Raw genomic sequence first — 57671 nt, 5'->3', positions numbered from 1 at the left:
CACCCACACCTACCGGGGCGACCGCCGCCCCGACTGGCTGCGCCGGCGCGCCATCCCCTTCGTCGCCTTCGGCCGCCCCTGGTCGACACGGCCCGCCGGGGACTGGGCGGACGTCGACGGCGCCCACGGCACCTCGGCCGCCGTCGACCACCTCGTCGCGCTCGGCCACCGCAGGATCGCCTTCCTCGGCTGGCCCCGGGGATCCGGCGTGGGCGACGACCGGGCCGGGGGCTGGCGCGCGGCGATGCGCCGCCACGGACTCTCCGTGCGCGGCCTGCGGGCGTACGCGGTGAACGACGTCGACGCCGCGCGGGACGCCGTGGCCCCGCTCCTCGCCGGAGGTACGACCGCGGTGGTCGCGGTCAGCGACACCCTCGCCCTCGGCTGCTACCGCGCACTGCTGGACAGCGGCCGTACACCGGGACGTGACGTCGCCGTCGTCGGCTTCGACGACTCCTCCGCCGCCGCGCTGCTCACCCCCGGCCTGAGCAGCGTGCGCCAGCCGCTGTCCGAGGTCGGCCGGGCGTGCACCCGGCTGCTGCTCGCCCGCATCAAGGATCCGCAGGGCACGCCGGAGCAGGTGCTGCTCCCGCCCGAACTGGTCGTACGGGAAAGCTCCGCGTACGGACCCGGGAGCACGGACACGTAGCGGCGGGGGGCGCATCTCCTCGGCCGGGGAGACGCGCCCCCGTATCGGCGTCCGCGGCCGTATCAGCGTCTGTGGCCGCCCGCCGCCGCGCCGCGCCGCCCTCCCCCGCCGGTGTCCCCGGCCCGGGTCTCGCCGTTCGGCCACAGCCTCGGCCGGCGCCGCGCCGCCAGATCCTCGACCCACCCGATGGCCAGGATCATCAGCCCGATCATCGGCCACACCATCACCAGCGGCAGGACGTTGTACGACGCGTTCAGCTCCGACGAGAAGGCGTCGATCCCCGGGATGTTCCAGAGCTGGTCGATGAGCGGGTACGACATCATGATCAGCAGGTTGTGCCAGAGATAGATCGTCACCGCGCGGTTGTTGGCCAGGGTGATCGTCGAGTCGAACTGCTTCAGCTTCCCGGGCAGTTCCCGCCAGGACGGCGAGTACTGGAGCAGGATCACCACGAACCCCAGCGACCAGGTCGCCTGCGCCAGCGGGATCTCGTCCAGGTTCCAGCCCTCGTCCGTGAGATGGCCCGAGGCCCACCACAGACCGAACGCCATCGTCAGGGCGGCCACCGAGACCGTCAGATAGCGCGGGACCTTCTGGAACATGCCGTCGTTGTGCGCGAAGCCGAGCACCCAGCAGGCCCCGTACACCGCGAAGTCCGTGAGGGCCTCCCCGAACTCCCCGGGGATCTCGACCAGTCCCGTACCGATGACCGCCGTCAGCACGACGGGGAAGACCAGCGTCGCCCACGGTGCCCGGCGGAACGCCCGTACCAGCAGCGGCGAGAGAAGGACGAACCACAGGTAGGCGCGGATGTACCAGAGGGGGCCCGCCGCGTCGTCGGCCCACGTCGTGTCCAGCAGACCGCTGCCGTCACCGCTCTCGAACGGGTACGGCGGGGCGCCGATCGGCAGGAAGTAGTTGAGCAGCTTGACGATGCCCCACACTCCCTCCTCCTTCATCGGCTGCCAGCCCATCAGGAACATCACCGGCACGATGACCAGGGCCAGCGCCCACATCGGCGGCAGCAGCCTGCGCAGCCGGCCCCGCAGGACGCTCCACGGGGGCCGCTTCTCCAGGGATCTGGCCATGAGCGAGCCGGCCAGCGCGAACATCACGCCCATGGAGGGGAAGAGGATCGTCAGCCACGCCCAGCCGAAGATGTGGAAGACCACGACACGGACCAGCGCGATCGCCCGCAGCAGGTCCAGATAGCGGTCCCGGCCCGAGGGACGTACGGGCTCGGGCTGCCCGGCGGCCTTCCCGGCGGGCCCGTCCGGCCGCACGGCCGGTCCGGGGGACCACCCGGCGGGTCCGGCCGGCTGTCCGGCGCGGCCGGCCGCCCCGTCCGGTCTCGTGGCGTCCATGGAGTGGCGGCTCATCCGACCGGCCTCCGGTCCGCGCCCTGCCCGGCGCCCTGCTCGGTTCCGTGCGGCGCGCCCCTTCCGCGCTGGCTCGGGATCGAGCCCGGTGCCTCCACCGCGCCCGTGCGGCGCAGCTTCTGCCAGCGCAGCCGGCCGCCGGTGAGGGCGGTGATCCAGGACTGGAGGAGCACGACGTACATGAGTTGCCGGTAGAGGATCTGCTGGAGGGGCAGCGAGATGAGATGGGTCATGCGCTCCCCGTCGAGCCGGAAGGCGTACGCGGCACACACCGCCTGGACGAGCAGGACGCCCAGCCACGCGCCGATCGTCTTCTGCGTGGGGCCGAAGACCAGGCCGTACACGAGGAAGACGTCGATCAGCGGGGCCAGCAGCGGCGCCAGCACCATGAAGAGGGAGACCAGCGGCAGGCCGACGCGGCCGAACCGGCCGGAGGGCCCGCGTTCGACGACGGCGCGGCGGTGCTTCCAGATCGCCTGCATCGTGCCGTAGCTCCAGCGGTAGCGCTGGGACCAGAGCTGCTGCACGGACTCCGGGGCCTCGGTCCAGGCGCGGGCGCGCTCGGCGTAGACGACGCGCCAGCCGTCCCGGTGCATGGCCATGGTGATGTCGGTGTCCTCGGCGAGGGTGTCCTCGCTCATGCCGCCGACGCGTTCCAGCGCCTGGCGGCGGAAGGCGCCGATCGCGCCGGGGATGGTGGGCATGCAGCCCAGGACGTCGTACATCCGGCGGTCGAGGTTGAAGCCCATCACGTACTCGATGTGCTGCCACGCCCCGATGAGCGTGTCCCGGTTGCCGACCTTGGCGTTGCCCGCGACCGCGCCGACGCGCGGGTCGCCGAAGGGCTGCACCAGCTCCCCCACGGTGGAGGGTTCGAAGACGGTGTCGCCGTCCATCATCACGACGATGTCGTGACTGGCGTGCGCGATGCCGTTGTTGAGGGCGGCCGGTTTGCCGCCGTTCTGCTGGCGTACGACATGGACGTTGGGGAGCCAGAGCGCCTCGACGATGTCGGCGGTCCCGTCGGTCGAGCCGTCGTCGACGACGATGACCTCGATCGGATGGTCGCTGGCCATCAGTGAGTTCACCGTATTGGCTATGCACTCGCGTTCGTTGTACGCGGGGACGAGGACGGTGACCGGTTCGGTGACCTCCGGGCCCCAGCTGAAGTCGCGCCGGCGCACCTTGCGGGAGTGCGCGAAGGAGAGCACCAGCATCAGCCCGAACCGCGAGATGACCAGGACCCCGATCACGGCGAGCCCGGAGACCAGGACGGCGGTGAGGTTGTCGGAGAGGGTGACGGCGGCGACCCACGCCTTGCCCTTCCACAACTCGAAGCCGGTGACCTGGGTGTGGGCGCTGGGCGCGCCGAGCGCCTCGGTGAGGTTGGCGAAGGTGAAGCCGCGCTGCTGCATCTCCGGCAGATAGCGGCCGAGGGCCGCGACGGTCTGGGAGCGGTCGCCGCCGGAGTCGTGCATCAGGACGAGGGCGCCCTTGTCGCCCTTGGGGGTGGCCCTCTTGATGATCTCCTCGACGCCGGGGCGCTTCCAGTCCTCGCTGTCGCGGTCGTTGAGGACGGTGATGTAGCCGCGGCTGCCGATGTACTGGGTGACGGGCCACGACTTGTTGTCCATGGCGTCGGCGAAGGAGGAGTACGGGGGCCGGAAGAGCGAGGACCGGATCCCGGCGGCGCCCGCGAGCGCGAGCTGGTTCTGGGTCAGCTCCCAGTTGATGCGGGATTGGGTCTGGAAGGAGAGGTCGGGGTGGTTGAAGGTGTGCAGGCCGATCTCGTGGCCCTCGTCGACCATGCGCTTGACGAGGTCGGGGTAGCGGGAGGCCATGGTGCCGGTGATGAAGAAGACGCCGTGGGCGTTGTACTTCTTGAGTTCGTCGAGGACCTTGGGGGTCCACTCGGGGTCCGGGCCGTCGTCGAAGGTGAGGACGAGCTGCCGGTCGGGGATGTCGATGGACTTGGCGGCGTCCGTGCCGCGCGCGTCGATGACGGGGCCGCCCTTGAGGATGGACTCGGGGACCTGGTCGGTGGCGTCCGGGGGGCGGACACGGTGGTCGGCGAGGATCTCGCTGTGCACATAGCCGCGGAGCATGAGCATGGCGGCCAGGGCGACGAGGACGAGCGAGGGCAGCAGGTAGCGCATGGGCAGTCTGCGCCGCCGGGCGGGCCGGGGGTTCTTACGGGGCTTGGCTCTGCCGGGCCCGGTGCTGCCGTGGTTGCCGCTACCGCGACCGTTGTTCGGAGCCTGGGCCTTGCGCGGCCGGGCGTTGCGAGGCTGGGCCCGCCTGCCGGAGGACATCATCTACTGCGCGCCTTCCACGGCCCGCGGGCCGCCGTCGTCGCCCGGCGGTGATTCGACGGGAGTGCTGGGATCGGGGGATTGCGAGGTCCCACCGCCGGCCGGGGCCGAGGGGCTCTCACCGCCGGGGCCGGCGGAGCCCGCGCCGGCGGCGGTGCCGGGGTCGGGGTCGGGGTCGACGGGCGGGTCCGGGTCCGGGTCGGGGTCGACGGGGGGGTTGGGGACGACGGGCGCCTTCACGGAACCCGAGACCTCCGGTGCCGGGTCGCCCGAGGTGCCGGTGGTCACCGTCTCCGAGGTGCCGGGGCCGGCGCCGCCCGTGCCGGTCTCGCTGGGCGAGGCGCTGGGATCGCCGCTGGTGGCCGCCTCGGACGGGGAGCCCGAGGGGGCCGGCTGTATCTGGACGGTGTCCGGCTTCTTCTTGTCCGCGAGGCCCGGTATCTGGAGCCAGGGGGCCGAGGAGTCGCCTCCGACGAGCGCGGCGACCACGGTGACGGCATAGCAGGCGCAGGCGATGGCGACGACCCAGCCGGCCCGGCGGAGCTTCTTGCTGCGGCGGCCGCTCTCGTCGACGAAGACGGGGCCCTCGGGCGCTTCGGCCCCGTCGCCACCGTCAACGCCGCCGCCGGCCGCGGCCCCGTCCTCCGGAGCGGGGGCCCTGAAGGCAATCGTGTCCCCGCCGGTGCCGGTACCCGTGCCGGGCCTCGCCTCGGGCCGTGTCCCGGCGGGCAGTTCGGAGAGCTGACGGCCCAGACCGTCCAGCTCCACGGTCACGTCGTTCGGCTCGTACATGTGCCCCGTTCGGGCATCTTCGCGCCATTGGTCCACTGAAGTACGCACATCCCCCACCACAGAACGATTTGGGTGCATACATAGAACTGGCTGATTTTGTCGGCCGGGTCCCCGTCCCGAACCGCGCGCCCCTATCACACCGCACCCGGGCCATGAATGTAGCGCACCGAGAGAGTGTGTGGATCCGGTTCACAAGTTGTGATGCATCAATGCAATGAGAGTGGTAGGAGGAGATTTCGGGGGTCCGGATCGAGCCATCCCTCTTCGGCTCCCAGTTCGGCAGCAGCAGCTCGGAGCGCTTCAACTCCCGGATGACGCAGCCCTTTGCGCCACACCAGCGAGAGCGGCGACAGCGGAACGGGATCGACGAGCGGGCGCAACACTGTGTCCGGCATCACCGGGAAATCTACGACGGCCAGGACCGGGTTGCGATGTTTGGCCATGACTCGGCGGGACTCCTCCGCACCGACGGCCATCGGTGCGGGCGCGGCGACCTCGATGGAGCGGCCCGCGAAGAGCCGCCGCGCCAGCCCGGTCCACTCCACCGTCCCCGGATTGCCGGCCCCCGCGTACACGCTCTGCCCCACGAGCGCGTCGAGCGGCACCTCGGGGAGCCGGGCCAGCGGATGGTCGGCCGGCAGGAGCACGGCCATCGGCTCGTACCGTACGAGCTGGTGGGAGAGCGCGTCGCGCAGGACAGGCGCGAGCCCTCCCGCGTAGCCGAAGGATGCGTCGAGCCGGCCCGCGAGGATCTCGGCCGCCGCCCCGGTGAGACCGCTCTGGAAGCGGGCCATCAGCTCATGGCGCGGGGCGAGTTCACGGGCCCGCGCCAGCACCCGCCCGGAGACCATGCCCTCGGTGTTGAGGTCCACGAGCAGCGGCGGCGCCCCGCCCGCGCAGGCGGCGAGCAGCTCGTCCTGGGCCGCCAGTACCCGCCGGGCGTACGGGAGGAGCCGCTCACCGTCGGGGGTGAGGGTCACCTGGCGGGTGGTGCGCAGGAACAGCTCCACGCCCAACTCCCGCTCCAGCCGCCGCACATCACGGCTGAGGGCCTGCTGGGCGACGTAGAGCCGGGCGGCGGCCCGGGTGAAGTGCAGCTCTTCGGCGGTGGTGGTGAAGGCGCGTAGCAGCCGGGGGTCGATGTCGTGGGGCACACTGCATTCAACCGCCCACCCGCGTCATTGACAACGAGATTGCGTGAATGGCCGCTCATCAGGTGTTGGACCGGGTGCGGCGCGAGCGGCGAAGGTGAGGCCATGCCGCAACCACACTTCTCCCGTACGGGAACGCACACCGACCCCTTTAACGGAACTGACGGAACAGCCCGACCTGACGGCACGACCCGGCGGAACACACCACTGATGGCGACGACCGGCGCCACGCTGGTCCTGGCCGCGCGCGACGAGGCGTACGGGCACAGCCACGGCGGTGCCCGCCGCCCCACCGCACGCCGGAGCGCGTGGCGGCGTGTACGGGAGCGCGTACAGGAGCGGAGGCGGGAGCGCGTACGAGAGCGAGGGCGGCAACGTATGCGGGAGCGCGTGCAGGACTTCACCGCCCCGTACGCGCGCCTGTTCGCGCCGCCGGGCGCCCGCGCGTTCACCGCCGGGAACCTCCTCGCCCGCCTCCCCATGGGGATGTTCAGCGTGGCCGCCGTCATCATGATCGCCGGATCGCGCGGCTCGTACGCCCTGGCCGGCGCCGTCACCGCCACCGGCCTCGCGGCCACCGCGCTGGTGGGGCCATGGACGGCGCGCCTCGTCGACCGGTACGGGCAGGCCCGGGTCGCCGTCCCCGCCACCGCGATCGCCGTACTCGGCTCGCTCGCCCTGCTGCTCTGCGTACGGTACGGAGCCCCCGACTGGACGCTCTTCGCCGCGTACGCCGCGACCGCCACCACCCCCAACACGGGCGGCATGTCCCGGGCGCGCTGGGCCCATCTGCACCGGGGCGACGCCGCCGCCCTGCACACCGCCAACTCGTTCGAACAGGCCGCCGACGAGCTGTGCTTCATGCTGGGGCCGGTGGTGGCCGCCTTCCTGTGCACCGCGCTCTTCCCGGAGGCGGGCACCCTGACCGGCGCGGTCCTGCTGCTGACCGGCATTCTGCTCTTCGCGGCGCAGCGCGCCACGGAGCCGCCCGCCGCCGGCCGGGCCGCGGGTGCGCGGGCCCGGGCCCCGCTGTACTCCCCCGCGCTGGCCGCCCTCCTCGCCGTCTTCCTCGCCACGGGCGCGGTCTTCGGCTCCACGGAGGTCGTCACCCTCGCCTACGCGGACGACCGGGGACACCAGGCGTGGGCCGGTGCCGTACTGGCGCTCCAGGCCGCCGGTTCCTGCGTCGCGGGCCTGCTGCTGGGTTCACTGGGCCCGGCCCGCCACCCGCGCGCCCGGCTGCCGCGCTGTGTGGCCGCGATGGCGGCGCTGCTGATCCTGCCACTGCTCGCGGCGCGCGCGGGATCGCTGCCGCTGCTGGCCGGTGCGCTGCTGCTGGCGGGCGCGGCGACGGCGCCGACGATGGTGACGGGCATGACCCTCGTCCAGCGCCTCACTCCCGGGACGCGGCTGAACGAGGGCATGACCCTCGCGGTGACCGCGCTGCTCGCCGGCATCGCGGCGGGCGCGGCCATGGGCGGCTGGGCGGCGGAACACACCACTCCGGCCCTCGCCTATGTGATCCCGCCCGCCGCGGCGCTGTCGGCACTGCTGATCGCCTGCGCGGGTGCCCGGGGGCCGCGGCGCGAGCGGGTGCGGCGCATACGAAAGCGGCACCCCCGCGTGGGAGGTGCCGCTGACGACAAACATGGGTGGAGATGGTGAGTGGAGATGGCGGGAATCGAACCCGCGTCCAACGGTGCGGAACCAGGGCTTCTCCGAGCGCAGTCCGCTGCGATTTTCTCGGCCCCGGAGATCACACGGACAAGTCTCCGACGGGCTCAGTCACTGTTTGATTTCCTTCTGGGCCCCGTGACCGGGCTCAGAAGTTTAGTCCCCTAGCTGATGCCAGGATCCGGGTCGGGAACAGCCCCGGGCTGACACTCCGCAGAGTCTTCGCTAGCTGCTAATTAGGCAGCGAGGGCGAAGGCGGAGGAATCGCGCTTGGAATTGGCGATTATTGTTTGCGACATATGGTTTACGAGATCATTGCCGCTTCCTCGGCTCGCTTCCCCTGCTTCGACATCCGCTGTCGAAACCGATCATCCCCATGTTTATTTTTCAAACGTGCACCCTCTGTGGGGTGCGTGCTCCATCGTACGTGACCAACGCGCCCGGGGGCCAGTCCATTCCCCCGTCAGGCCCGCCGGTCCCCGGTCAGGCCCGCTGGCGCCGCTTGACCGCCGCGATCGCCCGGTCCGTCTCGCGCCGGTCCTGCTTCTCGCGGAGCGTCTGGCGCTTGTCGTACTCCTTCTTGCCCTTCGCGAGCGCGATCTCGACCTTCGCCCGGCCGTCCTTGAAGTACAGGGCGAGCGGCACGATGGTGTGCCCCGTCTCCTGCGACTTCGACTCCAGCTTGTCGATCTCGGCCCGGTGCATCAGCAGCTTCCGCTTGCGCCGGGCGCTGTGATTGGTCCAGGTCCCCTGCGTGTACTCGGGGACGTGCACGTGGTGCAGCCACGCCTCGTGCCCGTCGATCTGCACGAAGCCGTCCACCAGCGAGGCCCGTCCCTGGCGGAGTGACTTCACCTCGGTACCGGTGAGCACGAGACCGCACTCATAGGTGTCGAGAATGAGGTAGTCGTGCCGCGCCTTCTTGTTCTGCGCAATGATTTTGCGCCCTTTTTCCTTAGCCATGGTCTCCCCATTTTCGCACCCCCGCGCAACTCCTTTACGCGGCGGTCCGGCCCGGGGCGGCGCTGCTGCCAGGCCCGGGGCGGCGCTGCTGTCCGGCCCGGGGCGGCGCTACTCCGTCTCCGTACCGCCGAGGCCGCTCAGCACCGTCCTGGCCCGCTCCTGGGCGCCCGCGCCGACCTGAAGGTCGGGGGTGACGCCGTGGCCGTCCACGCCGTGGCCGGCCGGGGTGCGGTAGTGGCCCACGGTCAGCTCGGCCACCGAGCCGTCGGGGAGCTTGCTGGGCATCTGGACGGAGCCCTTGCCGAAGGTCCGCGAGCCGACCGTGACGGACCTGCCGCGGTCCTTGAGCGCCCCGGTGACCAGCTCCGCCGCGCTCATCGTGCCGCCGTCGACCACCACGACCACGGGCCGCTCCGTGTCGCCGCCGGGGTCCGCGTACAGCGCGCGCTGCTCGCCCCGTATGTCGTACGTGGCGACCAGCCCGCCGTCCAGGAAGGCGGAGGTGGCCCGGACGGCCTCGCTGACCAGCCCGCCCGCGTTGCCCCGGAGGTCGAGCAGGACACCGGCGCCCTTCGGCGCCTCCAGGACCGCTTCCCGTACGCGCTCGCCCGCGCCCTTCGTGAACGCGCCGACCTTGATCCGCAGCGCGCCGCCCTCGATCGTGTCGACCGTGACGGACTCGGTGGTGAGCCGGGCCCGCCGCAGGCTCTCCGTCCAGCGCCGGCCCTCGCGCTCCAGACCGAGCGCCACGGGGGTACCGACGGCGCTCTCCCCGGACGCGTCGGGCCCGCCGGGAGCGCCGGGAGTGTCGGGAGCGTCGTTGGCGGAGTTCTTCGCGTCCGCGGTGTCCTCCGCCGCCGTGGACCGGGTGTCGCCGCGCAGCAGCGCCATGACCTCCGTCACGGGGCGCTTCGCGACACTGCGGCCGTCGACCTCCCGGATGATGTCCCCGGCGCCGATCCCGGCCTGCTGCGCGGGCCCGCCGGGCTGTACGCGGGTGACCTCGACCAGGCCGCCCGCCGTACGTCTCGCCCAGAGCCCCACGCCCGTGTACTCGCCGTCCAGGGCCTGCCGGAACTCCTCGTACTCCCGCTTGTCGTAGACCGCGCCCCAGCGGTCCCCGCTGCGGCTGACGACCTCCTCCGCGGCGTCCGTGGCCGAGGTGCCGTTGGCCATGGCGTCGGCCGCGGCCCGCGCGACCTCGTCCCGGTCGGCCGTCGAGGAGACGGGACGGGCCCGCTCCGCCGGGGCCTCATCGTCCGTGCGCGGCAGTGAGTTCGTCGCCGCGGCCGTGGCGAGCACCGTCGCGAACACCAATGTCAGGGCCGCCCCGCGGCGTAAACCGCGGGGCCTCTCAAACGACTCGGAACCCGACATGGCGTTGAGTCTAGGACAACGCGACCCGACCGGACGGTGCTTGTCGTCAGCGCGCCAGGGGCGCTTGTCACACCCGGAGGTACTTGCGCAGCGCGATGAAAGCGGCCACGGCGGGCATCAGCAGACCGATCGCGATCACCAGCGGAAGCTTGGCGAGCACCGCGTCCCAGCCGATGAAGTTGACCAACTGCATCTTGTCGGCGAGGGCGAGACCGTGGTCGATCAGGAAGTACCGGCCGAGGAGCAGCATCACGCACGCGACCCCACCGCCGATCAGCCCGGCGAACGCGGCCTCCATGATGAACGGCATCTGGATGTAGAAACTGGACGCGCCGACGAGCCGCATGATCCCGGTCTCCCGGCGCCGGCTGAACGCCGATACGCGCACGGTGTTCACGATCAGCATCAACGCGATGACCAGCATCAGCGCCATCACACAGAGTGCGGCGATGTTCATGCCGTTCATCAGGTCGAAGAGGTTCTGCAGGATGTTCCGCTGGTCCTGGACGGACTCCACCCCGTCCCGGCCGGCGAACGCGGTCGCGACCACCTGGTACTTCTCCGGGTCCTTCAGCTTCACCCGGAAGGATTCCGGCATCTGGTCCGGGGTGATGGTCGCGGCGATGGGGGTGTCGCCGTACCGCTCCTTGTAGTGCTTGTACGCCTCGTCCGACGTCTCGTAGTGGACGGTCTCGACGATGCTGTCCATCTTGGCCAGGTCGGCCTTGATCTGGTCCTTCTGCTGACCCGTGGCCGCGCCCTTGGCGCACTTGGGCGCGGTCGCCGCGTCGTTCTTGTTGCAGAGGAAGATGGAGACGTTGACCTTGTCGTACCAGTAGTCCTTCATCACGCTGACCTGCTCGCGCATGAGGAGCGCGCCGCCGAACAGGGCGAGCGAGAGGGCTACGGAGACGATGACCGCGAAGGTCATCGTGAGATTGCGACGGAGACCGACGCCGATCTCCGACAGGACGAACTGGGCGCGCATGGCGTCCTTTCAGCTTTCGTTTCTCAATGCTCGGTGACGCGATGGGGAGCCGGTGGTCAGTGCTGGTATCCGTAGACGCCGCGTGCCTGGTCACGCACGAGACGGCCCTTCTCCAGCTCGATCACGCGCTTGCGCATCTGGTCGACGATGTTCTGGTCGTGGGTCGCCATCACGACGGTCGTACCGGTGCGGTTGATGCGGTCCAGCAGCTTCATGATGCCGACGGAGGTCTGCGGGTCGAGGTTGCCGGTGGGCTCGTCCGCGATCAGCAGCATGGGCCGGTTGACGAAGGCGCGCGCGATCGCCACGCGCTGCTGCTCACCACCGGACAGCTCGCCGGGCATCCGGTCCTCCTTGCCGCCGAGACCGACGAGGTCGAGGACCTGGGGGACGGCCTTGCGGATCTCGCCGCGCGGCTTGCCGATGACCTCCTGCGCGAACGCCACGTTCTGCGCGACGGTCTTGTTCGGCAGCAGCCGGAAGTCCTGGAAGACCGTGCCCAGTTGACGGCGCATCTGGGGCACTTTCCAGTTGGACAGGCGGGCGAGGTCCTTGCCGAGGACATGCACCATGCCGTGGCTGGTGCGCTCCTCGCGCAGGAGCAGTCGGAGGAAGGTCGACTTACCGGAGCCGGACGAGCCGACGAGGAAGACGAACTCGCCCTTCTCGATTTCGAGGGAGACATCGCGGAGGGCGGGGCGGTTCTGCTTCGGGTAGGTCTTGGAGACGTTGTCGAATCGGATCACGGGTGCACCACGGTCGGCCGGGAGTAGGTGAGCGTGACCTTACGCGAACCCGACTGGCGCGCGCAGTCCACGTCCGAAGTCGGCCCGCCCGCGAAGGTGCCCGGCCGGCCGTTCCGGGGCGGGATTGGGGTCGGCTTGGGTGATTTAGCACGGATACGGAGCCACCGCCACCGGGAAGGGTCCGGCCGGAATCCGTCCGGCCGCGCCGAACCGGCCGGAAACTGGCACAGTGGGGGTGGGGAACGGTCGTGTTCCCCCGAGCGTTGGGCGGAGAGACACTTTTTGCGGCTCCGCCGCGCGGTGAGGAGGAATGCGCATGACCTACGACCGATTGGTGTGCGCCAACTGCGCGGGACCGGTCACCGAGGGCAGATGCCGGGTGTGCCGTGCCCACCGGGAGCGCCTGGAGCAGCAGGGCCCCCTGGGAGCGCTGAGCCCTGTGGCGCTGCTGACACTGGTGGTGCTCCTGCTGGCGGCTGTGGCGCTCGTCGCCACGCATCAGCCGGCGTGAGGCATCACCCGGAGTGACATCTCGCACATACGTGCGCATGACGAAGGGCCCGGACGCGGAGAACGCGTCCGGGCCCTTCACTGTGATCAGGCGACGGTACGACCGCCACCGACCAGGCGGGGCAGCATACGGAAGCCGATGCCACCCGCGATCATGGTCGCGGCGCCGATCAGCAGGAACGTGGTCTCGGCGGCGCCGGTCTCCGCCAGCTCCTCCTTGGCCTCACCCTGCTGCACCGGCTTGGAGCCGGCGTTGTCGGTCTCGGTGTTGTCGGTGCACGCGGCGCCGTCGAGGTCGACGGTGCAGGTGCCCGCGCCGTTGTCGCCACCGGTGGTCGAGCCGCCCGCGGTGGAGGAACCGCCGCCGGTGGTCGAGCTGCCCTCGGTGGAGCCGCCGGTCGCGCCGCCGTCGGTCGAACCACCGTCGGTGGTCCCGCCGTCCGTGGTCCCACCATCGGTGGTGCCGCCGTCCGTCGTACCACCGTCGGTCGTGCCGCCGTCCGTGGTGCCGCCGTCCGTGGTCCCACCATCGGTGGTGCCGCCGTCCGTCGTACCACCGTCGGTCGTGCCACCGTCCGTGGTGCCGCCGTCGGTCGTGCCGCCGTCCGTGGTCCCACCATCGGTGGTCCCACCATCGGTGGTCCCGCCGTCGGTCGTGCCACCGTCCGTGGTCCCACCATCGGTGGTGCCGCCGTCCGTCGTACCACCGTCGGTCGTGCCACCGTCCGTGGTCCCACCATCGGTGGTCCCACCATCGGTGGTCCCGCCGTCGGTCGTGCCACCGTCCGTGGTGCCGCCGTCCGTGGTTCCGCCGTCGGAGGTGCCGCCGCTGTCGACGCCGCCCGGGTCGCCGCCGCCGTCCGTCGCACCCTCGGTGCCGTTGCCGTTGCCGTTGCCGATGCCGAGGCCGACGTCGACGACGCCCGTCTCGACGGACACGCCGATACCGGCGGCCTGAGCGGCGCCCGCGATGGTCAGCGAGGCGCCCGCGGCGATAACCGCACCGGCCGCCACGCGCGCCACGCGGATCCGCGTCTTTTTGGTCATCTGCTTGCTACCCCCAGTAGCTGATACGTCAGTGGTGCAGCGTCCGGGGCCGCGGCCGCTGGGGGTCCGTGCTCGCCGCCCCCGGTCTCACGCGCCCCGGATATACGCATGCCAAGCGTCAGAGTTCCCGGTTTTCATATACGCGTCAAGGTCGTTGCGCGTGCGATGACCGATATCGCGGGAGTTGTCCGTCGTGCGGGGATGCAACTGTGACGTAAAAGGGAACTGCCGCCCGGTGGACGGCAGTTCCCTTGTCGACAAAGCGCGAATTTACTTGTCCTGCTGCTTGCGCCAGCGAATTCCCGCCTCCAGGAATCCGTCGATCTCCCCGTCCAGCACTCCCTGCGGATTACCGACCTCGAACTCCGTCCGCAAGTCCTTGACCATCTGGTACGGGTGAAGGACATAGGAACGCATCTGGTTGCCCCAGGAGTTGCCGCCGTCGCCCTTCAGGGCGTCCATCCTGGCCTGCTCCTCCTGCCTGCGGCGCTCCAGCAGCTTCGCCTGGAGGACGTTCATCGCGCTCGCCTTGTTCTGGATCTGCGAGCGCTCGTTCTGGCAGGAGACCACGATGCCGGTCGGGATGTGCGTGATACGGACCGCGGAGTCCGTGGTGTTGACGCCCTGACCACCGGGGCCCGACGCGCGGTACACGTCCACGCGCAGCTCGGCCTCGTCGATCTCGACATGGTCGCTCGACTCCACGACCGGCAGCACCTCGACGCCCGCGAAGGAGGTCTGGCGGCGGCCCTGGTTGTCGAACGGCGAGATACGGACCAGGCGGTGGGTGCCCTGCTCCACGGAGAGCGTCCCGTACGCGTACGGCGTCTTCACGACGAAGGTGGTCGACTTGATGCCGGCCTCCTCCGCGTACGACGTCTCGTAGACCTCGGTGCCGTAGCCGTGCCGCTCCGCCCAGCGCAGATACATCCGCTGCAGCTGCTCGGCGAAGTCGGCGGCGTCCACGCCACCCGCCTCGGCGCGGATGTTGACCAGCGCCTCGCGCTCGTCGTACTCGCCGGACAGGAGCGTACGGACCTCCATCTCGTCCAGCGCCTTGCGCACCGACTCCAGCTCGGCCTCCGCCTCGGCGCGCGCCTCCGCGTCGTCCTCGGACTCGGCCAGCTCGAACATCACTTCCAGGTCGTCGATGCGCCCGCGCAGCGCCTCCGTCTTGCGGACCTCGGCCTGGAGGTGCGACAGCTTGCTGGTGATCTTCTGCGCCGCCTCGGGGTCGTCCCAGAGGGACGGGACCGCGGCCTGCTCCTCGAGCACGGCGATGTCGGCCCTCAGCCTGTCGAGGTCCAGGACGGCCTCGATCGACCCCATGGTCGAGGAGAGGGACTTCAGCTCTTCGGATACATCGACGACTGCCACGGCACCAGCCTAACGCGTATTTTTTCGGGGCTCGGTTCGCCTCCGGGGCGCCGGCTGCGCCCATCAGCGGCCACCCGCCGGGCCCGGGCGCCCCGTGTCCAGGGCTCAGGGCACCGGTGACGTGGTCTGCTTCGAGTCCCGCGGGGTGCTGTCCGTGCCGTCGCCGCCCAGGGTCAGCCAGCCGCCCACGCCCAGCGCCGCGATCAGCAGGACCGCCGCCGCGCCCAGCGCGATCCGGCGCTTACGGACCGCCTCCGCCTTGTGCCGGGCGCTGCCGGGGCGGCGCTGGCCCGGGGAGCGGGGCGCGCGGGCGGTGCCCCGGGCGCCGCCGGCCAGCTCGTCCGGAGCCGGGACGCGCATGCTCGTATGGGTGTCCCGGTTGGAGTCCGGGGCCGCGCCGGGCACCAGCGGGACCGAGCCCCTGCGGCGCGGCTCCTCGGCGGCGGTGCCGGGAGCCGATTCCCAGGAGCGCGACTGCTCCGTGGGCTCCGCGTCCGGCTCGTCCACGTCCAGCGGCGGGATGCCCGCGAGGAGCGGAAGCTGCTCGCGCAGCCGCGCGGCCAGTTCCGAGGCGCGCAGCCGGGACGCCGGGCCCTTCGCCAGGCACTGGACGAGGAGCTGCCACAGCTCCTCCGGGATACCGGGCAGCGGGACGACGGTCTCGGTGACATGGCGGCGCAGTACGGCCCCGGGGTGGCCGCCGCCGAACGGGGTGAACCCGGCGAGCAGCTCGTACAGGACCGTGGCCAGCGCGTAGATGTCGACGGCCGCGCGCGGCGGCAGGCCCTCGACGATCTCGGGCGCCAGATAGTCGGGGGTGCCGATGATCTTGCTGGCCTTGGTGCGCCGGGGGGTGTCGATCAGCTTGGCGACACCGAAGTCGGTGAGCAGCGCGGGGTGCGCGCCGCCCGGACCGAGCGGGCCCTCCATGTCGAGCAGGATGTTCTCCGGCTTGACGTCGCGGTGGACGACCCCGGCCGCGTGCGCGGCGGCGAGCCCGTCCGCGACGTCGGCGACGATCGCGACCGCCGCCTCGGGGGCGAGCCTGCGCTCGCGGTCGAGGCGGGTGCGCAGGTCGGTACCGCGGATCAGATCCATCACGAGCGCGAGGTCGTTGCCGTCCACGACGAGGTCGTGGACGCCGACCACCCGGGGGTGGTCGAGCCCGAGCAGGGCGGTGCGCTCCTGGACGAAGCGTCCGACCAGCTCCTGGTCGGACGCGAGGTCCTCGCGCAGCAGTTTGATGGCGACCGGGCCCTCGGGCCCCTCGCCGAGCCACACCGTGCCGGCGCTGCCCCGCCCCAGGATCTGATGGGCGGTGTACCGGCTGCCGATATTCCGTGCCAAGACTGCTCCCTCAGCGGCTGGCGTTGCCCATCAAAGTACGCGGAAGTCGGGGCGCTCCGTGCCCCGGTCGGCGCCAACTCCCGCCGCCGACAGGGGTAATGGGGCGATCCGAGCGGATATGTCCCCTCGGATCGCCGGTGCCCGTGGCGACTCGTACAGCTACTGGTGGCTAGTTGCCCGAGCTGTCGCCGCCGAACTGGGAGAACCAGTCCGTCACCGCGGAGATCCCGTCGCCGATCGCCTCCCAGTAGCCCTTGCCCTCGTCGATCCAGCCCTGGAGCGGGGTCAGCTCCCAGATGAGCCAGCCCGCGATGACGAGCAGGACGATCGTGAAGAGACAGCCCTTGAGGCAGCCGAGGCCCGGGATGTGCATGGGGTTGGCGCTGCGCTGCCGGGGCGGGCGCGGCTCGCGCGGCTGACGGGGCGCGGGCTGCTGGGGCGGCGGCGCCTGGGGCGGCGCGTACTGCTGTTGCTGCGGGGCGTACCGCTGCTGCTGTTGCTGCGGGGGCGGCGGAGGCGGCGCGTACCGCTGCTGCGGCTGACGCTGCTGGGGCGGCGGAGGCTGCTGCCGGGGGCCCTGCGGCCGCTGCGGGCGGCGGCGCAGCGGGTCCTGGCTGGGGTCGAGGTACTGGACCTGGGTCTGCTCGTTGCGGTCCCGCGCGGCCTGCAGCTGGCCCTGCCAGGGGTGCGGCCCGTCGGGGTCCTGCGGTACGGGCGGCATCATCGCGGTCGGGTCCGCCGCGCCCGGGCCGCGCCCGGCGCCCGGGCCGGTGGAGGGCATGACGCTGGTGGGCGCGGCCGGGTCGTACGAGGCGGCGTTGCTCGGCAGGACCTGCGTCGGCTCGGCGTCGCCGCCCGCCGTGCCGGGTACGGGCGCGGGCGACGGGTCGGGCGCGAGCAGCGCGGCGACCCCCAGCGCGGCGTCGACCTGGGCGGGCGTGGAGTGCACACCGACCCCGGCGGCGACGGTCCGCAGGGCGCGGGCCAGGTTCTCGGCGCTGGGCCGCTGGTCCGGGTCCTTGCGCAGGCAGCGCTCGATGACGGTCCACAGCGGCTCGGGCACGGTGGTGGGGCGGCGGGGCTCCTCGCTGAGGTGGCGGTGGAGCACTTCGAGGGCGGTCGCGCCGGCGAACGGCGGCTGCCCCGTGACCAGCTCGTACAGCAGGATGCCCGCGCCGTAGATGTCCACGGCGGAGGTCTGCGGGCGGCCCTCGGCGGACTCCGGCGCGACATAGGCCGGGGTGCCGACGAACTCGTGGGTGCGGGTCAGCCCCGGCGAGTCCGCGAGGCGCGCGATGCCGAAGTCGGTGAGCATCGGGTGCAGCCGCTCGCCGTCGTTCCGCAGCAGGACGTTGGCGGGCTTGAGGTCCCGGTGGACGACACCGTCCGCGTGGCTGGCGGCGAGGGCGTCCGCGATCTGGGCGGTCAGCAGCGCTGCGGCGACCGGGGTGAACGGGCCGTTCTCGCGCAGATACCGGTGCAGGTCGGGGCCGTCCACCAGGTCCATGACGAGCGCGAGGAGATCGCCCTCGACCACCAGGTCACGGGTGCGGACGATGTTGGGGTGGGTCAGGCGGAGCAGGACGGAGCGCTCGCGCAGGAAGCGCATCACCACGTCCGCGTCGTTCGCCAGCTCCTCCTTGAGGACCTTGATCGCGACGGTCTCGCCGGGCTGGCCGGCGACGGCCGCCTCGGCCCCCGCCGTTTCCCGCTGACTCGCTCGCCAGACGGTGCCCGTGGCGCCGCGTCCGATCGGCTGGTCGAGCAGGTACTTGCTGCCTACGGGCCGCACGTCATGGCTCCCTGCTGATCGTGGTCGTCTCGCTGGTCGTGATCATCATCGCCCGGCGGGCCGGGGCTCCGACCCACTTTAAACCGGCCGGTCGGCTCCCGGGTCAGAACGCCGGTCGGAGGCCTGGTCAGAGGTGGTCGGGGAAGCGGCCGGGGAGGTGGCCGTCGGGCTGGATGCTGCTTCTTGATCGGGTCGGACCGGGTCGGATCGTGTTCGAAAGGAAGACGCACGCATCGTACGGCTGGTTGCCACACCGCGCGGCCGAGGACATCACACCCGGTCCCAACCCGCCGTGAAGAAGCGCCCAAGCAGGCACTTTTACGCCAACAGCCGACTATTCAAGATCACTTGTTGCCGGTACCCGGGCGTGTTGTCAGTGGCAGGTGCGAAGATGCCCTCAAGCACGTGACGTGTGGAGTGGGGGAATCTCGCCGCCCCGTGCCGACCTGTACCGGACGACGCGTCCGTGCGTGGCGTGGGGGGAGTTCACCGTGCTTCCCCCTCTGCCGGGCACCCCGCGCAGAAGGGACCGCTGACGGCGATGCAGATCCGGCTGACCGTCCTCGCGCCGCGTGGCGGCCATGCCGCCGGGCGCTCCTGTGACGTGCTCGTCACCGCCCCGGCGGGCACGGCGCTGGCCGCCGTCGCCGCCGCCCTCGCCACGGCCGTCTCGGGCCCCGACGCGCCCGGCACCGTCGTCCTCTACTCCGGCCGCGAGCGGCTCGACGCGCAGCGCTGCCCTCTGGGCGAGCCGCCGCTGATCGACGGCGCGGTGCTCTCGCTCCAGGTCCCGGGCGAGACGGAGGTCCCGACGGAGGACGCGCCCGCCCAGCTCCATGTCGTCGCGGGCCCGGACGCGGGCGGGGTCCATCTGCTGCACGGCGGACAGATCAGGATCGGCCGCTCCGCCGACGCCGATGTGCCGCTGGACGACCCGGACGTCTCTCGGCTGCACTGCGCGGTGACGGTCGCGGAGGACGGCGGGGTCACGGTCGCGGACCTCCAGTCGACGAACGGGACGACGCTGGAGGGCGTCCGGGTGGGCCCCCGCCCGGTCCGGCTGGCGCCCGGCGCGCTGCTGCGGCTCGGCGAGTCCGCGCTCCGCCTCACGGGCGGGGAGCGCACGGCCGCGCTGGCGACGGCGGCGGACGGCGAGGGCCATCTGCGGATCACCCGCCCGGAGACCCGGCGCGCGGACGGCCCGGACAGCACTGCCGGCACCGGCCGGGATCCGCGCCCCACCGGGGGCCGGGTCGCGGGCTCCGCCCCGGGAGCGCTCCCGGGCGCCGACGGGCCGGGCGCCCCCGACGACCGCGCCACGGCCGGCCGCGGCGGTCCGGGACCGGACACCGCGCCCGGCGGCGGCACCCGCGGCCGCCACGCGGGCGGCGGCTGGGCGCCCGGCTACGACGCGGGGCAGGCGGGCACGTCGACCCGGATCCCCGGCCCGCAGTACGACCGCGGACGGTTCGAGCAGGCCGGGCACGACCGGCGGGACGGGCGCGACGGACACGACGGGCGGTACGACGCGGGGCGGTACGACGGCCACAGCGCCTCCCGCCCCGAGTACGGCGGCTCGCAGTACGGCAATCCGCCCGGCGCCCCGCGCGTGCCCGACCCGCGCAGCGCCGACACGCACTACGGCCGCACCCCGCTGCCCGGGGTGGACTCCGAGGCCCCGGGCGCCACACGGGACAGCGGGCACAGCAGGCCGGCCGCGGGCGACCCGGCCGCCGGTCCCGCGGCGTACGAAGAACCCCGGCCGCACAGCAGGACGCCGGGCTCCCGCCGCCAGGAGACGCCCCCGCGCGGTACCGAACCGCCCGACCTGGCGGCCCGCCGGCGCGGCGGCATAGGCGCCTGGGCGCGGCGGCTCGCGGGCAGCCGCGGCGAGGAGCTGCCGGAGACGGCGCCCGGACCCGCCGGTCCCGCCACCGCCGCCGGACGCGGCCCCTCCCCCGAGACCTGGCCCGATCCGGCCACGGTGCTGCTGACCGCGCTCGGCCCCGGCCCCCGGCTGTGGGAGCGGGGCAGCCGGCACGCCGAGGCGCTCGCCGTCCGGATCGGCACGGCCGACCGCCCGTCCACCGACGGCACCCGGCAGTTGCCGCTCGTGCCGGTGACGGTGGGGCTGCGCGAGGCCGGATCCCTCGGCCTCGCGGGCCCCAGGGAGCGGCTGACGGGGCTGGCCCGCTGGACGGTGGCCCAGCTCGCCGCGCTGCACGCGCCCGCCGATCTGGAGATCGTGCTGATCAGCGCGGACCGGGCGCGGAGCCTGGCGGAGCGCAGGCAGGACTGGAGCTGGCTCGGCTGGCTCCCGCACGTCCGGCCGGTCCACGGCCAGGACTGCCGGCTGCTCCTCGCGTACGACGCGGACCAGGCGACCGCGCGGACGGACGAGCTGACGCGCCGGCTCGACGACGGCCCGCTGGGGCCCGGCTGGGCCTCGGCCGACCCGTGGACGGTCACGGAGGCCGCCGCCCGCCACGACGGCCCGTACACCCTGGTGATCGTGGACGGCGACCCCGGCTCCGCCGCGCTGCGCGAGACGACGGCACGGCTCGCGGGCGGCGGCGCCGCCGCGGGGATCCATCTGCTCTGTCTCGCCGAGACGGAGTCCGCCTCCCCGCTGTCGCCGATCGCCGCGACCTACGAGACGGCGTGCGCCGCCTCGCTGCCCTTCCGCGAGTGCGGGGCCGTCGCCCTCCTGAGCGGCGATGTGGCCACCACGCTGCGGCTGCTGCGTACGGCGGTCGGACAGCCCGCCGGGCACGGCACGCTCGCAGTGGTGGACGCGGTCTCGCCCGCCTGGGCCGAGCGGTTCGGCCGGGCTCTGGCGCCGCTGCGGGCCGCCGGGAGCGGCCGGAACAGACCCGCCGCCGCGCTGCCGCGCTCGGCGAGGCTGCTGGACGAGCTGGGGCTGGCCCGCGCCACCCCGGCCTCGCTGATGGCCCGTTGGGCGTCGGCCGCCGACCGCACCCTGGACTGCACGGCGGTCCTCGGCGCGGGGCCGCGCGGCCCGGTGAGCGTCGATCTGACGGAGGAGGGCCCGCATCTGCTGATCGAGGGCCCGGCGGGCAGCGGCCGTACGGAGCTGCTGCGCTCCATCGCCGCCTCCCTCGCCGCCGGGGCCCGCCCCGACCGGCTGGGGCTGCTGCTGGTCGACGGTGCCGGGGGCGAGCGCGGCGAGGGGCTCTCGGTCTGTACGGAGCTGCCGCATGTGACCGAGCACCTGGTGGCGTCGGACCCGGTCCGGATGCGGCAGTTCGCGCAGGCGCTGGGCGGCGAGCTGAAGCGCCGGGCGGAGCTGCTGGGGCGGCTGGACTTCACGGAGTGGCACAGCGGCGCGCGGGACGGCGTACGGAACCACCGGGACGCGCAGGATCCGCGCTCCCCGCGCGAGCCGCAGGATCCGCGGGACCCGCGGGACCCGCAGCAGGTTCCGGAGCGGCTGATCAGCCAGCGCGGACCGAGCGCGGCCGAACAGCGGGCGGGCGACACTCTGGGCGGCGGCACACTCCGGCTCCGCCACGAACAGACCAGGGAACAGACCAGGGACCAGGGCCGGGAACAGAGCCGGGACCAGGCCAGGGAGCAGACCCGGGAACAGCCCCGGGAACAGCCCCGGAGCCGTCCCCGGACCTCCGCCCGGAGCGCGGAGTCCGCCCCCCTCCCCCGCCTCGTCGTGCTGGTCGACGACTACGAAGCGCTGGTCGCGCCCTCCCTCGGCAGCCCCGGCCGCCCCTCGGCCGGTTCCGTCGTACGGGCCCTGGAGGCCGTCGCGCGGGACGGCGAGCGTCTGGGGGTCCATCTCGTGGCCGCCTCGGCCCGCCCCGAGCGTACGGTCGACACGGAACTGGCCCAGGGCGCGCGGCTGCGCGTCGTGCTCGACGCGCCCCCGGCCGCGCCCGCGCCCGACGACCCCGCGCCCGGCCGGGGCAGGCTCGGCCACCCGGACGGCCGGGTCACCCCGTTCCAGGGCGGCCGGGTCACCGGCCGCATCCCGCGCACCGCCACGCAGCGGCCGACGGTCACGGTGGTGGAGTGGGAGCGGATGGGCGATCCGCCCGCCCGCCGGCCCGTCCGTGAACTGGGCAACGGGCCCACCGACCTGGCACTTCTCGCGAGCGCGCTGGAGCGGGCCGCCCGCTCCGTGGACGCCGTACCGCTGGCCCCACTGACCCCCGCTCACCCCTGAGTCACGGGGACATCCCGAAAGATCATCAGACCGCCCGCTTTGGTCCGCGGGGCCACGTCACGAGCCCATCACGATAGAGACGTTCACCCCCCGTCGGCTATTGCGGCCCCTCCTCACCCGACGTAGGACTGTGCCCACGGGACGAGAGCAGCGCCGCTACGTCATGCCGCGCTGCCCGGGTCCCACGCGCGTAGATCCGTACGCATACGGGAGAGAAACGGGGCAGTGATGCGCACAACTCGCAGAGCATCCAAGGCGCTTGGCAACAGCGATTTCGGTGGCCGCAGCAGCGGCCGGACGGTCCGCGGGACCCGCCGGGCCGCCGTCGCGCTCGCCGCCGTCGGCGCCATGGCCCTCAGCGGCTGCGGCGGCGGTTCCGGAGACGGTGACGACGACGGCAAGGGCTCGGGCGACAGCACGGGCAAGCCGGCCGCGGTGACGGTCGAACTCCCCAAGCTGGACGGCGAGAAGATCCAGGTCGCCGCGGTCTGGACCGGTGCGGAACAGGCCAACTTCACCAAGGTCCTGGCCGAGTTCGAGAAGCGGACCGGGGCGACCGTCACCTTCGTGCCCGCCCAGGACCCGATCGTCAACTTCCTCGGCACGAAGATCGCCGGCGGCAGCCCGCCCGATGTGGCGATGCTCCCGCAGGTCGGCGCCATCCAGCAGGCCGTGGAGAAGAAGTGGGCCAAGCCCGCCGGCCCGGAGGCCAAGGCGCAGCTCGCCAAGAACTACGGCAAGGGCTGGCAGGACCTCGGCGCGGTGGACGGCGAGCAGTACGGCGTGTACTTCAAGGCCGCCAACAAGTCGCTCGTCTGGTACAACAACGCGGCCTTCGAGAACGCGGGCGCCTCGGTCCCGAAGACCTGGAAGGAATTCCTCGCCACGGCCGAGACGATCTCCGCCTCCGGTGTCACCCCCGTCTCGGTGGGCGGCGCGGACGGCTGGACCCTCACCGACTGGTTCGAGAACATCTACCTCTCGCAGGCGGGCCCGGAGAAGTACGACCAGCTCGCCAAGCACGAGATCAAGTGGACCGACCCGTCCGTGAAGGACGCGCTCACCACGCTCGGCGAGCTCTTCGGCAAGCCGAACCTGATAGCGGGCGGCACGGACGGCGCGCTCCAGACGGAGTTCCCGGCGTCCGTCACGCAGACGTTCACCGGCGGTGACCAGCCCAAGGGCGCGATGGTCTTCGAAGGGGACTTCGTCGGCGTCAACATCGGGGAGACGGACGCGAAGATCGGTACGGACGCGAAGGTCTTCCCGTTCCCGGCGGTCGGCGGCGACTCGCCGGTGGTGACGGGCGGCGACGCGGCCGTGGCGCTGAAGGACACCAAGGGCGCGCAGGCGCTGCTGACCTTCCTGGCCTCCACGGACGCCGCGCGGATCTGGGCGGAGTCGGGCGGTTTCATCTCGCCGAACAAGTCGCTCGACGTGGCCTCGTACCCGAACGACGTACAGCGTGACATCGCCAAGGCGCTGATCGCGGCGGGCGACGACTTCCGCTTCGACATGTCGGACCAGATGCCGCAGTCGTTCGGCGGTACGCCCGGCAAGGGCGAGTGGAAGTCCCTCCAGGACTTCCTGAAGAACCCGAAGGACGTGGCCGGGGTCCAGCAGGAGCTGGAAGCCGCCGCGGCCAAGGCGTACAAGAGCTGACGCGGTGACGACGGCGACCACGGGAGGCGCCACACCGCCTCCCGTGTCCACGACAGACCCGGCGGACCCGTCCCGTAAGTCCCGCAAGGGCGGCCCCAGGAGCGTCACCGGCACGCGCAAGCTCGTCGCGGCGGGCTTCCTGCTGCCCGCGCTGGTGCTGCTGGGCACGCTCGTGGTGTATCCGATCTGTTTCTCGGTCTACCGGTCCTTCTTCGACAAGTCCGGCGCGAACTTCGCCGGGCTCGACAACTACGTGGAGCTGTTCACCGACGCCACCATCCTGACCGCCGTCAAGAACAACGCGATCTGGGTGGTGGTCGCCCCGACCGTCGCCACCGCGCTGGGCCTGATCTTCGCCGTACTCACCGAACGGGTGCGCTGGGGAACGGCGTTCAAGCTGATCGTCTTCATGCCGATGGCGATCTCGATGCTCGCGGCGGGCATCATCTTCCGCCTGGTGTACGAGCAGGACCCGGCCCGCGGCGTGGCCAACGCGGTCTGGGTCGGGGTCCACGACACGTTCAGCGAGTCGGCGGGGTATCCCAAGGCGCATCCGCTGCCGGTGCATCCGCTGAAGGCGGGGGGCGGCGGCTCGTTCGTCACCAAGGAACCCGTCTCGGCGGGTACGGAGGTGCTGCTGCCGCTGGTCGGCGTCGCCCCGGCGAAGATGCCCTCGGACGCGCAGCCCGCGAAGGCCGCGAAGACGGAGGACGGCCGGGTCACCGGCACGGCCTGGCTGGACTTCACCCCGGGCGGCGGCGGGAAGCCGAACGTCATCGACCCGAAGGAACTGGGCCTCGGAAGCCTCAAGGTCGAGGCGGTCAAGGACGGCAAGGTCGTGGCCTCCGCGACCGCGGGCGCCGATGGCACGTTCAGCCTGCCGGCCGCGGCCGACGGGGCCCAGCTCCGGCTCCCCGCGGCCAACTTCAAGGAGCCGTACAACGGGGTGGAATGGCTCGGCCCCACCCTGGTCACGCCGGCCATCATCGGCAGCTATCTGTGGATGTGGGCCGGGTTCGCGATGGTGCTGATCGCGGCGGGGCTCGCGAGCGTGCCGCGGGAACTCATGGAAGCGGCCCGGGTGGACGGCGCGACGGAGTGGCAGGTCTTCCGCCGGATCACCGTGCCGCTGCTGGCCCCGGTCCTCGCGGTCGTCATGGTGACCCTGATGATCAATGTGCTGAAGATCTTCGACCTGGTCTTCATCATCCCGCCGGGGTCGTCCCAGGCCGACGCAAACGTGCTGGCCCTCCAGCTCTACCGCTCGTCGTTCGGCACGGACGCGGATCTCGGGGTCGGCAGCGCCATCGCCGTACTGCTGCTCCTGCTGGTGATCCCGGTGATGCTGTTCAACGTACGGCGGATGCGAAGGGAGACGCGACGATGACCACGACGACGGCGTCGGACGCGGCCCCCGGCCCGGGCGGCGGTCCGGCGAAGGCGGAATCGGGCGCGGCGGCGCGGACCGACCTGGCGAAGGAGTCCCTGGGCAGCCGGATAGCGGCACGCGCGGGCGGCGGGGCGGTACGGGTCTTCCTCGTCCTGGTCGGCCTGTTCTGGCTGATGCCGACGATCGGCCTGTTCCTCTCCTCGCTGCGCGACTCGGCGGACATCAACGCGAGCGGCTGGTGGCAGGTCTTCACCGCGCCCGCGCAGCTGACCACGGAGAACTACACGCGGCTCCTCGACAACGACATCATCACCAACTCGCTGCTCTCCACGATCCTGATCACCGTCCCCTCGACGCTCCTGGTCGTGGTGATCGGCTCGCTCGCCGGATACGCCTTCGCCTGGATGGACTTCCCCGGCCGCGACTGGTGGTTCCTGGTGGTCGTGGGGCTGCTGGTGGTCCCGGTACAGGTCGCCCTCGTACCGGTCGCCGAACTGTTCGGCGCCATCGGCATCTTCGAGACGACCTTCGGCGTGATCCTCTTCCATGTCGCCTTCGGTCTGCCCTTCGCGATCTTCCTGCTGCGCAACTTCTTCGCGGAGATCCCGAGGGAGCTGCTGGAGGCGGCGCGGCTCGACGGCGCGGGCGAGATACGGCTGTTCACCCGGGTTGTGATGCCGCTGGGCGGGCCCGCGATCGCCTCGCTCGGCATCTTCCAGTTCCTCTGGGTCTGGAACGACATGCTGGTGGCGCTGATCTTCGCGGACTCGAAGAACCCGCCGATCACGGTCGCGCTCCAGCAGCAGGTACGGCAGTTCGGCAACAACATCGACGTACTGGCGCCCGGCGCGTTCGTCTCGATGGTGATCCCGCTGGCCGTGTTCTTCGCGTTCCAGCGGCAGTTCGTGCAGGGCGTGATGGCGGGAGCCGTCAAGTAGGCAGGACTTTGAAGGCAGGGCCGAGGGGCCGGCCGTCATCCACGGGGATGGCGGCCGGCCCCTCGTCATGACGGGAACCGCCGGGCGCCGGGGCGCGGAGCAGCCGCGGGCGGAACCGCCGAGTACCCGGGCGCGGAGCAGCCGCGGGCGGAACCGCCGGGCGGCCGGGCAGCGGACTCAGCGGCTGAGCGCCGCGACCGCCGAGGCGGCCAGATCGTCCAGATACCCCGGGGGCAGTTCGCCGCGGATGACGACCAGCCGCCAGTAGAGCGGCCCGACGATCAGGTCGAGCGCCCGGTCGGCGTCCGCGCCCCCGGGCAGCTCCCCGCGTTCGACGGCCTCGCGGACGATCACGGCGGCGATGCCCCGCTGGCCGTCCAGCAGGGCCGCCTTGATCGCGTCGGAGATCTCGGGGTGCCGCGCCGCCTCCACCAGAAGATCCGGGATGACCTGCGAGGCGACCGGGTGGCTCAGGGCGTGCGACGCGACTTCGAGCAGGGCGCGCACATCGCCGTGGAGCGAGCCGGTCGAGGGGGCGGGCAGCCCCTGCGCGGCGAAGGCCGAGACCAGGTCGAGGACGAGCTCCAGCTTGGACTTCCAGCGGCGGTAGACGGCGGTCTTGCCGACGCCCGCGCGGCGCGCGATGCCCTCGATGGACATCCGGGCGAAGCCGACCGCGGCCAGTTCCTCGAAGACGGCGGCGCGGATGGCGTCGGTCACGTCCTCGCGGAGTACGGCGGCACCCGCGGGCACACGTCGGGGGGCGCGGGGGCCCGCCGGGGCTCCGGGGCCCGTGGTGGTACGGGGGTCGGTAGTCATCAGCCCCGAGCATAGCCGCGCCCCGGCACCCTGACCACGTGACGACGATACGGTTGCGTTGCGACGCCCCCCGGCCTACCTTTGGCGTTGCGACGATACGGCATCGTTCCGTCGTCGGGGGTGCGAGAACCGCCCCCGCCACCGGCGAAAGCGACACCTGTGAGCCAGCGCCAGACGATCGCAGTGACCGCACCGGACTCATCGGCCTCCCCGCCCCCTCCGGCGGACCCGGCCACTCCGGCCTCCCCGACCACTCCTGCCTCACCGGCGGCCCCGACCACTCCGGCCCCTCCGGCGGCCCCGGCCTCATCGGACTCCCCGGCCGGCCCCGCGCGGGAGACGGAGCTCGGCGCCCTCGCCCGCCGGCACGGGCTGACCGTGAGCGGCGCCCGCCCCACGCTCCCCGCCTACCTGCGGCAGCTCTGGTCACGGCGCCACTTCATCACCGCGTTCGCGACGGCGCGGCTGACCGCCCAGTACAGCCAGGCCAGGCTCGGCCAGATCTGGCAGATCATGACCCCGCTGCTCAACGCGACGGTCTACTACTTCATCTTCGGGGTGCTGCTCGACACCAAGCACGACATCCCGGACTTCATCCCGTTCCTGGTGACGGGCGTCTTCATCTGGACCTTCACCTCGAACTCGATCATGGCCGGCACCCGCGCGATCTCAGGCAACCTCGGTCTCGTACGGGCCCTGCACTTCCCGCGCGCCGCCCTGCCGATCGGACTCGCCCTCCAGCAGCTCCAGCAACTGCTCTTCTCGCTGGGCGCGCTGGCGGTGATCCTGGTCTGCTTCGGCGAGTACCCCGGCATCAGCTGGCTGCTCGCGGTGCCCGCCCTCGCCCTCCAGGCCGTGTTCAACACCGGGATCTCGATGGTGCTGGCCCGGCTGGCGGCCAGGACCCCGGACATCTCCCAGCTCATGCCCTTCCTGCTGCGCACCTGGATGTACGTCTCCGGTGTGATGTGGAGCGTGGACCGGGTGACGAAGGGCGAGAACGTGCCGCACCTCGTCACGGTGGCGCTGCAGTGCAATCCCGCCGCCGTCTACATCGACCTGATGCGCTTCGCGCTCGTCGAGAGCTTCACCTCCGCCCAGCTTCCCCCGCACGTCTGGGCCGTCGCCGCCGGCTGGGCGCTGGTGGCCGGTGTGGGCGGGTTCCTGTTCTTCTGGAAGGCCGAAGAGGAGTACGGACGTGGCTGATACGTACACGGAACGCCCCCCGACGCCGGACGGGGCCCCGGCTCCGGACGCGGTGACCGAGCCGGTTCCCACCGTCGTCGTCGACGGCGTCCACATCACCTACACCGTCCACGGCACCAAGGGCGGCAAGGGCAGCGCCACCTCCGCCCTGAGCCGGATCCTCTCCCGGCGCTCCGCCCCCGGCGCGCGCGAGGTGCACGCGGTCCGGGGCGTCAGCTTCGCCGCGTACAAGGGCGAGGCGATCGGCCTCATCGGCTCCAACGGCTCCGGCAAGTCGACGCTGCTCAAAGCCATCGCGGGCCTGCTGCCGCCCAGCCGGGGCCGGGTCTTCACCCGAGGCCAGCCCTCGCTGCTCGGCGTCAACGCGGCGCTGATGAACGACCTGACCGGCGAACGCAACGTCATCCTCGGCGGGCTGGCCATGGGCATGACGCGCGAGCAGGTCCGGGAGCGTTACGAGGGCATCGTGGAGTTCTCCGGCATCAACGAGAAGGACGACTTCATCTCGCTGCCGATGCGGACGTACTCCTCGGGCATGGGCGCCCGGCTGCGCTTCTCGATCGCCGCCGCCAAGAGCCATGACGTACTCCTGATCGACGAGGCGCTCTCCACCGGCGACGCCCGGTTCCAGCGGCGCAGCCAGGAGCGCATCACCGCGCTGCGCGAGGAGGCCGGCACCGTCTTCCTCGTCAGCCACAGCAACAAGTCCATCCTGGAGACCTGCGACCGGGCGCTGTGGCTGGAGTCGGGCACGCTGCGGATGGACGGCTCGGCACGGGAGGTCGTCGCGGCGTACGAGGAGTTCACGAACGCCGGCGGGAACCGGAAGAAGTAGTCACGGCGCGCGCCGAGGGGCGCCCGGCTCACCACGAGCCGGGCGCCTCTCACGCATCCTGACCGCCCCGCCGTCAGCGGTGCGTGCGCAGCAGGGTCCGCATCGTGCGCATCGCGACCGAGAGGTTCGCCAGGTCGAACGCGTCCGAGCCCTGGATCTCGTCGAGCGTGGCACGGGAGCGACTCAGGATCGCGGCGTTCTTCCGCTCCCATGCCGCGAACCGCTCCTCGGGCGTCGCGCTGCCGTCGCCCACCGTCAGGACGTCCGACGTCAGCCCGGCGTGCGCCGCGTACAGGTCCTCACGGATCGAGGCGCGGGCCATGGACTGCCAGCGGTCGGCCCGCGGCAGCTCCACGATCCGGTCCATGAGCCGGCTGATCCGCAGCCGGTCGCCGAGGTCGTAGTACACCTCGGCGACGGCCAGCGGGTCCTGCTCCGTACGGTCCGCGATGGCGACGATGTCGAGCGCCGGGAAGACGGACGAGAACCCGGCGACCCGCAGGGCCAGCTCCTCGGGGACCCCGGCGTCGGTCAGCTCCGCGACGATGGCCTGGTACCACTCCAGCTCCGGGCCGCGCAGCATCGTCGGGAGCTGGGCCCAGACCCGCTCGACGCCCGCCGCGAAGAACTCGATCGTCCCCGCGATCTCCAGCGGCTGCGGCCGGTTGCCCAGCAGCCAGCGCGTGCCGCGCTCGACGAGCCGGCGCGAGTGGAGCCTGATCCGGGTCTGGACGTCCGCCGGGACCTGGTTGTCCAGCGCCTCGACGGCGTCCCACACCCCGTTCAGCCCGAAGATCTCCCGGGCCGCGGCCTGCGCCCGTACGATCTCCTCGGTCGACGCGCCGGTCTCCTCTCGCAGCCGGTGCAGGAAGGTCGAACCGCCGGTGTTGACGGTGTCGTTGACCAGGACCGTCGTGATGATCTCGCGGCGCAGCGCGTGCGCCTCGATCTGCTCGGCGAACTGCTCGCGGAGCTGCTGCGGGAAGTACGCGTACAGCAGCGCGCGCAGGTGCGGGTCGTCCGGGAGCTCGGTGTGGATCAGCTCCTCCGCCGCCGTGATCTTGGTGTAGGCGAGCAGCACGGCGAGTTCGGGCTGGGAGAGGCCCCTGCCGGAGTTGAGGAGTTCCCGGATCTGGCGGTCGGCGGGGAGGAATTCCAGCGCCCGGTCGAGGTGTCCGTCGCGGACCAGCCGGCGCATGAAGCGCTGGTGGGCGTGGAGGAGGGAGGGCGCCTGCGCCTGGGCGTTGGCGAGTGCGGTGTTCTGCGCGTAGTTGTTGCGCAGGACGAGCGCGCCGACCTCGTCGGTCATCTCGGCGAGGAGCTTGTTGCGCTGCTTGACGGTCATGTCCCCTTCGGTGACGAGACCGTTGAGCAGGATCTTGATGTTCACCTCGTGGTCGGAGGTGTCCACGCCCGCGCTGTTGTCGATGGCGTCGGTATTGACGTCGCCGCCCGCGCCGCCGGCGCCGCGCCGGGCGAACTCGATCCGGCCGAGCTGGGTCAGCCCCAGGTTGCCGCCCTCTCCGACGACCTTGACCCGCAGGTCCTCGCCGTTGACGCGGATCGCGTCGTTGGCCTTGTCGCCGACGTCCGCGTCCGTCTCGGTGGACGCCTTCACGTACGTACCGATCCCGCCGTTCCACAGCAGGTCGACCGGGGCCTGGAGGATCGTCTTCATCAGCTCGGCGGGGGTCAGCTTGGTGATGCCGGGTTCGATGCCGAGGGCCTCGCGGACATGCGCGTTGACGGGGATCGACTTGGCCGTACGGGGGTGGATCCCGCCGCCCGGCGACAGCAGCCCCTTGTCGTAGTCGGCCCAGGAGGAGCGCGGCAGCTCGAAGAGCCGGCGGCGCTCGGCGTACGAGGTGGCCGCGTCGGGGCGCGGGTCGAGGAAGATGTGCCGGTGGTCGAAGGCCGCGACCAGCCGGATGTGCTCGGAGAGCAGCATGCCGTTGCCGAAGACGTCACCGGACATGTCGCCGACGCCGACGACGGTGAAGTCCTCGGTCTGGGTGTCGTGGCCGTGCTCGCGGAAGTGCCGCTTCACGGACTCCCAGGCGCCGCGGGCCGTGATGCCCATGCCCTTGTGGTCGTAACCCGCGCTGCCGCCGGAGGCGAAGGCGTCCCCGAGCCAGAAGTTGTAGGAGACCGCGACCTCGTTGGCGATGTCGGAGAAGCTCGCGGTGCCCTTGTCCGCGGCGACGACGAGATACGTGTCGTCCTCGTCGTGGCGTACGACATCGGCGGGCGGCACGACCTCGCCCGCGACCATGTTGTCCGTGATGTCGAGCAGCGCCGAGATGAAGATCTTGTACGAGGCGATGCCCTCGGCGAGCCAGGCGTCCCGGTCGGCGGCCGGGTCGGGCAGCTGCTTGGCGACGAAGCCGCCCTTGGCGCCGACCGGCACGATCACGGTGTTCTTGACCATCTGCGCCTTGACCAGGCCGAGGATCTCCGTACGGAAGTCCTCCCGCCGGTCCGACCAGCGCAGCCCGCCGCGGGCGACCTTGCCGAAGCGCAGGTGGACCCCCTCGACGCGCGGGGAGTAGACCCAGATCTCGTAGGCGGGGCGGGGCGCGGGGAGGTCGGGGATGGCCTGCGGGTCGAACTTCATCGACACGTAGCGGTGCTGCTCGCCGCTGCTGGTCCGCTGGAAGAAGTTGGTCCGCAGCGTGGCCTTGATGAGGGTGAGGAAGGAGCGCAGGATCCGGTCCTCGTCCAGGCTCGCGACCTGGTCGAGGGCGCCGTCCAGCTCCTCCAGCATGGCCTCGGTCAGCTCCGTGCCGGCGCGCTGGCGGCCGGGCGACATGCGGGCCTCGAAGAGGGAGATCAGCAGCCGGGTGGTGTGCACGTTGGAGCGGAGGGTGTCCTCCATGTACTCCTGGCTGAAGGTCGATCCCGACTGGCGCAGGTACTTGGCGTACGCGCGCAGCACCATCGCCTGGCGCCAGTCCAGACCGGCCCGCAGGACGAGGGAGTTGAAGCCGTCGTTCTCCGCGGCTCCGGTCCACACGGCGGCGAAGGCGTGCTGGAAGCGCTCGCGGTCGTCCTCGGTGAGGTAGTCGCCGCCGCCGGTGCCGCCCTGGGGCAGCCGCAGGCCGAAGTCGTAGATCCAGGCGTGGGTACGGTCCGTGCAGCGCAGCTCGTACGGCCGCTCGTCGACGACCTCGACGCCGAGCCGCTGGAGCACGGGAAGGACGGCCGAGAGGGAGACCTGTTCGCCGGTGCGGTAGATCTTGAAGCGCCGCTCGCCGGGGCCCGCGCCGACCGGCTCGTACAGGGAGAGGGAGAAGTCCTTCTCCTTCTGGTCGAGCGCTTCGAGGTGGACCAGGTCGGCGACCGCGGCCCGCGGGGAGTGGTCGGCCTTGTAGCCCTCGGGGAAGGCGCTGCCGTACTTGCGGAGCAGTTCGGCGGCGCGCTCCTCGCCGCACTCGGCGTTCAGCGCCTCGCCGAACGCGTCGGCCCAGGAGCGGGCCGCGGCCACGAGGCGGGCCTCGATCCGCTCCGTGTCGGCGTCGGTGAGCTTGGCCAGCTCGGTGCCCCGGGGGACCCGGACGACGAAGTGCAGCCGGGAGAGGATCGATTCTGTGTTCCACGCGGTGAAGTCGACGCTGGTGCCGCCCAGCTCCTCCTTGAGGATGTCGACCAGCCGCAGCCGGACCCCGGTGGTGTAGCGGTCGCGGGGCAGGTAGACGAGGGCGGAGTAGTAGCGCCCGTACTCGTCCTGGCGGAGGTAGAGCCGCAGCCTGCGGCGCTCCTGGAGGTAGAGCACGCTGGTGACGATGGAGCGCAGTTCGTCGACGGGCGTCTGGAACAGCTCGTCGCGCGGGTAGGTCTCCAGGATCTGGAGCAGATCGCGGCCGTCATGGCTGTTGGGCGAGAAGCCGGCGCCCTCCAGGACCTCGGCGACCTTGCGCCGGATCACCGGGACCCGGCGTACGGACTCGGTGTACGCGGCCGAGGAGAACAGCCCGAGGAAGCGGCGTTCGCCGACGACGTTGCCCTTGTCGTCGAACTTCTTCACCCCGACGTAGTCGAGATAGCTGGGCCGGTGGACCGTGGCGCGGCTGTTGGCCTTGGTGAGGATCAGCAGCTTGTGCTCGCGGGCCTTGGCCCGGGCGTCGGCGGGCAGCCGGCTGAAGGAGGGACTGACCGGGTGGTCGTCGTCGGCGCCGTGGTGCGGGTCGGAGCGCAGCACGCCGAGTCCGGTCCCGGGGACGGCGGACAGGGCGTCGCTGTCCGTCAGTTGGTACTCGCGGTAGCCGAGGAAGGTGAAGTGGTCGGCGGCGAGCCAGCGCAGCAGCTCGCGGGCCTCCTCGACCTCCTGTTCGCGCAGGTCGTCCGCGGTCGGCTCGCCGGGCAGCTCCTCGGCGATGCGCAGCGCGGCCTCGCGCATCTTCTCCCAGTCCTCGACGGTCTCGCGGACGTCGGACAAAACGCGCAGCAGGTCGGCGGTCATCTGCCGGAGGTCGGCGCGGTCGCTCTCGCGGTCCACCTCGACATGGATCCAGGACTCGGTGAGCGCGTCGTGGGGGCGCTCGGCCGAGGCGTCGATCCCCTCGGGGAGCACCTCGATCAGCTTGCCGGTGACATCACGGCGCACGGTGATCTGCGGGTGGATCACGACGTGGATGCCGCGGCCGTGCCGGGAGAGTTCGTTGGTGACGGAGTCCACGAGGAAGGGCATGTCGTCGGTGACGACCTCCACCACGGAGTGGCTGCACGTCCAGCCGTTCTCCTCGACCGTGGGGGTGTGGACCCGTACGCTCGCCGTCCCCTGCGGGCGGTTCCCGGCGAGCCGGTAGTGCGAGAGCGCGGCACCGAGGACATCGGTGGAGTCGCGGCCCGCGAGGTCCTCCGGGGCCGTGTGCAGGTAGTAGCGCTGGAGGTACGCGAGGACCGCGGCGCGGTCGGCGCCGTCCCCGTCCCCGTCCCCGGGCGGGCCGGCCGCATCCTTCCGGAGGCCGCCCCCCAGCCCCCCGGCACCCCCCACCGGGCTGTTCTCAGCGGCCCGGGCCGCCTGTTCGAGCAGCTCGGCCTTGGCTTCGTCCAGCTTGGTCTGCATGTCCTCTGGCTCCTGTCGCGCGCCGTTGCGTGACGTAGGTGAAGGAAGCGACACAACGCCACGACGCGGGGTTTCCGGTCTGGGTCGACGTTATGCCGCGATGAGAGATGTCCGGGGCCTTATTGACCAATTTTGGCAGTCGTCCCGCGTCCGCTGCCGCGACCGGCGGACGACGCCGACGTGGTCCATGTCCCGGGTGAGCGGCGGTCGCCCGGGCGCGCTGGCGCTCCGGGCGCAGGCCGGGGGCTTCGCTGCCCCCACGGCGTATCGCGCTGATCACGGGCACAAGGCTATCGCCCTCCACCCAGGCTCCGTCATGAGCCGCTTGTGTACAAATGCAAGGCTCCGAATTGGCCACTTCGGACAGGCCCATGGGGTGGCCCGGGGGGACACGGACGGCCCTCTCGTGCGGTCTCACGGACGGGGACGGCACGGGTGGGCAGACTGGTCGACAGGTGGACAGACCGCCCCATCCTTCCCGGGAGCAGCCATGGCAGCCAAGGTCCTGATCGTCACCGGCGACGCCGCCGAGTCCCTCGAAGTCCTCTATCCGTACCAGCGCCTGCGCGAGGAGGGGTACGAGGTCCATATCGCCGCTCCTTCCCGGAAAAAACTCCGGTTCGTGGTCCACGACTTCGAGCCGGGCTTCGACACCTACACCGAGAAGCCCGGTTACACCTTCCCCGCCGACCTGGCGTTCTCCGAGGTCGACCCGACGGAGTACGCGGCCCTGGTCATCCCGGGCGGCCGGGCCCCCGAATACCTGCGCGGCGACGCGGAGCTGCGCAAGATCCTCAAGTCCTTCTTCGACGCGGACAAACCGGTGGCACAGATCTGCCACGGCCCGCTGCTGACGGCGGCGATCGGTGAACTCGCCGGCCGCAGGGTCACGGCCTATCCGGCGCTGGAGATCGACATGCAGTCGGCGGGAGCGACGTTCCAGGACGCGGAGGCGGTGGTGGACGGCACCCTGATCTCCTCCCGCGCCTGGCCCGACCACCCGGCCTGGATGCGCGCGTTCCTCACCGTGCTGCGCGCGAAGGCCCCGGTGACCTAGGACATCTCGTTTGGATCAGACCGGATCGGATCGGACGGGATCGGACCGGATCGGACATGGACAGTCCGTTCCGAAGTCCCGTGTGCGGCCTTGGGAGGGCTATGCCAGATCCCGGGCGAGCGCCACCGCTTCCTCCAGGGTGTCCACGACCGGGACGCCCACCGACTCCAGAGTGGCCCGACTGTTGGAGCCGCCGGTGTAGAGCACGGCGCGTGCCCCCACATGCGCCGCCGCCACCGCGTCGTCGACCGCGTCGCCGATCACCACCGTACGGTCGGCGGATATCCTTCCGGCCCCCACGCCCGCCACGTCCGACTCGGCCAGCGCGGTCAGATGGCGCTCCAGATGCAGGGCCTTGCTGCCACCCGACGGGCCCCTGCGGCCGTCGACCCGCAGGAAGTGGCGCTCGATCCCGAAGCCCCGCACCGTCGGGACGAGGTGTTCGTGCCCGTACATGCTCAGCAGCGACTGGCTGCCGCCCGCGAGCGCCCACCCCGCGAGCAGTTCCTCGACGCCGCGCGTCAGCCCGCACCCGTCGCGCCGCTCCGTGTAGTGGCGGTGGAACGTCTCGTCCATGACGACCCACTCGGCGTCGCTCGGCAGGCGCCCCATGAGCCGCTCGTAGAAGCGCGGGATGGGCACGCAGTACAGCTCCCGGTAGCGGTCGAGCGTGATCGGCGCCAGCCCTATCTCCGCGAAGGCCGCGTTGGTCGCCCCGATGACCGCGCGCATGTCGTCGAGGATCGTGCCGTTCCAGTCCCACACCAGGTGCGTGTTCTGCTTCCCCATGCCCAGAACCGTACCGGGCGGGTCTGACAACACCCCTCGGCGGTCAGGCGGTCAGGCGATGAGATTCGGGATCTCCTGGATCCCGAACCAGAGCAGTTCGTGGTCCTCCGCGCCGTCCACCGTGAACCGCGCGTCGTCGTCCCCGTGGTCCGCGGCGCCCAGCGCCGCCGCCGCTGCCGTCACATCGGCGTCCGCGTCGTCGGAGTCCACGTGCACGGCCGCCGCCTTCGTCAGCGCGATCGCCGCCGCGATCCGCACCTCGCCGAGCGAGGAGGCGTCCAGCCGCAGGTCGGGGTCGGAGACGGCCTCCCGGTCCGGTACGTCCGCCGCGACGACCACCCGGCGGCGGGCCGCGGCCGGGTCCGCGGCGATCAGCCGCAGCGAGGCGGCGGCGGCCCGGTTGAGCGCGGCGTACTCCAGTTCCTCGATGTCGTCCGAGACGTACCACTCCCGCAGCCCCGGGGTGACCGCGTACGCCGCCAGCGGTCCGGGCCCCAGCTCACCCGTCTTGTGCGCCTCTGCGAGACCGGGCAGCGTCAGGGGGACGTAGACACGCATGGCATGGCCGCTTTCGTCGACGGGAGAACACCTAAGGATACGTGGCCCCGTCCCTCTTCGGGGTGACGCTGATGGGGCTCCCAGACGTCCACCGGGAACCGTGCGCGCCCGTGCCACCAGGCCCCGCACCGACCGGCGATCACCCGGATAGGTGATTTCACCACCCCATGTCCCGCCCGCGCCCCCTCCTTGCGGCGTCACCCCAAGGGCCCGTAAAAGGTCCCCCAACAGAAGTTACCGACCGGTATCCGACCGGGCGGGCAGAACGGGGGCGATCTGCGTGAACAGGACCACTTCCTCCACTCCCTCCAGCGCCAGCACCACCGGGTCCAGGCCGCCGGGCCGCCGCGACCCGCGCAGGCCCGGCGCCGTACGCCCGCAGCGGCGCCGGCACGTCCCGCCGCACGAGCTGTTCGCGGAGCGGCTGCTCGCCGTCCTCAGCGGCCACCGGCCCGTGCACTGGATGCTCGGCCAGACCGTCGGCGAGGCGTACGAACAGCTCGTCCGGCTCGCGCCGGGCACCCCGCTCAGGGCCAGGGGCGTCCGCCCGGTGATCCGCACCTGCCGCTACTCCCAGCCGAGGCCCGGCGTGGTCGAGGCGTCCGCCAGTGTCGCCGCGGGCGAGCAGGTCCGCGCCCTGGCCTTCCGGCTGGAGCGGAGCACCGACCTGCGCTGGCGCTGCGCCGCGGTCGAGGTCGGCGGCGAACGTGTCACCACCGACGCGTGAGCACCGGCTCATGACCACCCGCCCCGCGACCGCCCGGACCGCGACCAACCGCCCCGAGACCGCCCGGCGCTCGCGCGACAGCGAAAGGCCGGGGCGCGCACCACGTGTGTGCGCGCCCCGGCCCCTGCGGCGGCCGGCGGTCCGGCCCCTCGCCCTACTTCTTGCGGCGGCGTCCGCCGGGCGCGCTCTTCTGCGCCTTGCGGCGCTCGGCCCGCGTCATCCCGTCCGACGTGGAGCGCGTCGGACCCTCCGCGCTCTGGAAGTCGCCCTCGACGATGCCTCCCTCGCCGTCCACCGTGGGGGCGGAGAAGTGCAGCCGGTCGGGCCGCTGCGGCGCTTCGAGCCCCTTCGCGCGGATCTCCGGGCGCGCGGTGCCCGCGGCCACCGCGTCCTCCTTCTTGTCGAGCGACGTGCGCTCGGCGGAGTCCTGCACCGGGACCTCCTCGACCTGCTGCTCGACCTGGACCTCCAGGTTGAACAGGTAGCCGACGGACTCCTCCTTGATGCCCTCCATCATGGCGTTGAACATGTCGAAGCCCTCACGCTGGTACTCGACCAGCGGGTCCTTCTGCGCCATCGCCCGCAGGCCGATGCCCTCCTGGAGGTAGTCCATCTCGTAGAGGTGCTCACGCCACTTGCGGTCCAGGACGGAGAGCACCACGCGGCGCTCCAGCTCACGCATGATGTCCGAGCCGAGCTGGTTCTCCCGCTCCCCGTACTGGGCGTAGATGTCGTCCTTGATGGACTCCGAGATGAACTCGGCGGTGATCCCGGCACGGTCGCCGGCCGCGTCCTCCAGCTCGTCGACGGTGACCTTCGTCGGGTAGAGCTGCTTGAAAGCGCCCCACAGCCGGTCCAGGTCCCACTCCTCGGCGAAGCCCTCGACGGTCTCCGCCTGGATGTACGCGTCGATCGTGTCGTCCATGAAGTGGCGCACCTGCTCCTGCAGGTCCTCGCCCTCCAGGACGCGCCGGCGCTCGCCGTAGATGACCTCGCGCTGCCGGCTCAGGACCTCGTCGTACTTCAGGACGTTCTTACGGGTCTCGAAGTTCTGCTGCTCGACCTGGGACTGCGCGGAGGCGATGGCGCGCGTCACCATCTTGTTCTCGATGGGGACGTCGTCCGGCACGTTCGCCATGGACATCACACGCTCGACCATCTGCGCCTTGAACAGCCGCATCAGGTCGTCGCCGAGCGACAGGTAGAAGCGGGACTCGCCCGGGTCGCCCTGACGGCCGGAGCGGCCGCGGAGCTGGTTGTCGATACGGCGCGACTCGTGGCGCTCGGTGCCCAGGACGTAGAGCCCGCCCAGCTCCTTGACCTCCTCGAACTCCGCCTTGACGGCCTGCTCGGCCTTCTCCAGCGCGGCGGGCAGCGCCGCCGACCACTCCTCGACGTGCTCGACGGGGTCCAGGCCGCGCTGGCGCAGCTCCGCCTCCGCCAGGTCGTCGGGGTTGCCGCCGAGCTTGATGTCCGTACCACGGCCGGCCATGTTCGTCGCGACGGTGACGGCGCCCTTGCGGCCCGCCTGGGCGACGATCGTCGCCTCGCGGTCGTTCTGCTTGGCGTTCAGCACCTCGTGCTGCACACCGCGCTTGCTGAGCTGCTGCGAGAGGTACTCGGACTTCTCGACGGAGGTCGTGCCGACCAGGATCGGCTGGCCCTTCTCGTGCTTCTCCGCGATGTCGTCCACGACCGCCGCGAACTTGGCGACCTCGGTGCGGTAGATCAGGTCGGACTGGTCCATACGGACCATCGGCCGGTTCGTCGGGATCGGCACGACGCCCAGCTTGTAGATCTGGTGGAACTCGGCGGCCTCGGTCATGGCCGTACCGGTCATGCCGGAGAGCTTGCCGTAGAGACGGAAGAAGTTCTGCAGGGTGATCGTGGCGAGGGTCTGGTTCTCGTCCTTGATGTCCACCCCTTCCTTCGCCTCGATCGCCTGGTGCATGCCCTCGTTGTAGCGGCGGCCGGCGAGGATACGGCCGGTGTGCTCGTCGACGATCATGACTTCGCCGTCGATGACGACATAGTCCTTGTCGTTCTTGAAGAGTTCCTTGGCCTTGATGGCGTTGTTCAGATAACCGACGAGCGGGGTGTTCACCGACTCGTACAGGTTGTCGATGCCGAGCCAGTCCTCGACCTTGGCGACCCCGGGCTCGTGGATCGCGACCGTGCGCTTCTTCTCGTCGACCTCGTAGTCGCCGGTCTCCTCGATGCCCTTGAGCGGGTTGCCCGCCTCGCCCCTGGTGAGGCGCCTGACCAGCTTGGCGAAGTCGCCGTACCACTTCGTGGCCTGGTCGGCGGGGCCGGAGATGATCAGCGGCGTACGGGCCTCGTCGACCAGGATCGAGTCGACCTCGTCGACCACGGCGAAGTTGTGGCCGCGCTGGACCAGCTCGTCCTGGGACCACGCCATGTTGTCGCGCAGGTAGTCGAAGCCGAACTCGTTGTTCGTGCCGTACGTGATGTCGCACGCGTACTGCTCACGGCGCTGCGCGGGCGACATGTTCGCCATGATGCAGCCGACCTTGAGTCCCAGGAAGTTGTGGACGCGGCCCATCAGCTCGGAGTCACGCTCGGCCAGGTAGTCGTTCACCGTGATCAGGTGGACGCCCTTGCCGGACAGCGCGTTCAGATACGCGGGCAGTGTGCCGACGAGGGTCTTGCCCTCACCGGTCTTCATCTCCGCGACATAGCCGAGGTGCAGCGCGGCGCCACCCATGAGCTGTACGTCGTAGTGACGCTGGCCGAGGACGCGCTTGGCCGCCTCACGGACGGTCGCGAACGCTTCGGGAAGCAGGTCGTCCAGGCTCTCGCCATCGGCGTACCGCTCTTTGTACTCGGCGGTGAGCGCCCGCAACTCGGCGTCGGAGAGGTTGACGAAGTCCTCTTCGATAGAGTTGACCTGGTCCGCGATGCGGTGCAGTTTGCGCAGGATCTTGCCTTCGCCTGCACGCATGAGCTTGTTGAAGACGGACACTGAGGCTGGTCTCCTTGCCGGTCGGGCCTGGCACGTGGGTCGGAATCGGACACGGGCGCGGGCACGGCAGGCGGGCCCCACCGCAACGGCCATCGTAAGCGAGGACTCGGCCACGCCGGGAGGCCGCCGCCGCGCGGGTCTGCCGCCGCCCGCATATATGAACGCGCGGGACCCGCGGAAGGTGCCGGTGCCGACCGGAAAAGCATTCGTCCCGGATCGCCCGGCTCAGCAGAATCCGCCCATGGAACCCGTCACGCTCACCACCGAGCGCCTGCTGCTGCGCGCCCTCACCCCCGACGACATCGACGCCGTGCACACGATCTGCCAGGACCCCGGCATACAGCGCTGGATCTCCCTCCCCACCCCGTACGAACGCGAGCACGCCGAACACTTCGTCGAGCGGCTGGCGGCGGACGGCTGGCGCTCCGGGACCATCTGCACCTTCGGCGTCCTGCCCCTCGGCGGCGGCCCCCTCCTCGGCGCCGTCAACACACACTGCCAGACCGGCACCTGGGAGATCGGCTACTGGACGGCGAAGGAGCACCGCGGACGCGGCTACACCACGGAAGCCGTGACGGCCGTGGCCCGCTGGGCCTTCACGGCCCTGGGCGCGCAGCGGCTGGAGTGGCGCGCCGAGGTCGGCAACGCGGGCTCACGGGCCGTCGCCGAGAAGGCCGGTTTCGTGATGGAGGGCGTGCTCCGCGCGGCCCTCCTCCAGCGGGACACCCTGCGGGACGCCTGGGTCGGCTCCCTGCTCCCCTCGGACCTGCGGCTGCCCGGCACCCACCCGTACCTGCCCGCCCGGAGCTGAGCCTCCGGCCTCCCGGGCCCATTGTCAGTGCCGCCGTCTATCGTGCGGACCATGACGACTGTGCCGCCCGCCACCGCCGAGCTGTCCGCCGACGAGGCCCGCCGTATCGCGCTGCGCGCCCAGGGGTTCCTCGGCGCCCCCGACCGGCGCGGCGGCGTCCGGGGGGTGCTGCGCCATCTCGGCGCCGTCCAGCTCGACACGATCTCGGTGCTCGCCCGGTCGCACGAGCTGATTCCGTACGCACGGCTGGGCGGGGTGGGCCGCAGGACGGTCGAGGACGCCTACTGGACGCCGCCCGCGCCCGACGGGGGGTCGCCGGCCGAGCCGCACGCCTTCGAGTACTGGTCCCACGCGGCCTGCGTGCTGCCCATCGAGGAGTGGCCGCACTTCGCCTTCCGCCGCCGCGCCTACCGCGCCCGCCCGCAGTGGTACCACGAGCTGGCGGACGGGGCGTACGACGCGGTGATCAAGCAGTTGCGCACGGAGGGCCCGCTGACCGCCACGGAGCTGGGCGGCGCCAAGAACGGCGGGCCGTGGTGGGACTGGTCCGAGGCGAAGGTCGCCGTGGAGCGCGCGCTGATGTACGGCGAGGTGGTGTGCACCGGCCGGCGGAGCTGGAAGCGGGTGTACGACCTCGCGGAGCGCGCCGTCCCGGCCGCCCTCCTCCATGACGACCTGGACGACACGGAGTGCCTGCGCCGTCTGGTGGCGCTCGCGGGCCGGTCACTGGGAGTGGGGACGCGCGCCGACATCGCGGACTACCACCGCCTCAAGGGCGAGCAGGTCGACGCGGTGATCGCGGATTCGGGGCTGGTGCCGGTGAGCGTCGAGGGCTGGGCGAAGCCCGCCTGGGCGGACCCGGCGGCGCTGGCCACCACCCCACGCGGCCGGCACCGTACGACGCTGCTGTCGCCGTTCGACTCCCTCATCTGGGAGCGGGCCCGCACCGAGCGGATCTTCGGCTTCACCCACCGGCTGGAGGCGTACGTCCCCAAGCCGAAGCGGATATACGGCTACTTCGCGATGCCGCTGCTCTCCGGCGGCCGGCTGCTCGGCCGGGTCGACCCGGCGCGCGAGGGGAAGACTCTGGTGGCCAAGCAGGTCTCCCTGGACACCCCGAAGGGCGTCTCCCCCATGGCGACGGCGCTGCGGGAGGCGGCGGAATGGGTCGGCTGCTCGGATGTACGGGTGGAGCGCGTCGACCCGCCCGAGCTGCGCGGCCCGCTGGCCCGGGCGCTCACCGACGCGGGGTGACGGGGAGCGCGACCGCGGGGTCAGCGGATTTCGAGGATCTTCTCGCGCATCGCGTAGACCACGGCCTCCATCCTGGAGTGGAGCTGAAGCTTCTCCAGGATGTTGCGGACATGGTTCTTCACGGTGTTCTCCGAGATGAACAGCTCCTTGGCGATGTCCCGGTTGTTCATGCCCGTGGCCACCAGCTTCAGGACCTCCAGCTCGCGCTCGGTCAGCCGGGGCGCCGGCACGAGCCTGCGCTCGTCGGTGCGCTGGATCATCGACTTGAACTCGGTGAGCAGCTTGGACGCCATGGACGGGCTGATCTGCGACTGACCGTCGGCCACGGCGCGGATCGCGGTGGCGACCTCGTCGGTGGAGATCTCCTTGAGGAGATAGCCGGTGGCGCCCGCCTTGATCGCGTCGTAGAGGTCGGCCTCCTCGTCGCTGATCGTCAGCATGATGATCTTGGCGCTGGGAGCCACCTCCTTGATGGAGGTGCACGCCTCGATGCCGCCGCGCTTGGGCATCCTGACGTCCATCAGCACGATGTCGGGCAGCAGGTCCGCGGCCTTGTCGACGGCCTCGGCTCCGTCACCGGCCTCCCCGACGACCTGGATGTCCTCCTCCTGCGCGAGGACGATCTCCAGCCCGCGGCGGAAGAGCGCGTGGTCGTCCACGACGAGGACCCGGATCGGCTCCGGCCGCGAGCCGCCCCGCTCCGCGTCGGCGTCGGCGCCGCCGAGCGCGCCGCCGGCCCCACTGGCGTGATGCACCGGTCCGAAGCTGTCCGCCATCGTTCCTCCCCCTGAAGGCCGGGGCCCGCATTCATGAGAGCCGGCCAACCGCAGTTCGCAGACCACTTGTTGGCGTGCGCCTCCATGATTTCATGCCCGCGCGGCCGAGGGGTCGTCCTCAGGACGCGCCAAGGCGCCCCCAGGGGCTCTACGAGCGCCCGGGGACACCATCGGGCGTAGAATTCCGGCCTCTTTTCCGGCTGGATTCGAGCGGTCCGGCCGGTGTGCCGGCCGTACCGCCAGGTGTAACCGCCGCTCCGGCCGCCGGTGTCGGCCGTCGAGGACGGTGTCAGCCGTTCGGGGCGTCTCGGCCCCTCAGGACGGTCTCAGCCGTTCGGGACGGTCTCAGCCGCCGAGAGCGCCGCCGGCGCCGCCCGCCTCCGAGCCGGCCAGCGGGTCCGTCCGAAGATGAATGACGCCGTAGTCGTAGGCGTGGCGCCGGTAGACGACGCTGGGTTCCTTGGTGTCGGAATCGACGAAGAGATAGAAGTCGTGGCCGACCAGCTCCATCTCGTAGAGCGCCTGATCGAGGGTCATCGGTGCGGCAACATGGGTCTTCTCACGGACCACCAGGGGGCCTTCGCCCTGCACCTCAAGCGTGCCGATCATGGTGGTCGGCACGGCGTCCCGGGCCTCCTGCACCGCGGTCGCGCCGTTCGCGTTCAACTGGGCCACGCCAGGGACGACATCGACTACTTCGGCTGCCGACAACCGGCCGTTGCCCCGCCGGTTGTGACGCTTCTCGTGCTGCTTGCGCAGCCGCGCCTCCAACTTGCCCGTGGCCAGGTCGAGCGCCGCGTACGGATCGGCGGCCGCCGCCTCCGCACGGATCACGGGGCCCCGCGAATGAAGGGTGATCTCCACCCGGTCACTGCGGTCGGCCTGCCGCGGATTCGGCTCCTTGGACACCTCGACATCGAGGCTGATCACCTTGGCGTCGAGCTTCTGGATCTTCTCCAGCTTCAGCTTCTCCGCCACGTGCTTGCGGAACCGCTCGGGCACCTCTGTCTTACGGCCCTTGACGACGATGTCCACGCAGAACTCCGTTCCCGGATCACTCCGCCTCACTGCGGAGTCACTCCTTGTTGCACCAGACCCCGGTAGTCACCGGAGCCTCGGACTTGGCGACTTCACCTCCTCCTCCCCCAGCGGCGAGATCCCCACTCCCCAAAACTTCCGGGGGTCTGAAAAGCGCCGGAGCACACCAGTGCATTCGACGAGTCACGGCTCGCGCCATTCCTCATAACCGAACATAGACCTCCCGGACGGATGTCGGCACCCGCTACCGGCACGTACCTCTGTTCAGGTTTTTCCTGCCCTGTTCACCTGCAACGATGCACGGTCCCCGTCAGTTCCGATTTATTTCGAAAGACAGTGGCGGAGCGGCTACGACAGCGGCACTCACCGGTACGAATCCGGGAATGCCGGGGCCCATGGCGGCACGCAGTGCCCTCGCCCCTTCCGCGAGCGACGCACCGGTCGTCATGAGGTCGTCGACCAGTACCACCCGGCCGCCCTCCAGCAGCCGCGTACCCCCGACGGCGACCTCCAATGCCCCCGAAAGGTTCGCCTGTCTCTGCCGGGCGCCGAGGCCCGCCTGATCGGCGACCGGCCGGCGCTGCCGCAGCACCGGCAGGACCCGGCACTGCCGCCCCGTACGCCGCAGCTCTCCCGCGGCGGCCAGCGCGACCCTGCGGCCCGCGTCGTGCCCCCGCGCCCCCACCGCGCGCCGCGTGGACGGCACCGGTACGAGCAGCAGCGGCCCCACACCCGTGCCGGGCGGCGCCGCTGCCCGCACAGCGCCCGCGAGAGCCTGCCCCAGCGGCGCGGCGAGCCCCAGCGCCCCGCGCTCCTTGTGGGCCAGCAGAACCGCCCGTACGGCGTCCTCGTAGGGAGCCGCGGCATGGACGGCCGGAAGCCCCGGCGGCTCCGGCACCGGCCGCACCCGGCACGGCCACGTCCCGTACAGCGCCCGGCCGCACGGCTCGCACAAAGGAGTCCTGGGGCTTCCGCACCCGCCACAGGCGACCGGCAGCACCAGGCCGGTGATCTCCCGCCACCACGCCCGCATGAGACACACTGTGCCAACCTCGGAGGCACGGGACCACCCCTGTGGACAACTCGGTCCCGCAAACCCCGCAACCAGCCGTTTCCACCTCATCGGCCGACCGTTTCCAGCCCCTCGCCCGAGCCCGGCACGATCCAGGCGAAAGCCCCTGGACGTCAGCCCGGATAGACGGGCGACGACCCCACTTCGACCATCGTCTGCCAGTTCGCCCCCGTGGGCAGCCGTACGATCCCCGCGTCCTCGGAGTCGGCCACCACCGGCTGCTGGTCGTCGTCCGCGGCGGCGATCGCCGTCACCTGGTTGAGCCCGGGCAGCACGCTCGACGCCGAGGTCGACCCGTCGGTCTGCAGGTAGCGGACCTGCTGCACGCCCCCCTGCTCCTTGCCGACCACCACGAGCCTGCTCGGACCGGCCCAGGAGACCGCCGTGACCGTCTCCAGTTGCGGGGCCGCCGACTGGAGTTCCGCCACGGACACCACCGGATCGGCCCCGGAGCCCTGCCGCTCCACTCGGCCGATCTGCAGCGTGGTCCTGCCGTCCTTCGCCAGCAGCAACGCGATCCGCACCCCGTCCGCCGAGACCCGCAGCCCCTCGATACGCGCGCCGCCCAGCCCGTCGACCGTGACCGTCTGCGGTTCACCCGCGCCGTCCGCGAACCGCAGCAGGCGCGGCTCCGCCGGGTCCCGGTCGGCGATCCACAGATCCCCCCGCCCGTCCCAGCTCGGCGCCGACAGCCGGTGTCCGGTGTCTGGCCCCTTGCTGGTCAGCAGCGGATCGCCCGGCTCGCTGTCCGCGAGGATCGATGACACGTACATCGACTGGGCGTCCTTGGTGACCCCGGCGGCGTGCTTCTCGTCGCGCGCCACCCCGACCCAGCCCAGCTTCAGCTCGCCCTTGCCCAGCGGCCCGATGACCTGCGACCGGTCCACGCTCTCGCCGCCGCCCGCCTGGAGCAGCGACAGCCGCCCCCGGTCGTCCACGTAGTACGGGTTGTCGGGCCGGCCGGTGGTGCGGTCCGGCGCGAACTCCTCCGCCTGGTCGCCACTGAGCACACAGAGCGAGGAACCGTCGGCCAGCAGCTCGACCTGCCCCACCCGCGTCGCCGTGAGGTCCCGGAGTGTGAACAGGAGCTGCGCGGCCATCTTCCGGCACTGCGTGCGTCCCGCCTTGGCCGCCTTCTCGTTGAGCGGCACCTTCAGCGCGTTCCGGTCGTCGAACTCCAGCGACGTGGTGCCCTTCTGCAGCGCCGTGCCGGTGGGGAACGGAGAGTCGACGACCCTCTTCAGCCAGTTCGTCGGCCCGTCGAGCAGCACATTGACCGCCTGCGTGACCGGATCCATCCGGGTCGTGGGGTCTATGCGCTGCCGGATGTAGACCGGATCGGCGACCAGCCAGTTCTCCCCGGAGGCGAAGTAGTACTTGTTGACCGACCGGTAGTTGCGCTGGAAGTCCGACTCGCCGAGCACCAGCCCCTGCGGCAGACCGTCGATCCGCCACTCCTTGGTGCCGCCGATGTTCTGCCGCACCAGGTGGATGCTGCCGTTGTACGCGGTGGGCTCCAGCGGCTGATAGGCGTGCGAGGAGTCCACGTCGGCGATCCGGTCGCCGTACAGCGGATACGTCAGACCACCGCTCTCCGAGCCGGAGGCCTCCTGCGGAACCGCGGGGTCCGGTGCGGCGCGCAGCACCGTCGTACCGGCGCCCGGCTGCCAGGAGCGGGACGCCTTGGGCGTCAGATACTTCCTGGCCATCGCGAAATCGGGATCGTCACTGGTCATCGCCTCCAGGAAGCCGTCGACGATCTCGGCGGGCCCCGCCTTCTCGCGCGGCGGCACGGCGTACACCCGGACCTGGGACTCACCGGGCGGGGACGCCTTGACCGGCTCCACGTCCCCGCTGTCCGGGATCGACGCGCACCCGGCCAGCAACACGGCGAGCACGCCGAGCGCGGCCGACGGCCGCACCACCCTCCCCAGCCCGAACCGACGGCGGTCAGCGCCCACGTATCGTGTCCTCCCGCTGCGGAGCCGACGGTGCGGATCCTTCGGATTCTTCGGTGGTCCGGGGACCGCTCTCGGGGGACCGCTCCCCCGCGGGCCGTGCCACCACCCGGGCGCCGCTGCCCGGCAGCGCCGCGGGATCCACCGCGGCGGCCGCCCGGGGCGGTGCGGGCGGTCCCGCCGCTGCCTGGAGCGGCGGACGGTCCACCCGCGGCTGTGTCGGCACGCTCGCCAGCCGGTGAGCGCTCTCCTTCAGCTCCTGCGCCCCGCCGCTCTCCCGGTTGCGCCGCGAGTCCTCGGGCTCCAGCGGTATGGGGGAGCCGCGGAGCGCCTCGTCGGCCGTACGCGGCAGCGTCAGCCGGAACTGGGAGCCCCCGCCGGGCTCGCCCCACGCCTGGAGCCAGCCGCCGTGCAGCCGCGCGTCCTCGACGGCGATCGACAGCCCGAGCCCGGTGCCGCCCGTGGTCCGGGCACGGGCCGGGTCCGCCCGCCAGAAACGGTTGAACACGCGGGTCGCCTCGCCCGGCTTGAGCCCCACCCCGTAGTCGCGCACGGCGACCGCGACGGCACCGCCCGCCGCCCCGAGCCGTACGACGACATCCCGGCCCTCGCCGTGCTCGACGGCGTTGACGACCAGATTGCGCAGGACCCGCTCCACCCGGCGGGCGTCCGCCTCGGCGACCACGGGCTGCTCGTCCCCGAGCACCCGGATCCGGCTGCCCTTGCGCTCGGCCAGCGGCTCGGCGCCGCCGATCACCCGGCGTACGACCTCGCGCAGATCTATCGGCTCGGCCTCCAGGGCCGCCGCGCCCGCGTCGAAGCGGCTGATCTCCAGCAGATCGGAGAGCAGCGACTCGAAGCGGTCGAGCTGGTCCCCGAGCAGTTCGGCGGAGCGCGCGGTCACCGGATCGAAGTCGGCGCGCGCCTCGTGGATGACGTCGGCGGCCATCCGTACGGTCGTCAGCGGGGTGCGCAGTTCGTGCGAGACGTCGGAGACGAAGCGCCGCTGCATCCGGGAGAGTTCCTCCAGCTGCTGGATCTTGAGCTGGAGATTCTGCGCCATCTTGTTGAAGGCCTCACCGAGCCGGGCGATGTCGTCCTCGCCGGTGACCTTCATACGTTCCTGGAGCCGGCCCGTGGAGAGCCGCTCGGCGATCCCCGCGGCCATCCGTACGGGGGTCACGACCTGCCGCACCACCAGCCAGGCGATGGCGCCCAGCAGGACGACCACGAAGAGCCCGGCCGTGGCGAGCGTGCCCTTGACCAGATTGAGGGACTGCTCCTCCTGCGTCAGCGGGAAGAGGTAATACAGCTCGTACGCGTTGCCGTTGGCGTCGTTCAGCCGCTTGCCGACGATCAGCCCCGGCTCCGGATCCCGGTCCTCGGTGGCCCGGGTGTACCGGATCTGCGCGTACGTCTCGTACGTCCCGGTGCCCTGCGCGACCGCGGTCCGCAGATCGGCGGGAACGCTGGAGAAGTCAACCCCGCCGGAGACCCGGGGCGCCCGGCTGGTGGACGCGGCGTCCTGGCCGTCGGGGCTCAGCGCGACCACGTTGAAGGCCCCCGGACCGCCACTGGCGAGCTGTTCGACCAGGTCCGACCGCCAGTTGACGGAGTTCCGGCCCGACCGGCCGCTCTCCCCGTCGCCGTCCCGGCCGCCGAGCGCCGCCGGGGAGTCGGCCTTCTCCTTGGCCACGGTGAAGCCGCCGGCCGCCTGGCTCTGCGCGGCCTTCTCCTTGGCTTCGAGCAGCCCGTTGCGGACCTGCCCGATGACCACGAACCCGAGCAGCAGCACCACCCCCAGCGACATCAGCAGCGTCGCCGCGACGACCCGGAGCTGGATGTTGCGCCGCCACAACCGCACGGCGGGCAGCAGCGGACGTCGCACCCAGCGCACCAGCAGCCGCAGCACGGGACCGCCCGGCGAGCCGTCCTGGAGCAGCCGGCCGCTCTGGAACAGCCGGCTCACCCCCGCGAAGGCACGCCCGGGCCCGGCAGCCCGCCCCGCACGGACCCCCGGCTCACCGGGCTTCGGAGCAGCGCTGCCGCCGGACATGTCAGCTCGGCCCTGCCTTGTAACCGACACCACGGACGGTCACCACGATCTCCGGACGCTCAGGGTCCTGCTCGACCTTGGAGCGCAGCCGCTGCACATGCACATTCACCAGCCGGGTGTCCGCGGCATGCCGGTAACCCCACACCTGTTCGAGAAGCACTTCCCGGGTGAACACCTGCCACGGCTTACGGGCCAGCGCGACCAGCAGATCGAACTCCAGCGGCGTCAGGGCGATCGACTGCCCGTCCCGCTTCACGGAGTGCCCCGCCACATCGATGACCAGGTCACCGATGGTCAACTGCTCCGGCGCCGGCTCCTCCGACCTGCGCAGCCGCGCCCGGATACGGGCCACCAGCTCCTTGGGCTTGAACGGCTTGACGATGTAGTCGTCAGCCCCCGACTCCAGCCCCACAACCACATCGACCGTGTCGCTCTTGGCCGTGAGCATGACGATGGGCACCCCGGACTCGGCCCTGATGAGCCGGCACACCTCGATGCCGTCCCGTCCGGGCAGCATGAGGTCGAGCAGCACCAGATCCGGCTTGGCCTCCCGGAAGGCCGCGAGTGCCTTGTCACCGTCCGCTACGAACGACGGCTCGAAACCTTCACCACGCAGCACAATCCCGAGCATCTCGGCCAGTGCGGTGTCGTCATCGACGACAAGGACGCGTCCCTTCATATCGACATCATCCCATTTTCATTTCCGTTGCGTAGACACGCGTGACCTGTCTCACTGACCGGCGCCGACGTGCGCCGATGCCTCTGTGTGACCGTCGCCGTCCCTCGACGTTGATGTCAAGCATTGATGTCAAACCCACTGCGGTGGACCCGAGCCCTGGCCGACCGCCACGGCATCCCCCACCCGCATCCCGCCTCCCATCGCCCCCACACGGTAGTGGAGCGGACGGCGATCCCCGGACGGTCCGTCCGCCCGCCCGCCCAGAAGGCTGCGGTGTGACGCCACACCGTGAGGTCCACGCCGACGAACTGACCCGGCGAATCCTTCGGCACGAAACCCTGCCCTTTGAAACAGAAGCGGTGTAAGGGAAGTTGGCCCGGCAGCCGGCCGTGCAACTCGTCCCCGCCGCCTGCTCGGGCGCGATGAAGGCCTACGCCCCCGCCCGCCGAGCCCTGGCGCACAGCTCCGCGATCCCCTCCCCCGTCACCGGGGACAGCGCACCGCATTCGGTGACGATCGCCGTCACCAGTTCCGGAGGAGTGACATCGAAGGCCGGGTTGAACGCCTGCGTTCCCAGCGGGGCCACCGGCATCCCACCACCGCTCTCCACCCCCGCCACCACCACCTGCGGAGCAGTGACCTCCGTCACCTCCTGCCCGGGCCGCTGCTCGACCTCTATCGACGCCCCGTCCGCAGTCTCCAGATCGATCGTCGTCGTCGGGGCGACCACGATGAACGGGACATGGTGGTACTTGGCGAGCACAGCGAGCGGATAGCTCCCCACCTTGTTCGCCACCGAACCATCGGCCGCGATCCGGTCCGCCCCGATCAGTACGGCGTCCACCTCCCCCGCCGCGAAGAGCGAACCCGCCGCGTTGTCCGTCAGGAGCGTGTACGCCATCCCGTTGCGCGCCGCCTCGTACGCCGTCAGCCGCGCCCCCTGGAGAAGCGGACGCGTCTCGTCCACCCACAGGCGTCGCAACCGGCCCGCACGGTGAGCCGACCGGGCCACCGCGAACGCGGTGCCCTCCCCACCCGAGACGAGCGCCCCGGTGTTGCAGTGGGTCAGGATCCGGTGACCGCCACCCGGCAACAGCTCATCGAGAAGCGTGAGCCCGAACGCCGCCATCTCCGCGCTGGCCTGCGCATCCTCCCGGTGCAGCAGCTTCGCCTCGGCGAGCGCGGCAGCCGCCGCCTCCATCGGTTCCGCCCCCCGGTCGACCGCAGCACGGTACGCGTCACGGGCCCGGCGCACCCCGTACCCCAGATTCACCGCGGTGGGCCGCGCCCCCGCCAACTGCTCCGCCGCGTCCTCGACGTCAAAGCCGCGCGCCGCCGCCAGCGCCACCCCGTAAGCACCCGCGATCCCCAGCAGCGGTGCTCCCCGGACCGCCAGCGTCCTGATCGCCACCACCAGCGCCGGCACATCCGTACAGACCAGCTCCGCCTCCTCGACCGGCAGCCGCGTCTGGTCCAGGAGGACCAGTACGGGCCCTTCGGGCGGCTCGTCCCAGCGGAGGGAAGGGAGCATCGGCGGCTCCGCGCCGACCGAGGTGTGTGCGTACTGATCAGCCATCCGCCCAGTCTGCCCGCTACGGCACGCACTATGAAGGCAGGAACGGAAGCGATAAGGAGACACAGCCCCCGGTCCGTCCCGACGCGACGCGTGGCACGATGGCTGCCAGGCCCTGTTTCCCGGATCTCCGTGGGACCGGAACTCCCGGCACAGCACCGCGCCGCCGATCCACGGAGATCCGGGAAACAGGACCCAGGTCGTGTCCGGCGGATCTTCACAGGCCCGCGACGCCCCGCACCGCAACCCGCAGGGGTGCCGGTGTCACCCCGGTACCCCAGGTCCGTCGACGACACCGGTCCGCCGCCACGCGGCGCACGCCACCGGCGGCGGCTCCCGCCACCGGTGCGGCGGACGGAGCCCGGGCCGCGCAGCTCCACCGGACCCGACCTGGCCCGCCGCCCCGCTCCGCGGACGGGCACCGTCGAAGCGCCGACTCGCCGAGCCGGCCTCTCAACCAATCCACGAGGTGGACGACCGTGAACGACACTCCGGGCTGGGCCTCGCCCGGATCCGCCCCGTCCGACGGCCAGGACACCACGGTGCCACGGCCCGCAGCGCCCGCCGACGACACCGGCTCCACCTCGAAGTGGTCCGCGGCCCAGCCACCGGCCGGACAGTGGTCCCCGCCGAGCGCCCCCGGCCCCGGCCCCGCCACCCCCGGACCCACGCGAGGCTGGGGCGGCCCGCCCCCGGGCGGCGGCCCCGGCTGGGGCAGACCACCGGCCGCCAAGCCGGGCGTCATCCCGCTCCGCCCGCTCAGTGTCGGCGAAATCCTCGACGGCGCCGTGTCGACCCTGCGCGCCCACTGGCGCACCGTACTGAGCGTCAGCCTCGCCGTCTCCGTGGTCTCCCAGATCGGCGACATCCTCCTCCGGCGTTATCTGCTGCCCGAACCGGTCGTACTCGACCCGAACGCCACACCGTCGGAACTCCTCAGCCAGACCACCGAATCGGCACAGTCGCAGCTCGCCGCCGACATCCCCTCGCTCGCCATCATGGTGATCTGCACACTCTTCACCACCGCGATACTCACCGTGGTGATCAGCCGCTCCGTGCTGGGCCGCCCCGTCACCCTCGCGGACGCCTGGCAAGAGGCCCGCCCCCGCCTCCCCAAGCTGCTCGGCTTCACCCTGCTGCTGCCGCTCATGAGCGCCCTCGTACTGGTCGTCGGCATGCTGCCCGGCCTGCTGATCGGCTCCACCGCCGGAGCCGCGCTCTCCCTGCTCGGCGCGATGGCGGCCTTCGTCGTCGTCATCTGGCTGATGGTCCGCTTCAGCCTCACCTCCCCCGCACTCATGCTGGAACGCCGCGGAATCATCCCGTCGATGCGCCGCTCCGCCAAGCTCGTGTCGGGCGCCTGGTGGCGCACCTTCGGCATCCTGGCCCTGACCCTGCTCCTCTCCTTCCTGCTCTCGCTCGTCATCGCCATACCGTTCGCGATCATCGGCACCGCGGTGGACGGCGACGGCCTCACCGGCTGGCCCTTCCTCATCGTCACCGGCATCGGCGCCGTGATCGCCTCCACGATCACCTACCCGATCTCCGCCGGGGTGACGGTCCTCCTCTACGTGGACCAGCGCATCCGGCGCGAGGCCCTCGACCTCGAACTCGCACGCGCCGCAGGCGTACCGGGCTACGGCGCCCAACAGCCGGGCCGAGACCTCTCCGGGAGCTGATGCGGTGTCCATCGTGGGGGGAACGACGAGGCACTCGCCGATACGCACGAGCGGCGACCTGCCGGTGGACACCTCCCGCATCCCCGCCCGCGAGGCGGCGGAGCGGGAACTGTCCAAGCCGATGTACCACGAGAACGACCCCAACCTCCTGGAACGCGCTCTCAACCGCATCAGGGAGTGGATCGGCGAACTCCTCGACGCCGCCTCCGGCGCCGCGCCCGGCGGACCGCTCGGACTCGTCGTGGTCACCCTCATCGTCGTGGCGCTCTGCGCCGCCCTGTGGTGGCGGCTGGGCACCCCCGGCCGTACGGCCACCACCACAGGCACTCTCTTCAACGACGGCCCCCGCAGCGCCGCGGAACACCGCACCACGGCCGAGGCGCACGCGGCGGCCCACCGCTGGACGGAGGCCGTCCAGGAACGGATGCGCGCCATCGTCCGCTCCCTGGAGGAACGAGCCCTCCTCGACCCCCGCCCCGGCCGCACCGCCGACGAAGCGGCCTCCGAAGCAGGGGGCGCGCTCCCGGACCACGCCACCCGACTGCGCACCGCCGCCCGGGAGTTCGACGACGTCACATACGGGGGCCGTACCGCCGACGAACAGGCATATCTGCGGCTGCGCGACCTCGACACCGACCTCGAACGGACCAAGCCGCACCTGAGCACCGTCACCGGAGGAACAGCCGAGTGACCTCCACCATCAGCCCCACCTCGCTCGCCCCGAGCACCCGCCAGATCTGGACACGCGGCCGCGGGCTCCTCCTCGCCCTCCTCGTCCTGCTGACGGCGGGCATCGCCATGGCCGCCCTGCGCTCCGGCGACCAGCACGGCCGTCTCGACCCGCGCTCCGCGGACCGGTACGGCAGCCGCGCCGCCGCGGAACTGCTCAAGGACCGCGGAGTCTCCGTCACCGTCCACACCACACTGCGCGAGGCCACGGCCGCCACCGGCCCCGGCACCACCCTGCTGGTCACCAACCCCGACCTGCTGACACTTACCCAGCAGCACACCCTGCGCGCCCGGACCACCGCCACGGGCGGCCGCACCGTCCTGCTCGGCCCGGGCCCGCCGTCCCTCGGCGTCCTGGCCCCCGGAGTCCGTACGAACACCCCCGCACCGGTCGCGGCACACGCCCCCCGGTGCTCGCTGCCCGCCGCCGTCCGCGCGGGGACCGTCGACATCGGCGGGATGCGGTACGAGACGGACACACCCGGCGCCGACTCCTGCTACCCGAGCGACGGCGCGCCGACCCTCCTCAGGATCCCGGACCCGATGACCGGCTCCACGGGCATGCCGTCCACCGACACCACGGCCAGCGACACCGTCCTGCTCGGATCCCCCGACATCCTGTACAACGACCGCCTCGACCAACAGGGCAACGCGTCGCTGGCTCTGCAACTCCTCGGCTCCCGGCCTCATCTCGTCTGGTACCTCCCTTCCCTCGGCGACGATTCCGCCTCCGGTGCCGACGGTGGCGAGGACAACGCCGGCACGACCTTCCTCGAACTGATCCCTTCCGGCTGGCTCTGGGGCACCTTCCAGCTCTTCCTGGCCGCGCTGCTCGCCGCCGTCTGGCGCGCCCGCAGGCTCGGTCCGCTCGTGACCGAACGCCTCCCCGTGGCCATCCGCGCCTCCGAGTCCACCGAAGGACGCGCCGGCCTCTACCGCAAGGCGAACGCGCGCGACCACGCCGCGTCGGCTCTGCGCGCGGCCACCCGTGACCGCCTCGCCCCACTCCTCGGCGTCCCTCCCGCCAAGACACACAGCGCCGACACACTGATCCCCGCGGTCTCCGCCCGTCTCCCGGACACGGACCACGACCCGGCCGCCCTCCTCTTCGGCCCGGCCCCGAGCAGCGACGCCGCTCTCATCCGCCTGGCGGACCAACTCGACGCCCTCGAAAGAGAGGTACGCACCTCATGAGTGCCCCGACCGCACAGAACGCCGGGTCCCCCGGGCCCGCCGGGAACACGGAGAACGCCCGCGCGGCCCTGGAAGCCCTGCGCGCCGAGATAGCGAAGGCAGTGGTCGGCCAGGACCCCGCCGTCACCGGGCTCGTCGTAGCCCTGCTCTGCCGCGGCCACGTCCTCCTCGAAGGAGTCCCCGGCGTCGCCAAGACGCTGCTCGTCCGGGCCCTCGCCGCCTCCCTCGAACTCGACACGAAGCGCGTTCAGTTCACCCCCGATCTAATGCCGAGCGACATCACCGGCTCACTCGTCTACGACTCGCGCACCTCGGAGTTCTCCTTTCAGCCCGGCCCGGTCTTCACTCATCTGCTGCTGGCCGACGAGATCAACCGCACCCCGCCCAAGACCCAGTCGTCCCTTCTGGAAGCCATGGAGGAACGCCAGATCACGGTCGACGGCGTCGCGCGCCCGCTGCCCGACCCGTTCCTGGTCGCCGCGACCCAGAACCCGGTCGAGTACGAGGGCACCTACCCTCTGCCCGAGGCCCAGCTCGACCGCTTCCTGCTCAAACTGACGGTTCCGCTGCCCTCACGTGACGACGAGATCAACGTGCTGACCCGCCATGCGGAAGGCTTCGATCCACGCGATCTCCGGGCCGCGGGGGTACGGCCCGTCGCCGGGCCCGCCGACCTGGCAGCGGCCCGCGACGCGGTCGCCAAGACGTCTGTCTCACCCGAGATTGCGGGCTATGTCGTCGATATCTGCCGTACCACGCGTGAATCCCCCTCGCTCTCCCTCGGCGTCTCCCCACGAGGAGCCACCGCCCTGCTCTCCACCGCCCGTGCCTGGGCCTGGCTCACCGGCCGTGACTACGTCATCCCCGACGACGTAAAGGCCCTGGCTCTTCCCACACTGCGCCATCGCGTCCAACTCCGGCCCGAAGCAGAGATGGAGGGAGTCACTGCCGACTCCGTCATTACCGCGATCCTCGCCCATGTCCCCGTACCCCGATGAGGCGGTAAAACCGTGGCCCTCACCGGACGGAGCGCTCTCCTCGCGGCTCTCGGCTCGCTCCCCGTCGGTGTCTTCGCCCCCAGCTGGGCGGGGATCCTCGCCGTCAATGCGCCGCTCTCGATCGCCATTCTGTGCGACTACGCGCTGGCGACGCCAGTGCGAACACTCCAATTCACTCGAAGCGGTGACACCTCGGTTCGACTCGGCGAGAGCGCCGAAGTCCACCTGACCGTCACCAACCCCTCCCGGCGCCGCCTGCGCGCCCAGCTCCGCGACGCCTGGCCGCCCAGCGGCTGGCCTGCGGGAGCCGACCAGTCGAGCTCACGGCACGCGACGACCGTCCCACCGGGCGAACGCCGTCGGCTCACCACCCTCCTCCGCCCGACTCGACGCGGCGACCGGCACGCGGAACGAGTGACCGTGCGCTCGTTCGGGCCACTGGGTCTGGCCTCACGGCAGGGCAGTCACAGCGTCCCCTGGACCGTGCGCGTGCTTCCGCCCTTCACCAGCCGAAAGCACCTCCCGTCCAGACTCGCCCGGCTGCGAGAGCTCGACGGCCGCACCAGCGTGCTGACCCGCGGCGAGGGCACCGAGTTCGACAGCCTCCGGGAGTACGTGACGGGCGACGACACCCGGTCCATCGACTGGCGGGCCACCGCGCGCCAGTCGACCGTCACCGTACGCACATGGCGCCCCGAACGGGATCGGCACCTGCTCATCGTCCTCGACACCGGCCGCACCTCGGCGGGCCGTGTCGGCGACGTCCCGCGTCTCGACGCGGCCATGGACGCCACGCTCCTCCTGACAGCCCTCGCCTCACGAGCGGGCGACCGCGTTGATCTCCTCGCCTACGACCGGCGCACACGCGCTCAGGTCCAGGGCCGTTCCTCGGGCGACGTCCTGCCGGCCGTGGTGAACGCGCTGGCACCACTGGAATCGGAGCTGGTCGAAACAGACGCACGCGGTCTCAGCGCGGCAACATTGAAGAGCGCCCCCCGCCGTTCACTCATCGTCCTGCTCACGAGCCTCGACACCGCGCCCGTGGAGGAAGGCCTTCTCCCTGTCCTGCCGCAGCTCACCCGGCGCCACACCGTCATCGTCGCGTCGGTCGCCGATCCTCATATCGAGAAGATGAGCACGGCACGCGGCACAGTGGACGCGGTGTACGAAGCCGCCGCCGGCGCTCAGGCGCAGGCCCAGAGACGACGTACGGCAGATCTGCTCCAGAGCAAGGGCGTCACCGTCGTTGATGCCACCCCCGAGAAACTGGCCCCGGCTCTGGCCGACGCATATCTCGCCCTCAAAACAGCCGGGCGCCTCTAGGGCAGACGAAGAGAGGGATGAGGTGAGGTGAGACGGTGCGGGGCAGGGAACGAGAAAACAGCACCCTGTCCCGTCAACACCGCCCCTGCCTGCCCCTGAACGCAAAAATGCCCCGCACCATACGGTGCGGGGCATTCCCACAATAATTGTTCGGCGGCGTCCTACTCTCCCACAGGGTCCCCCCTGCAGTACCATCGGCG

42 protein-coding genes and 1 other RNA gene (1 of these 43 running past the window's edge) are annotated in these 57671 nt (G+C 71.6%); 18 read left to right on the top strand and 25 right to left on the bottom strand.

Going from position 1 to position 57671, the window contains the following annotated elements; all coding sequences use genetic code 11:
- Window positions 1-649 carry the 3' portion of a LacI family DNA-binding transcriptional regulator gene (locus AB0P17_RS31425; protein ID WP_365816146.1) on the top strand. 419 nt of this gene lie to the left of the window's left edge, so the window shows 649 of its 1068 coding nt (coding positions 420-1068); its start codon lies off the left edge, out of view; the stop codon is at window positions 647-649.
- A 62-nt stretch (window positions 650-711) separates the two neighbouring features.
- Here the strand turns inward: AB0P17_RS31425 and AB0P17_RS31420 are convergent, their stop codons facing one another.
- The 4 genes from AB0P17_RS31420 to AB0P17_RS31405 all read right to left on the bottom strand — a co-directional run bounded on the left by AB0P17_RS31420 (window position 712) and on the right by AB0P17_RS31405 (window position 6286).
- A complete protein-coding gene (locus AB0P17_RS31420) occupies window positions 712-2013 on the bottom strand; it encodes an acyltransferase (protein WP_365816144.1) in 1302 nt (433 codons plus the stop codon).
- Between the two features lie 11 nt (window positions 2014-2024).
- On the bottom strand, window positions 2025-4184 hold the full coding sequence (locus AB0P17_RS31415) for a bifunctional polysaccharide deacetylase/glycosyltransferase family 2 protein (protein WP_365816181.1): 2160 nt from the start codon (window positions 4182-4184) through the stop codon (window positions 2025-2027).
- Between the two features lie 159 nt (window positions 4185-4343).
- Entirely contained in the window at window positions 4344-5168 is an 825-nt protein-coding gene (locus tag AB0P17_RS31410) for a hypothetical protein (protein WP_365816179.1), read from the bottom strand.
- A gap of 170 nt (window positions 5169-5338) precedes the next feature.
- Complete coding sequence (locus tag AB0P17_RS31405) at window positions 5339-6286, bottom strand: LysR family transcriptional regulator (protein WP_365816142.1); 948 nt, start codon at window positions 6284-6286, stop codon at window positions 5339-5341.
- 375 nt (window positions 6287-6661) lie between these two features.
- Between AB0P17_RS31405 and AB0P17_RS31400 the strand changes: the two genes are divergently transcribed.
- Window positions 6662-7948: an MFS transporter gene (locus AB0P17_RS31400; RefSeq protein WP_365816177.1), complete on the top strand. Its 1287-nt coding sequence runs from the start codon at window positions 6662-6664 to the stop codon at window positions 7946-7948.
- On the opposite strand, the gene ssrA is transcribed toward AB0P17_RS31400, so the two are convergent.
- The 5 genes from ssrA to ftsE form a co-directional block, all read right to left on the bottom strand.
- Window positions 7947-8333, bottom strand: a transfer-messenger RNA (tmRNA) gene (ssrA, locus tag AB0P17_RS31395). The genes AB0P17_RS31400 and ssrA overlap by 2 nt on opposite strands.
- Before the next feature lie 107 nt (window positions 8334-8440).
- Complete coding sequence (gene smpB / locus AB0P17_RS31390; protein WP_365816140.1) at window positions 8441-8920, bottom strand: SsrA-binding protein SmpB; 480 nt, start codon at window positions 8918-8920, stop codon at window positions 8441-8443.
- 108 nt (window positions 8921-9028) lie between these two features.
- The gene (locus AB0P17_RS31385; RefSeq protein ID WP_365816138.1) at window positions 9029-10297 is read right to left on the bottom strand and encodes a S41 family peptidase; all 1269 of its coding nucleotides are present in this window, start codon (window positions 10295-10297) and stop codon (window positions 9029-9031) included.
- Between the two features lie 67 nt (window positions 10298-10364).
- On the bottom strand, window positions 10365-11285 hold the full coding sequence (gene ftsX / locus AB0P17_RS31380; RefSeq protein WP_365816136.1) for a permease-like cell division protein FtsX: 921 nt from the start codon (window positions 11283-11285) through the stop codon (window positions 10365-10367).
- A 56-nt stretch (window positions 11286-11341) separates the two neighbouring features.
- Complete coding sequence (ftsE, locus tag AB0P17_RS31375; protein WP_329826805.1) at window positions 11342-12031, bottom strand: cell division ATP-binding protein FtsE; 690 nt, start codon at window positions 12029-12031, stop codon at window positions 11342-11344.
- A 316-nt stretch (window positions 12032-12347) separates the two neighbouring features.
- On the opposite strand from ftsE, the gene AB0P17_RS31370 reads away from it, so the two are divergent.
- Window positions 12348-12542 carry a hypothetical protein gene (locus AB0P17_RS31370; RefSeq protein WP_365816134.1) on the top strand — a complete coding sequence of 65 codons (195 nt, stop codon included), beginning with the start codon at window positions 12348-12350 and terminating at the stop codon, window positions 12540-12542.
- 86 nt (window positions 12543-12628) lie between these two features.
- On the opposite strand, the gene AB0P17_RS31365 is transcribed toward AB0P17_RS31370, so the two are convergent.
- The 4 genes from AB0P17_RS31365 to AB0P17_RS31350 form a co-directional block, all read right to left on the bottom strand.
- A complete protein-coding gene (locus tag AB0P17_RS31365; protein ID WP_365816132.1) occupies window positions 12629-13588 on the bottom strand; it encodes a hypothetical protein in 960 nt (319 codons plus the stop codon).
- Between the two features lie 270 nt (window positions 13589-13858).
- On the bottom strand, window positions 13859-14965 hold the full coding sequence (gene prfB, locus AB0P17_RS31360) for a peptide chain release factor 2 (RefSeq protein WP_365816130.1): 1107 nt from the start codon (window positions 14963-14965) through the stop codon (window positions 13859-13861).
- A 105-nt stretch (window positions 14966-15070) separates the two neighbouring features.
- Window positions 15071-16312: a serine/threonine-protein kinase gene (locus AB0P17_RS31355; protein WP_365816128.1), complete on the bottom strand. Its 1242-nt coding sequence runs from the start codon at window positions 16310-16312 to the stop codon at window positions 15071-15073.
- Between the two features lie 169 nt (window positions 16313-16481).
- Entirely contained in the window at window positions 16482-18104 is a 1623-nt protein-coding gene (locus AB0P17_RS31350) for a protein kinase (protein ID WP_365816126.1), read from the bottom strand.
- Between the two features lie 541 nt (window positions 18105-18645).
- Between AB0P17_RS31350 and AB0P17_RS31345 the strand changes: the two genes are divergently transcribed.
- The 4 genes from AB0P17_RS31345 (at window position 18646) to AB0P17_RS31330 (ending at window position 26292) form a co-directional block, all read left to right on the top strand.
- On the top strand, window positions 18646-22302 hold the full coding sequence (locus tag AB0P17_RS31345; protein WP_365816124.1) for an FHA domain-containing protein: 3657 nt from the start codon (window positions 18646-18648) through the stop codon (window positions 22300-22302).
- Between the two features lie 348 nt (window positions 22303-22650).
- Window positions 22651-23964, top strand: a complete 1314-nt coding sequence (locus AB0P17_RS31340) for an ABC transporter substrate-binding protein (RefSeq protein ID WP_365816175.1) — start codon at window positions 22651-22653, stop codon at window positions 23962-23964.
- Window positions 23965-24007: 43 nt separating this feature from the next.
- Window positions 24008-25351 (top strand): sugar ABC transporter permease, encoded by a 1344-nt coding sequence (locus tag AB0P17_RS31335; protein ID WP_365816122.1) that lies wholly within the window; start codon window positions 24008-24010, stop codon window positions 25349-25351.
- The gene (locus AB0P17_RS31330; RefSeq protein ID WP_365816120.1) at window positions 25348-26292 is read left to right on the top strand and encodes a carbohydrate ABC transporter permease; all 945 of its coding nucleotides are present in this window, start codon (window positions 25348-25350) and stop codon (window positions 26290-26292) included. The genes AB0P17_RS31335 and AB0P17_RS31330 overlap by 4 nt, the downstream gene beginning before the upstream one ends.
- A gap of 177 nt (window positions 26293-26469) precedes the next feature.
- Here the strand turns inward: AB0P17_RS31330 and AB0P17_RS31325 are convergent, their stop codons facing one another.
- Window positions 26470-27111, bottom strand: a complete 642-nt coding sequence (locus tag AB0P17_RS31325; RefSeq protein ID WP_365816118.1) for a TetR/AcrR family transcriptional regulator — start codon at window positions 27109-27111, stop codon at window positions 26470-26472.
- Window positions 27112-27483: 372 nt separating this feature from the next.
- Here AB0P17_RS31325 and AB0P17_RS31320 point away from each other — a divergent pair, with 372 nt between their 5' ends.
- The gene (locus AB0P17_RS31320; protein ID WP_365816173.1) at window positions 27484-28317 is read left to right on the top strand and encodes an ABC transporter permease; all 834 of its coding nucleotides are present in this window, start codon (window positions 27484-27486) and stop codon (window positions 28315-28317) included.
- Between the two features lie 52 nt (window positions 28318-28369).
- Window positions 28370-29152, top strand: coding sequence for an ABC transporter ATP-binding protein (locus tag AB0P17_RS31315; RefSeq protein WP_365816171.1), 783 nt, complete (start codon window positions 28370-28372; stop codon window positions 29150-29152).
- 73 nt (window positions 29153-29225) lie between these two features.
- On the opposite strand, the gene AB0P17_RS31310 is transcribed toward AB0P17_RS31315, so the two are convergent.
- On the bottom strand, window positions 29226-34217 hold the full coding sequence (locus AB0P17_RS31310; protein ID WP_365816116.1) for an NAD-glutamate dehydrogenase: 4992 nt from the start codon (window positions 34215-34217) through the stop codon (window positions 29226-29228).
- A gap of 490 nt (window positions 34218-34707) precedes the next feature.
- Here AB0P17_RS31310 and AB0P17_RS31305 point away from each other — a divergent pair, with 490 nt between their 5' ends.
- Window positions 34708-35274, top strand: a complete 567-nt coding sequence (locus tag AB0P17_RS31305) for a DJ-1/PfpI family protein (protein WP_365816114.1) — start codon at window positions 34708-34710, stop codon at window positions 35272-35274.
- Window positions 35275-35373: 99 nt separating this feature from the next.
- On the opposite strand, the gene AB0P17_RS31300 is transcribed toward AB0P17_RS31305, so the two are convergent.
- Both AB0P17_RS31300 and AB0P17_RS31295 read right to left on the bottom strand, forming a co-directional pair.
- Entirely contained in the window at window positions 35374-36063 is a 690-nt protein-coding gene (locus AB0P17_RS31300; RefSeq protein ID WP_365816112.1) for an HAD hydrolase-like protein, read from the bottom strand.
- 51 nt (window positions 36064-36114) lie between these two features.
- On the bottom strand, window positions 36115-36621 hold the full coding sequence (locus AB0P17_RS31295) for a hypothetical protein (RefSeq protein ID WP_365816110.1): 507 nt from the start codon (window positions 36619-36621) through the stop codon (window positions 36115-36117).
- A gap of 280 nt (window positions 36622-36901) precedes the next feature.
- On the opposite strand from AB0P17_RS31295, the gene AB0P17_RS31290 reads away from it, so the two are divergent.
- Window positions 36902-37348 carry an Rv3235 family protein gene (locus AB0P17_RS31290; protein WP_365816108.1) on the top strand — a complete coding sequence of 149 codons (447 nt, stop codon included), beginning with the start codon at window positions 36902-36904 and terminating at the stop codon, window positions 37346-37348.
- Window positions 37349-37502: 154 nt separating this feature from the next.
- Here AB0P17_RS31290 and secA read toward each other — a convergent pair whose 3' ends face one another.
- Window positions 37503-40331 (bottom strand): preprotein translocase subunit SecA, encoded by a 2829-nt coding sequence (secA, locus tag AB0P17_RS31285; protein WP_365816106.1) that lies wholly within the window; start codon window positions 40329-40331, stop codon window positions 37503-37505.
- Between the two features lie 241 nt (window positions 40332-40572).
- Here secA and AB0P17_RS31280 point away from each other — a divergent pair, with 241 nt between their 5' ends.
- Window positions 40573-41142, top strand: a complete 570-nt coding sequence (locus AB0P17_RS31280) for a GNAT family N-acetyltransferase (RefSeq protein WP_365816104.1) — start codon at window positions 40573-40575, stop codon at window positions 41140-41142.
- A gap of 51 nt (window positions 41143-41193) precedes the next feature.
- A complete protein-coding gene (locus AB0P17_RS31275) occupies window positions 41194-42396 on the top strand; it encodes a crosslink repair DNA glycosylase YcaQ family protein (RefSeq protein WP_365816102.1) in 1203 nt (400 codons plus the stop codon).
- Between the two features lie 20 nt (window positions 42397-42416).
- Here the strand turns inward: AB0P17_RS31275 and AB0P17_RS31270 are convergent, their stop codons facing one another.
- The 7 genes from AB0P17_RS31270 to mtnA all read right to left on the bottom strand — a co-directional run bounded on the left by AB0P17_RS31270 (window position 42417) and on the right by mtnA (window position 51551).
- Window positions 42417-43172, bottom strand: coding sequence for a response regulator transcription factor (locus AB0P17_RS31270; RefSeq protein ID WP_365816100.1), 756 nt, complete (start codon window positions 43170-43172; stop codon window positions 42417-42419).
- A gap of 345 nt (window positions 43173-43517) precedes the next feature.
- On the bottom strand, window positions 43518-44207 hold the full coding sequence (raiA, locus tag AB0P17_RS31265) for a ribosome-associated translation inhibitor RaiA (RefSeq protein WP_365816169.1): 690 nt from the start codon (window positions 44205-44207) through the stop codon (window positions 43518-43520).
- Window positions 44208-44520: 313 nt separating this feature from the next.
- Window positions 44521-45243: a ComF family protein gene (locus AB0P17_RS31260; protein WP_365816098.1), complete on the bottom strand. Its 723-nt coding sequence runs from the start codon at window positions 45241-45243 to the stop codon at window positions 44521-44523.
- Between the two features lie 152 nt (window positions 45244-45395).
- Window positions 45396-47243, bottom strand: coding sequence for an LpqB family beta-propeller domain-containing protein (locus AB0P17_RS31255; protein WP_365816096.1), 1848 nt, complete (start codon window positions 47241-47243; stop codon window positions 45396-45398).
- Window positions 47233-49296: an MtrAB system histidine kinase MtrB gene (gene mtrB, locus AB0P17_RS31250; RefSeq protein WP_365816094.1), complete on the bottom strand. Its 2064-nt coding sequence runs from the start codon at window positions 49294-49296 to the stop codon at window positions 47233-47235. Before mtrB ends, AB0P17_RS31255 begins: the two co-directional genes overlap by 11 nt.
- Window position 49297: 1 nt before the next feature.
- On the bottom strand, window positions 49298-49975 hold the full coding sequence (mtrA, locus tag AB0P17_RS31245) for a two-component system response regulator MtrA (RefSeq protein ID WP_329826349.1): 678 nt from the start codon (window positions 49973-49975) through the stop codon (window positions 49298-49300).
- Between the two features lie 430 nt (window positions 49976-50405).
- The gene (gene mtnA / locus AB0P17_RS31240; protein WP_365816091.1) at window positions 50406-51551 is read right to left on the bottom strand and encodes an S-methyl-5-thioribose-1-phosphate isomerase; all 1146 of its coding nucleotides are present in this window, start codon (window positions 51549-51551) and stop codon (window positions 50406-50408) included.
- A 476-nt stretch (window positions 51552-52027) separates the two neighbouring features.
- Here mtnA and AB0P17_RS31235 point away from each other — a divergent pair, with 476 nt between their 5' ends.
- The 5 genes from AB0P17_RS31235 to AB0P17_RS31215 are packed head-to-tail and all read left to right on the top strand — an operon-like array spanning window position 52028 to window position 57471.
- Complete coding sequence (locus AB0P17_RS31235; RefSeq protein WP_365816089.1) at window positions 52028-53227, top strand: hypothetical protein; 1200 nt, start codon at window positions 52028-52030, stop codon at window positions 53225-53227.
- Window positions 53228-53231: 4 nt separating this feature from the next.
- Window positions 53232-53918, top strand: coding sequence for a DUF4129 domain-containing protein (locus AB0P17_RS31230; protein ID WP_365816087.1), 687 nt, complete (start codon window positions 53232-53234; stop codon window positions 53916-53918).
- Window positions 53915-55150, top strand: coding sequence for a DUF4350 domain-containing protein (locus AB0P17_RS31225; RefSeq protein ID WP_365816085.1), 1236 nt, complete (start codon window positions 53915-53917; stop codon window positions 55148-55150). Before AB0P17_RS31230 ends, AB0P17_RS31225 begins: the two co-directional genes overlap by 4 nt.
- On the top strand, window positions 55147-56148 hold the full coding sequence (locus tag AB0P17_RS31220) for a MoxR family ATPase (protein ID WP_365816083.1): 1002 nt from the start codon (window positions 55147-55149) through the stop codon (window positions 56146-56148). The genes AB0P17_RS31225 and AB0P17_RS31220 overlap by 4 nt, the downstream gene beginning before the upstream one ends.
- Before the next feature lie 12 nt (window positions 56149-56160).
- Window positions 56161-57471 (top strand): DUF58 domain-containing protein, encoded by a 1311-nt coding sequence (locus AB0P17_RS31215; protein ID WP_365816081.1) that lies wholly within the window; start codon window positions 56161-56163, stop codon window positions 57469-57471.
- Window positions 57472-57671 lie beyond the last annotated feature (200 nt).

This window comes from Streptomyces sp. NPDC088124, from assembly GCF_040685895.1.
GTDB lineage: Bacteria > Actinomycetota > Actinomycetes > Streptomycetales > Streptomycetaceae > Streptomyces.
Note: the sequence above shows the minus strand (reverse complement) of the source record. Positions and strands in the feature narration are given on the sequence as shown.

Bases quoted from the DNA above. Each gene is read 5' to 3' on its own strand.
- AB0P17_RS31325 (WP_365816118.1), bottom strand. From the start codon at position 27,111: ATGACTACCGACCCCCGTACCACCACGGGCCCCGGAGCCCCGGCGGGC.
- AB0P17_RS31420 (WP_365816144.1), bottom strand. From the start codon at position 2,013: ATGGACGCCACGAGACCGGACGGGGCGGCCGGCCGCGCCGGACAGCCG.
- AB0P17_RS31345 (WP_365816124.1), top strand. From the start codon at position 18,646: ATGCAGATCCGGCTGACCGTCCTCGCGCCGCGTGGCGGCCATGCCGCC.
- AB0P17_RS31280 (WP_365816104.1), top strand. From the start codon at position 40,573: ATGGAACCCGTCACGCTCACCACCGAGCGCCTGCTGCTGCGCGCCCTC.
- mtrA (WP_329826349.1), bottom strand. From the start codon at position 49,975: ATGAAGGGACGCGTCCTTGTCGTCGATGACGACACCGCACTGGCCGAG.
- AB0P17_RS31340 (WP_365816175.1), top strand. From the start codon at position 22,651: ATGGCCCTCAGCGGCTGCGGCGGCGGTTCCGGAGACGGTGACGACGAC.
- AB0P17_RS31270 (WP_365816100.1), bottom strand. From the start codon at position 43,172: ATGGCGGACAGCTTCGGACCGGTGCATCACGCCAGTGGGGCCGGCGGC.
- AB0P17_RS31310 (WP_365816116.1), bottom strand. From the start codon at position 34,217: ATGCAGACCAAGCTGGACGAAGCCAAGGCCGAGCTGCTCGAACAGGCG.
- AB0P17_RS31295 (WP_365816110.1), bottom strand. From the start codon at position 36,621: ATGCGTGTCTACGTCCCCCTGACGCTGCCCGGTCTCGCAGAGGCGCAC.
- AB0P17_RS31400 (WP_365816177.1), top strand. From the start codon at position 6,662: ATGCGGGAGCGCGTGCAGGACTTCACCGCCCCGTACGCGCGCCTGTTC.
- ftsX (WP_365816136.1), bottom strand. From the start codon at position 11,285: ATGCGCGCCCAGTTCGTCCTGTCGGAGATCGGCGTCGGTCTCCGTCGC.
- mtrB (WP_365816094.1), bottom strand. From the start codon at position 49,296: ATGTCCGGCGGCAGCGCTGCTCCGAAGCCCGGTGAGCCGGGGGTCCGT.
- AB0P17_RS31365 (WP_365816132.1), bottom strand. From the start codon at position 13,588: ATGACCAAAAAGACGCGGATCCGCGTGGCGCGCGTGGCGGCCGGTGCG.
- smpB (WP_365816140.1), bottom strand. From the start codon at position 8,920: ATGGCTAAGGAAAAAGGGCGCAAAATCATTGCGCAGAACAAGAAGGCG.
- mtnA (WP_365816091.1), bottom strand. From the start codon at position 51,551: ATGGCTGATCAGTACGCACACACCTCGGTCGGCGCGGAGCCGCCGATG.
- AB0P17_RS31300 (WP_365816112.1), bottom strand. From the start codon at position 36,063: ATGGGGAAGCAGAACACGCACCTGGTGTGGGACTGGAACGGCACGATC.
- AB0P17_RS31260 (WP_365816098.1), bottom strand. From the start codon at position 45,243: ATGCGGGCGTGGTGGCGGGAGATCACCGGCCTGGTGCTGCCGGTCGCC.
- AB0P17_RS31415 (WP_365816181.1), bottom strand. From the start codon at position 4,184: ATGCGCTACCTGCTGCCCTCGCTCGTCCTCGTCGCCCTGGCCGCCATG.
- AB0P17_RS31275 (WP_365816102.1), top strand. From the start codon at position 41,194: ATGACGACTGTGCCGCCCGCCACCGCCGAGCTGTCCGCCGACGAGGCC.
- AB0P17_RS31305 (WP_365816114.1), top strand. From the start codon at position 34,708: ATGGCAGCCAAGGTCCTGATCGTCACCGGCGACGCCGCCGAGTCCCTC.
- AB0P17_RS31385 (WP_365816138.1), bottom strand. From the start codon at position 10,297: ATGTCGGGTTCCGAGTCGTTTGAGAGGCCCCGCGGTTTACGCCGCGGG.
- AB0P17_RS31330 (WP_365816120.1), top strand. From the start codon at position 25,348: ATGACCACGACGACGGCGTCGGACGCGGCCCCCGGCCCGGGCGGCGGT.
- AB0P17_RS31220 (WP_365816083.1), top strand. From the start codon at position 55,147: ATGAGTGCCCCGACCGCACAGAACGCCGGGTCCCCCGGGCCCGCCGGG.
- AB0P17_RS31370 (WP_365816134.1), top strand. From the start codon at position 12,348: ATGACCTACGACCGATTGGTGTGCGCCAACTGCGCGGGACCGGTCACC.